40 protein-coding genes, 1 tRNA gene and 1 pseudogene (2 of these 42 cut by a window edge) are annotated in these 57,671 nt (G+C 45.6%); 24 read left to right on the top strand and 18 right to left on the bottom strand.

Translation table 11 applies throughout. The features are described 5' to 3' along the window. Positions 1-350, bottom strand: the beginning of a protein-coding gene (locus tag KE626_RS29335) for a SusC/RagA family TonB-linked outer membrane protein (protein WP_211976629.1). It extends 2,806 nt beyond the left edge of the window; only the first 350 of its 3,156 coding nucleotides appear in the window; the start codon lies at positions 348-350; the stop codon falls past the left edge of the window. An 803-nt stretch (positions 351-1,153) separates the two neighbouring features. Between KE626_RS29335 and KE626_RS35105 the strand changes: the two genes are divergently transcribed. Then, positions 1,154-5,950: a translocation/assembly module TamB domain-containing protein gene (locus KE626_RS35105; RefSeq protein WP_211976628.1), complete on the top strand. Its 4,797-nt coding sequence runs from the start codon at positions 1,154-1,156 to the stop codon at positions 5,948-5,950. A gap of 130 nt (positions 5,951-6,080) precedes the next feature. Here KE626_RS35105 and KE626_RS29325 read toward each other — a convergent pair whose 3' ends face one another. Then, positions 6,081-7,283 carry a bifunctional 3,4-dihydroxy-2-butanone-4-phosphate synthase/GTP cyclohydrolase II gene (locus tag KE626_RS29325; protein WP_211976627.1) on the bottom strand — a complete coding sequence of 401 codons (1,203 nt, stop codon included), beginning with the start codon at positions 7,281-7,283 and terminating at the stop codon, positions 6,081-6,083. A gap of 428 nt (positions 7,284-7,711) precedes the next feature. On the opposite strand from KE626_RS29325, the gene KE626_RS29320 reads away from it, so the two are divergent. Then, on the top strand, positions 7,712-10,951 hold the full coding sequence (locus tag KE626_RS29320) for a TonB-dependent receptor (RefSeq protein ID WP_211976626.1): 3,240 nt from the start codon (positions 7,712-7,714) through the stop codon (positions 10,949-10,951). A 106-nt stretch (positions 10,952-11,057) separates the two neighbouring features. Here the strand turns inward: KE626_RS29320 and KE626_RS29315 are convergent, their stop codons facing one another. Then, positions 11,058-11,897, bottom strand: coding sequence for a M12 family metallopeptidase (locus KE626_RS29315; protein WP_346344511.1), 840 nt, complete (start codon positions 11,895-11,897; stop codon positions 11,058-11,060). On the opposite strand from KE626_RS29315, the gene KE626_RS29310 reads away from it, so the two are divergent. Further along, on the top strand, positions 11,891-12,421 hold the full coding sequence (locus tag KE626_RS29310; protein ID WP_211976624.1) for an OmpA family protein: 531 nt from the start codon (positions 11,891-11,893) through the stop codon (positions 12,419-12,421). The genes KE626_RS29315 and KE626_RS29310 overlap by 7 nt on opposite strands. 237 nt (positions 12,422-12,658) lie before the next feature. Beyond that, positions 12,659-14,833 (top strand): TonB-dependent receptor, encoded by a 2,175-nt coding sequence (locus tag KE626_RS29305; protein WP_211976623.1) that lies wholly within the window; start codon positions 12,659-12,661, stop codon positions 14,831-14,833. Here KE626_RS29305 and KE626_RS29300 read toward each other — a convergent pair. Further along, a complete protein-coding gene (locus KE626_RS29300) occupies positions 14,830-15,573 on the bottom strand; it encodes an alpha/beta hydrolase (RefSeq protein WP_211976622.1) in 744 nt (247 codons plus the stop codon). The genes KE626_RS29305 and KE626_RS29300 overlap by 4 nt on opposite strands. Before the next feature lie 57 nt (positions 15,574-15,630). On the opposite strand from KE626_RS29300, the gene KE626_RS29295 reads away from it, so the two are divergent. From KE626_RS29295 to KE626_RS29275, 5 genes are all read left to right on the top strand, one after another. Continuing rightward, positions 15,631-16,338: an esterase family protein gene (locus KE626_RS29295; protein ID WP_211976621.1), complete on the top strand. Its 708-nt coding sequence runs from the start codon at positions 15,631-15,633 to the stop codon at positions 16,336-16,338. Positions 16,339-16,343: 5 nt separating this feature from the next. Beyond that, complete coding sequence (locus tag KE626_RS29290; protein ID WP_211976620.1) at positions 16,344-17,423, top strand: ATP-grasp domain-containing protein; 1,080 nt, start codon at positions 16,344-16,346, stop codon at positions 17,421-17,423. A 296-nt stretch (positions 17,424-17,719) separates the two neighbouring features. Beyond that, positions 17,720-18,820, top strand: coding sequence for a carboxylate-amine ligase (locus tag KE626_RS29285; RefSeq protein ID WP_211976619.1), 1,101 nt, complete (start codon positions 17,720-17,722; stop codon positions 18,818-18,820). 327 nt (positions 18,821-19,147) lie between these two features. Beyond that, positions 19,148-20,044 (top strand): type 1 glutamine amidotransferase, encoded by an 897-nt coding sequence (locus KE626_RS29280; RefSeq protein ID WP_211976618.1) that lies wholly within the window; start codon positions 19,148-19,150, stop codon positions 20,042-20,044. 12 nt (positions 20,045-20,056) lie between these two features. Further along, the gene (locus KE626_RS29275; RefSeq protein ID WP_211976617.1) at positions 20,057-21,250 is read left to right on the top strand and encodes a hypothetical protein; all 1,194 of its coding nucleotides are present in this window, start codon (positions 20,057-20,059) and stop codon (positions 21,248-21,250) included. Positions 21,251-21,477: 227 nt separating this feature from the next. Here the strand turns inward: KE626_RS29275 and KE626_RS29270 are convergent, their stop codons facing one another. Then, positions 21,478-22,236: a hypothetical protein gene (locus KE626_RS29270; protein WP_211976616.1), complete on the bottom strand. Its 759-nt coding sequence runs from the start codon at positions 22,234-22,236 to the stop codon at positions 21,478-21,480. A 174-nt stretch (positions 22,237-22,410) separates the two neighbouring features. Here KE626_RS29270 and KE626_RS29265 point away from each other — a divergent pair, with 174 nt between their 5' ends. After that, positions 22,411-23,586 (top strand): hypothetical protein, encoded by a 1,176-nt coding sequence (locus KE626_RS29265; RefSeq protein WP_211976615.1) that lies wholly within the window; start codon positions 22,411-22,413, stop codon positions 23,584-23,586. A gap of 84 nt (positions 23,587-23,670) precedes the next feature. Continuing rightward, on the top strand, positions 23,671-24,063 hold the full coding sequence (locus KE626_RS29260) for a RidA family protein (RefSeq protein WP_211976614.1): 393 nt from the start codon (positions 23,671-23,673) through the stop codon (positions 24,061-24,063). Between the two features lie 99 nt (positions 24,064-24,162). On the opposite strand, the gene KE626_RS29255 is transcribed toward KE626_RS29260, so the two are convergent. The 4 genes from KE626_RS29255 to KE626_RS29240 all read right to left on the bottom strand — a co-directional run bounded on the left by KE626_RS29255 (position 24,163) and on the right by KE626_RS29240 (position 26,830). Then, complete coding sequence (locus KE626_RS29255) at positions 24,163-24,468, bottom strand: rhodanese-like domain-containing protein (RefSeq protein ID WP_211976613.1); 306 nt, start codon at positions 24,466-24,468, stop codon at positions 24,163-24,165. 39 nt (positions 24,469-24,507) lie between these two features. Further along, the gene (locus KE626_RS29250) at positions 24,508-25,323 is read right to left on the bottom strand and encodes a PASTA domain-containing protein (protein ID WP_211976612.1); all 816 of its coding nucleotides are present in this window, start codon (positions 25,321-25,323) and stop codon (positions 24,508-24,510) included. A gap of 26 nt (positions 25,324-25,349) precedes the next feature. Further along, the gene (locus KE626_RS29245; protein ID WP_211976611.1) at positions 25,350-26,336 is read right to left on the bottom strand and encodes a D-alanine--D-alanine ligase; all 987 of its coding nucleotides are present in this window, start codon (positions 26,334-26,336) and stop codon (positions 25,350-25,352) included. 146 nt (positions 26,337-26,482) lie between these two features. Then, on the bottom strand, positions 26,483-26,830 hold the full coding sequence (locus KE626_RS29240) for a 4Fe-4S dicluster domain-containing protein (protein WP_211976610.1): 348 nt from the start codon (positions 26,828-26,830) through the stop codon (positions 26,483-26,485). A gap of 95 nt (positions 26,831-26,925) precedes the next feature. On the opposite strand from KE626_RS29240, the gene KE626_RS29235 reads away from it, so the two are divergent. Together KE626_RS29235 and KE626_RS29230 are read left to right on the top strand one after the other, a co-directional pair. Beyond that, positions 26,926-27,924, top strand: a complete 999-nt coding sequence (locus tag KE626_RS29235; RefSeq protein ID WP_211976609.1) for an acyl-CoA reductase — start codon at positions 26,926-26,928, stop codon at positions 27,922-27,924. Positions 27,925-28,365: 441 nt separating this feature from the next. Continuing rightward, positions 28,366-29,940: a trypsin-like peptidase domain-containing protein gene (locus KE626_RS29230; RefSeq protein WP_211976608.1), complete on the top strand. Its 1,575-nt coding sequence runs from the start codon at positions 28,366-28,368 to the stop codon at positions 29,938-29,940. A gap of 326 nt (positions 29,941-30,266) precedes the next feature. On the opposite strand, the gene KE626_RS29225 is transcribed toward KE626_RS29230, so the two are convergent. From KE626_RS29225 to proS, 3 genes are all read right to left on the bottom strand, one after another. Next, complete coding sequence (locus KE626_RS29225) at positions 30,267-31,028, bottom strand: LytR/AlgR family response regulator transcription factor (RefSeq protein ID WP_078672331.1); 762 nt, start codon at positions 31,026-31,028, stop codon at positions 30,267-30,269. Further along, on the bottom strand, positions 31,025-33,952 hold the full coding sequence (locus KE626_RS29220; RefSeq protein WP_211976607.1) for a sensor histidine kinase: 2,928 nt from the start codon (positions 33,950-33,952) through the stop codon (positions 31,025-31,027). Before KE626_RS29220 ends, KE626_RS29225 begins: the two co-directional genes overlap by 4 nt. A 141-nt stretch (positions 33,953-34,093) precedes the next feature. After that, positions 34,094-35,569 carry a proline--tRNA ligase gene (gene proS / locus KE626_RS29215; RefSeq protein WP_211976606.1) on the bottom strand — a complete coding sequence of 492 codons (1,476 nt, stop codon included), beginning with the start codon at positions 35,567-35,569 and terminating at the stop codon, positions 34,094-34,096. A 285-nt stretch (positions 35,570-35,854) separates the two neighbouring features. Between proS and KE626_RS29210 the strand changes: the two genes are divergently transcribed. The 5 genes and pseudogenes from KE626_RS29210 to KE626_RS29195 all read left to right on the top strand — a co-directional run bounded on the left by KE626_RS29210 (position 35,855) and on the right by KE626_RS29195 (position 42,058). Then, positions 35,855-36,889 carry a hypothetical protein gene (locus tag KE626_RS29210; protein WP_211976605.1) on the top strand — a complete coding sequence of 345 codons (1,035 nt, stop codon included), beginning with the start codon at positions 35,855-35,857 and terminating at the stop codon, positions 36,887-36,889. 156 nt (positions 36,890-37,045) lie between these two features. Continuing rightward, a complete protein-coding gene (locus KE626_RS29205) occupies positions 37,046-38,605 on the top strand; it encodes an OmpP1/FadL family transporter (protein WP_211976604.1) in 1,560 nt (519 codons plus the stop codon). Positions 38,606-39,237: 632 nt separating this feature from the next. Next, positions 39,238-40,392 (top strand): hypothetical protein, encoded by a 1,155-nt coding sequence (locus KE626_RS29200; protein WP_211976603.1) that lies wholly within the window; start codon positions 39,238-39,240, stop codon positions 40,390-40,392. An 85-nt stretch (positions 40,393-40,477) separates the two neighbouring features. Beyond that, positions 40,478-41,008 (top strand): annotated as a pseudogene (locus tag KE626_RS35225) (hypothetical protein); the annotation flags it as partial. A 117-nt stretch (positions 41,009-41,125) separates the two neighbouring features. Further along, positions 41,126-42,058: a carbon-nitrogen hydrolase family protein gene (locus KE626_RS29195; RefSeq protein ID WP_211976602.1), complete on the top strand. Its 933-nt coding sequence runs from the start codon at positions 41,126-41,128 to the stop codon at positions 42,056-42,058. Positions 42,059-42,071: 13 nt separating this feature from the next. Here KE626_RS29195 and KE626_RS29190 read toward each other — a convergent pair whose 3' ends face one another. From KE626_RS29190 to KE626_RS29165, 6 genes are all read right to left on the bottom strand, one after another. Then, positions 42,072-44,438: an ABC transporter permease gene (locus tag KE626_RS29190; RefSeq protein ID WP_211976601.1), complete on the bottom strand. Its 2,367-nt coding sequence runs from the start codon at positions 44,436-44,438 to the stop codon at positions 42,072-42,074. 176 nt (positions 44,439-44,614) lie between these two features. Further along, a complete protein-coding gene (miaA, locus tag KE626_RS29185; protein WP_211976600.1) occupies positions 44,615-45,517 on the bottom strand; it encodes a tRNA (adenosine(37)-N6)-dimethylallyltransferase MiaA in 903 nt (300 codons plus the stop codon). Between the two features lie 138 nt (positions 45,518-45,655). Continuing rightward, positions 45,656-46,234 carry an IS1096 element passenger TnpR family protein gene (locus KE626_RS29180; protein WP_211976599.1) on the bottom strand — a complete coding sequence of 193 codons (579 nt, stop codon included), beginning with the start codon at positions 46,232-46,234 and terminating at the stop codon, positions 45,656-45,658. A 102-nt stretch (positions 46,235-46,336) separates the two neighbouring features. Beyond that, positions 46,337-47,773 carry a CCA tRNA nucleotidyltransferase gene (locus tag KE626_RS29175; RefSeq protein WP_249207782.1) on the bottom strand — a complete coding sequence of 479 codons (1,437 nt, stop codon included), beginning with the start codon at positions 47,771-47,773 and terminating at the stop codon, positions 46,337-46,339. A 69-nt stretch (positions 47,774-47,842) separates the two neighbouring features. Next, positions 47,843-48,409 carry an L-threonylcarbamoyladenylate synthase gene (locus tag KE626_RS29170; protein WP_211976598.1) on the bottom strand — a complete coding sequence of 189 codons (567 nt, stop codon included), beginning with the start codon at positions 48,407-48,409 and terminating at the stop codon, positions 47,843-47,845. A gap of 9 nt (positions 48,410-48,418) precedes the next feature. After that, positions 48,419-49,561: a glycosyltransferase family 4 protein gene (locus tag KE626_RS29165; RefSeq protein WP_211976597.1), complete on the bottom strand. Its 1,143-nt coding sequence runs from the start codon at positions 49,559-49,561 to the stop codon at positions 48,419-48,421. Positions 49,562-49,701: 140 nt separating this feature from the next. Here KE626_RS29165 and KE626_RS29160 point away from each other — a divergent pair, with 140 nt between their 5' ends. The 6 genes from KE626_RS29160 to KE626_RS29135 all read left to right on the top strand — a co-directional run. Further along, a complete protein-coding gene (locus KE626_RS29160; RefSeq protein ID WP_211976596.1) occupies positions 49,702-50,514 on the top strand; it encodes a 2,3,4,5-tetrahydropyridine-2,6-dicarboxylate N-succinyltransferase in 813 nt (270 codons plus the stop codon). Between the two features lie 130 nt (positions 50,515-50,644). Then, positions 50,645-50,728, top strand: a tRNA-Leu gene (locus KE626_RS29155). A 187-nt stretch (positions 50,729-50,915) separates the two neighbouring features. After that, positions 50,916-51,500, top strand: a complete 585-nt coding sequence (locus KE626_RS29150; RefSeq protein ID WP_211976595.1) for an RNA polymerase sigma-70 factor — start codon at positions 50,916-50,918, stop codon at positions 51,498-51,500. Further along, positions 51,500-52,513 carry a FecR family protein gene (locus KE626_RS29145; RefSeq protein ID WP_211976594.1) on the top strand — a complete coding sequence of 338 codons (1,014 nt, stop codon included), beginning with the start codon at positions 51,500-51,502 and terminating at the stop codon, positions 52,511-52,513. The genes KE626_RS29150 and KE626_RS29145 overlap by 1 nt, the downstream gene beginning before the upstream one ends. 203 nt (positions 52,514-52,716) lie before the next feature. Continuing rightward, positions 52,717-56,283: a SusC/RagA family TonB-linked outer membrane protein gene (locus KE626_RS29140; RefSeq protein ID WP_211976593.1), complete on the top strand. Its 3,567-nt coding sequence runs from the start codon at positions 52,717-52,719 to the stop codon at positions 56,281-56,283. 5 nt (positions 56,284-56,288) lie between these two features. Further along, positions 56,289-57,671 carry the 5' portion of a RagB/SusD family nutrient uptake outer membrane protein gene (locus tag KE626_RS29135; protein WP_211976592.1) on the top strand. It continues 87 nt past the right edge of the window, so only the first 1,383 of its 1,470 coding nucleotides appear in the window; it begins with the start codon at positions 56,289-56,291; its stop codon lies off the right edge, out of view.

The following is a 57,671-nucleotide window of genomic DNA, read 5'->3' as shown; positions in this document are numbered from 1 at the left end:
ACCGTTTTCCGTCTCACTTCCTGGTAACCGATTACCACCACATCTTTCAGGCTTTTTGCGTCTGGTTTTAATGCTATATGAAAAGTAGATTTGCCACCCAATAAAACGGTTTGTGTTTCAAAACCAACAAAGGATATGGACAGCTTGTCGGAACTGCCTTTTAAGGTGAGTATAAATTTCCCGTCAGGCGTGGTGGCTACCCCGTTATTGGTACCTACTTCCTTTACGGTAACACCGGGCAATGCCCCTCCTTTATCATCCGTAATGGTTCCTGAAATTTTTCGCTCCTGGGCCCATGCCTGCAGGCATAGGAATCCCATTAGCGCTAATAGTAGCAACTTTTTGTGCATAGATTCTGGTTTAAAAAATTATTCTGGATTGATCAGACTGCCTCGTCCGACGCTAACGATCATTTGTTCACTGACGATTTTATAACTACACTTTAATGAATTAATAATTGATGATTGCCCTGAATTGTTGGACCGAAGGCTGTACGACCCTGCTATTGGTTGAAATTATTGCTCCTGTTGAATGTTTGCTGACTGAATTAAGTGTGACTGAATGATGAATTACATTACCTGGTTGACTAGATTTCGTTACCTGTTGACTACATTTTTTGTTACCTGGTTGACTACATTTTACTCGTTACGTTAGTATTACTTCTTTTTTGTTCACTACCATTGTTCGGGACTCAAATTAGAATTGTTAAAGTTTTCCTAATAACGCAGGATGAATATGTGACAATTGAATGACGGCTATTTTAACGTCTAAAAAATCAATATGACGATGCAAATAATTGATAATTAAACAAATAATAATTTAGATTAAGATAATTTTTAATTTATTTATGCTAAAATAACACCATACAGACTTAATATAACACCATTAAGTAGTATTGAAAAGACAATATAATGACAAACTATTTGACCTCAAATTTCACGTTATCAGTCGTTTTTTCAGCCCCTACTCACTGTTATCTATATACGAAATTGTAGGGTGGGTAAATAAATCCGGTGCTCATCTGCCGATATCAACTGCATCATTTATAATTCAATAGTCCCGGTTTGTAATTGTGGCCGCTATTGCCAACTATTAATTATTTTTGCCGGATAAACTTTGCAGCCTGAAAAAAGTCCGGAAAATATTATCTGTCGTGTTACTATGTTTGTTAGGCCTTGTCATCCTGATCGGAATACTGGTTAACATCCCCGTGGTACAAAACTTCCTCGTACACCAGGTAACCAGCCGGCTGTCGGAACAATTGAAAACACGCGTGGAGATAGATCATGTTACCTTCCGGCTGTTTAACAGCATGCAACTGGAGGGTACGCTCATTGAAGATCAGCACCAGGATACCCTCCTCTATGCAGGTAAACTCCAGGTACGGATTACCGATTGGTTCTTTTTCCAGGATAAACCCGTCATCAAATTTATAGGGCTTGAAAACGCACAGGTGAACCTGCTGCGGTCGCGTAAAGACTCCGTCTGGAATTTTCATTTCCTTGAAGAGGCATTCGGTTCCTCCGCCCCCGACACCAGCACCAGGCCATCCAAAGGCATTTCGCTGGATCTGAAAAAAATTGATCTCAAAAATATTCAGGTTAACCAGGTGGATGCCTGGGTGGGTGAAGATATGCGCGCATCTGCCAAACGCATTTACCTCGACGCCAAAAACCTCGACCTGCAAAAACATAATATCGACATACAGGAGCTCACCCTCACCTCCCCGAACTTTATTATCAGCAGTTATGCCTCTTCCCCGCTACGGCGTAAAAGAAAGCCCGGTGAGGCTTCCGCCAGCCCCATACCTGATACCGGGAAAGTGCAGCAACTGCGCTGGAACAACGCAAACTGGAAACTCATTGTAAAAGAACTTAATATAAAAGACGGCATCTTCGGCGTGGATAACCCCGACGACACCACGAAAATAGAGGCCGGCTATTTTGCCCCGCATCATATCCGTTTCAACGAAATTAACCTGTCGCTCACCAACACCAGCCTGGTGAAAGACAGTATATTCGGCGACCTCACCCTCCGCACCAAAGAACGCAGCGGCTTTGAGGTAAAAAAGCTTAGCAGCCGGTTTAAAATGTCGCCAGTGGAAATGGAGTTTTCCCAGCTCGACCTGGAAACGAACCGCAGCCATATCGGCGACTACTACACCATGCAGTACAGTGATATCAGCGACATGAGCGATTATATTAATGATGTGTTCATGCAGGCCCACTTTAAGAATTGTAAGCTGTCGTCCGATGATATCGCCTTCTTCGCACCGCCGTTATCCTCCTGGAAAAAAGAAATTACGCTCAACGGTAAAGCCCGCGGGCCTGTCAGCAACCTGAAAGCAACGGATATAGAACTGGAAGCAGGCAATACTACCCGCCTGAAAGGAAGCCTCGAAATGCGCGGCTTGCCGGATATTTATGAAACCTTCATCGACTTCCATGCCGAGGAACTGGTCACCACCGGTAAAGATGTAATGCAGATCATGCCTATCGTAAAAGATGTGGTGAATACCGTCAGGATCGACCGGCTCTCTGCCATCCGCTTCCAGGGAAGCTACACCGGCTTCATCAATGACTTTGTGGCCTATGGCCAGTTTCAAACCAATCTCGGCAAACTCAACTCCGATCTTAACTTCAAAACCAGCCGGGATGTTCCTGTTTATTCGGGAAGCTTAACGGCAGTTAATTTTGATATCGGCAGTTTGTTTGACAATACCAACCTGTCTACCATCTCCCTCGACGCAAAGGTAGATGGGGCCGGCTTCAATTTCAAAACATTGAAAGCCAGTGTAGATGCCAACGTACAGGAAATAGCCCTCTTCGGATACAATTATCATAACATCAAAACCAAAGGGGAAATGAGCCGTAAGTTCTTTAACGGTTCCCTTGCGGCCAACGATCCTAACCTCGATATGGATTTCGCCGGTACCATCGACTTCAACGAAGCCTTACCGGTATTTAAATTCAATTCCGAAATCCGCAAGAGTGATCTGAAAGCGCTGCATATCACCGAAGACTCCGTTACCCTGCAAGCCAAGCTGGATCTCAATTTCGCCGGCAGCAACATCGATAACTTCGACGGCATAGCCAGGATGTACGATGTATCTGTATTTAAAAATAACCGCCGACTGGAGTTCGATTCGCTGAATGTGTCTTCACATATGGTGGATAATAAGAAAATACTGGAATTTGCCGGCAGTGAAGTTAGCGGATTTGTAAAAGGACAATACAGCTTCCTCCAGTTACCAGATGCCTTCCACCTGTTGTTATATAAGTACTATCCCAGCTATTTCAGTCCGCCGCAAAACATTAATATTAACCAGGACTTCACTTTTGCCTTCAACCTGGGGGAAGTGGACAAACTGCTGAAAGGTTATACCAACCAGTTTTCCGGCTTTAATTTCAGCAAGGTCGACGGCGCCCTGAACACCATGAATGGCGGCAACCTGGCATTAAACATCAACATACCGGAGGCCGGTTACCAGCAATATCATGTGCAGGAACTACAGGTAAAGGGAGATGGTAACTTTAACAAAGTCAATATCAGCACCAGTATCGGCAAAGTACTATCGGGCAAAAATGTGATACTGGAAAACCCGGTGATCCTGGCCAGCTCAGGACATGATACCTCTTTTGTAAAAGTAGATCTGGCGGCGGAAGATACCTCCTCGCTCGATGGTTTTTACGCCCGTGTGGTGACCGTACCGGAAGGCGTAAAGATCAACTTCCTTAACAGCGCCTTCACGGTAAATGAGCGGCAATGGAATGTTACTCCCGGCAATGAAATTTACTGGAGCAAACATTTTCTCACCGTAAAAAACCTGCGTATCAACCGCAATGACCAGCTGATTACCATAGAAACAAATGAATACAATCCGGACGAATCCAAATTTATAGTGACCCTCAAAAACCTGAACCTGGCGGATGTAATTCCGGCTCAGTTGATCACCACCCGCGTGGAAGGGATTACAGATGGCACTATCAATATCGCAGATCCGACCCAGAACCTGGATGTGAATGCGGCGCTCAGAACCCGGGAACTGCGCATAGACAACGATTCAATCGGTATTCTGAACGTAGATGGCACCTATCATCACCGGACCGGCGTCGCTACTTTTAATGTACAGTCCGACAATGAAGGAAAAGCTTTCCTGGCACAGGGTAAAATTGGTTTATCGGCCACAGACAATAGCATAGACGCGTCTATTAAGCTGAATGGCACTTCTATCAGCCTGTTGAATAAGTACCTGGCGGGATATGTATCTCAGCTCACCGGTACCGTAGCGGGTAATCTGACCGTTGGCGGCACTACCAGTTTGCCTTCGGTAAAAGGTAACCTTACCCTGGATACCGTAGGTGTTACAGTAGATTACCTGGGTACGCACTACCGCATTCCTAAGCTGAATGTAAACGTGGATGATAACCTGATAGAATTCGGCAACTTTGTACTGGTCGATAAATACAATACCAAAGGCACTGCCAGCGGCTATATCAGTCATGACCATTTTGACAAACTCAATTTTGATTTTGACGTTACCGGCAGGGGCTTCCTGTTCCTCAACACCAGTGCGGCCGATAACGACCTGTTTTATGGCGATGTACTGGCCGATGGTAAAGTATACTTTTCCGGCCCGTTGAATGATATGCAGATGCATATACTGGCCAGGCCAATTAAAGGTACCCACTTTTACCTGCCGATGTCCGACAGCAAGGATATAGGAAAATATGACTATATCACCTTCAAGACGTATGGTACGGAGATAGTAGAAAAGAAGAAGAAGAAAGATAACACCAAACTCACGGTGAAACTGGATATTGCGGCCAACCCCGATGCCCAGATCGATGTTATCCTGGATGCCACCACCGGCGATATTATTTCTGCCAATGGTACCGGTAACCTGCAGATCACAGTAAACACAGAAGGTGATTTTACCATGTTTGGTAACTATGAAATCAACAACGGTTCCTATAATTTCAATTTCCAGCGTTTAACCAGCTGGAAATTCGACATAGAAAAAAACAGTACCATTACCTGGAACGGTGACCCATCCGAAGCGCGGGTAAACATTATGGCCAAATACTCCTTGCCTAAAGTGAGTTTGTACAACCTCGTAGGGCAAGGCACCAACGTGAGTACGGATAAACTGGCCACCCGCACAGAAAAGGTAGATGTAAAAATCAACCTGCGCGGCGCCCTGCTGAAGCCGGATATCACCTACTCCATCGAATTGCCGGAAGTAGGCAGCCTGGCTTACGAAAGTGGCGTGGCCGCCCACCTGAAAGAAATCAACAATGATCAGAACAAGGCTTTGTTCCAGGTATGGGGACTGTTGTTCTCCAACCAATTCCTGCCGGATGATGCTACCACTACTGCGGCAGCCAATGTAGGTATTACAGGTAAAAACAGTGTGGGACAAGCGCTCTCCGCACAGGCGCAGGCCATCCTGAACAATATAACAGGCGCCTTGCTCAAAGGAAGTGGTATCGGGGTAAACGTCAATTACCGGGCTTATAATGTGGGCGGGCCGGTAGACAACTCTTCCGTAGACCGCAACCAGGTGAGTGCCGGTATTACCAGCAACCTGTTCAACAACCGGTTCCGTTTATATGCAGGCGGGGACTACGACTGGGGTAAAACGGCTACTTCTGCCAATACCAACCGTTTTGCGGGCGACTTCAGGATTGAGTACCTCCTTACGCCCGATGGCCGTTTCCGTATCAATGCCTTCAGTAAAACGGACTACGACGTATATAACCTTAACAACCGTACGAAATCCGGTGTGGGTATTTCCTATATCAGGGAATACAACCGGCTCAGCGAGCTGTTTAATGATAAACGACGGAGCCGCTCCCCCCTGCTCGATTCCCTGCGTAAGGCAGCCTTGCTGAAACAGCAACAGGAAGAAATAGAAAAAATCAAACAAGACAGTACGGGTAAGCAATAGCCGCGATGCCGGCGGGCTCAAACAACAAAGGAGCAACAAATGCTGCTCCTTTGTGTGGTTTATTTTACTTCACAACCATCTTCCGATGACTGCTGCTTTCTACGCGGCTCTATCACCAATGAACCGTCACTTAATCCTTCAATATCTCGTGTCCTAATTTATCCCTTTTGGTTTTAAGGTATGTTTCGTTATGCGGGTTAGGATTAATTTCGATGGCTACATTTTCCACCACTTCAAGGCCATAACCGCTTAACCCGGCGCGTTTACGCGGGTTATTGGTAATAAGGCGCAGTTTGCTGATGCCCAGTTGACGGAGTATCTGTGCTCCCACACCATAGTCGCGTTCATCCATCTTAAAGCCCAGTTCTATATTAGCTTCTACGGTATCCATTCCTTCTTCCTGGAGTTTGTAGGCTTTGAGTTTGTTCATCAAACCAATTCCTCTTCCTTCCTGGTTCATATATAATATAAGGCCTTTCCCTTCTTTTTCCACCATTTTCATGGCGGCGTGCAATTGTTCACCACAATCGCAACGTAAAGAGTGAAGTATATCTCCTGTTACACAGGAGGAGTGAACACGTACCAGTACCGGCTCATCTTTTTTCCAATCTCCCTTTTTCAGGGCCATATGAATTTCGCCGGAATTGATTTGTTTAAAGGCGATCAGTTCAAAGTTGCCGTATTTGGTAGGCATCTGCACTTTCACCCCTTCCTCTATCAGTGTTTCGGTACTGAGCAGGTAGGAGATCAGGTCTTTAATGGAGATAAGCTTGAGATCGAATTTGGTGGCAATTTCACGGAGTTCCGGCAAGCGGGCCATAGAGCCATCTTCATTCATGATTTCTACCAGTACGCCGGCAGGTTCAAACCCTGCGAGCCTGGCCAGGTCGATGGTGGCTTCCGTATGTCCGGAGCGACGCAATACGCCGCCTGTTTTAGCTTTGAGCGGAAAAATGTGTCCGGGTTTGCCGAGGTGTTCGGGTTTGGTGTTGGGATCGATCAGTGCCTGCACTGTTTTGGCCCTGTCATGTGCGGAAATGCCGGTGGTACAGCCATGTCCGAGCAGGTCGACCGAAACGGTAAAGGGGGTTTGATGTAAGGCGGTGTTATCGCGGACCATCAGTTCCAGTCCCAGTTCTTCGCAGCGCTCTTCTACCAGCGGTGCACAAATGAGCCCACGGCCGTGGGTACTCATAAAGTTGATGATTTCGGGTGTTACATTGCGTGCTGCCGTTATAAAATCACCTTCGTTTTCACGGTCCTCGTCATCTACTACGATCACCAGTTTGCCGTTTTTTATATCTTCTATTGCTGCTTCTATTTTATCTAACATATAATATTCCCTCCGGGTCAGTAATGTTGAATTGCGCAAAGTTACGACATATACATGTGAAAAAATGAGAAGGGGTAGCGATGAATTTGTGTTAAAATGGCCTTGGAATATTGTTAATTATACAGGCTAATTTTAACATATAACAAATAATTACAATTAATTTGAATATTATACACTTAAAACGGCATAAAGTTCACTGTGGTTATAGGTTTCATTCATTAATAATAACACCTATTTGAAAAATCATAATTTTTAGCGAAAATCTTGAAAATTCCTTTTGTTTATTGGCATTCGGATAGATGCTGTACAATTTTTTAACGGCGTGTTAAGTTATCCACAGTCTACTTAACAATTTGTTAATTCGGAGTTAAAATTTTAACCGGAAAATTAAGCAACTTTGCGCTTGATTCAACAACAATCTTTGCTTTATGAGGTTAAAAAAATTACTCATTACATTCTCATTGTTACTCACGGCTTTTGTTACCTATGCGCAGGTTACCACCAGCAGCATCTCCGGTGTAGTAACTGATTCAAAAGGCGAAGGCCTCATCGGGGCCACTGTAAAAGCCACCCACACACCTACTGGAACAATTTATGGAACAACCACCCGTAACGGTGGTGAGTTCACCATCCCCAACATGCGTGTTGGCGGACCGTACAAAGTTGAAGTATCCTTTATCAGCTTTGGTACTGAAACTTATAACGACATCTTCCTGAAACTGGGTGAGCCGTTAAAATTAAACACAAAACTGTCTGAAGGTTCCACTAACCTGAAAGAAGTAAGTATTACCGCTACCAAAAATACTACAAAAGGTAATGGTGGTACAGCGTTGAACGTTTCCCGTACACAGATGGATAACATTCCCACTGTAAACAGGAGTGTACAGGACTTTGTTAGACTGAGCCCACAGGCATCTGTATCTACCAATGGTAAAGACGGTTCCCCAATGGGTATTTCCTTTGGTGGTATGAGTAATAAATACAACCAGTTTGCGGTAGATGGTGCTGTCACCAACGACGTATTTGGGTTATCTGCCTCCGGAACCAATGGAGGTCAGGCAGGCGCTAACCCGATTTCAATGGAAACAATTGATCAGCTGCAGATAGTACTGAACCCATACGATGTGAAACAAAGCGGTTTCACCGGTGGTGGAATCAACGCTATTACCAAAAGTGGTACTAATGAATTCCATGGTGCTGCTTATGTGTTCTACCAGGATCAAAGCCTGGTGGGTAAATCCCCGGATTCAACCCGTTCCAAATACGGTTCTTTCAGCAATAAAATTTTTGGCGCGAGCTTAGGCGGCGCCATTATTAAAAATAAATTGTTCTTCTACGTAAACGCGGAAAGATCAAAGAGAAATAACCCTATTGATTACAATCCGGCTGATGGCTCCAACAAGGTGTCCCTTGCACAAATGCAGGACATCAATAACTATTTGACAAAAAATTTCCCTAGCTATAACCCGGGAAGCTTTACCGATCAGGAGCGCGAAAAGCCTGCTACTACTTTGTTTGGACGCATCGATTGGAACATCAATAGCGTACACAAACTGACCCTTCGTCATAACTACCTGAATGCAAGCGATATGGTTGCCAGCAGAACACCTACCATCGCCACTTTCAATAATGCGAATTATACTTTCCCTTCTATCAGTAACTCAAGCGTATTGGAACTGAATTCCAACTTCTCCAATAAATTGAGTAATGAATTCAGGCTAGGCTTTAACACAGTTAAGGACAGGAGAAAATATATTGGTCAGCCTTTCCCAAGTGTTACTATTAACGAATCAGGAGGAACCATTTACCTGGGTACAGAACCATCATCCACCGCGAATGCATTGGATCAGAAAATCTGGACAATAACGGATAACCTGACACTATATAAAGGTAAACATACCATTACAGTTGGTGCTAACGCCGAATTCTACAATATTAAAAATACCTTTATTCAGAATGCTTTCGGAGGCTATACTTATAGCTCTATCAGCGATTTTACCAGTGGTCTGAAACCAACTACCTATCAAATCAACTATACAACAGCTGATTCTACAAACAGAGACGGCGTTGGTTTCAAGGCAGCACAGATTGGTGTATACGCACAGGACGAATGGAATATCCGCAGAAACTTTACCCTGACTTATGGTGTTAGGGTAGATGTGCCAGTGTTCCCTACCACACCTCCCAACAATGTTGCTTTTGCAAAGGACCCTGCATTCCCAGGTTACTCCACCACTACCTTGCCTAAGACACGACTGCTGGTGGCTCCCCGTGTTGGCTTCAGCTGGGATATAAATGATGATGGTGCTACCATCATCCGCGGTGGTGTAGGTGTTTTCACCGGTCGTGTTCCTTTTGTGTGGATCTCTAATCAATACGGTAACAGTGGTAACACTTATACCAATGTATTCCTGACCCGTGGCGATGTACCTGCTGGTCTGACTTTCAGATATGATCCAAATGATCCTTTCTATGGTCAATATTCAGCAGCGGGTGCCACTGCCGCAGGCGCTACTGTAAAAACAGGTGTTTCAAATATTAACCTGACAGATAGGAACTTTAAATTCCCACAAGTTTTCAAAACTAATTTGGCCGTTCAAAGACGTTTGCCATGGGATATGACGGCTACCATTGAAGGTAATTTCTCCAAAACAATTAACAACACCATTTGGAATAACTTAAATGTGATGCCAACTGGAGATAGCATTTCGCTTGGTGGTGTTACCAAGCGCCCTACCTTCAAGAAAGTAACCGGCAATTTTGGCACGCAGGTTTTGTTATTACAAAACACCAGCGAAGGTTATACCTATAACATCACTGGTGAGCTGGCCAAAGTAACCAACAACGGTTTCTTCTTCAAAGTAGGATATTCTTACGGCGATGCTTACTCTGTTAATGATGGTACTTCTTCTACAGCAGGTTCCAACTGGCGCTTTACTCCGAACATCAATGGTTTGAACAACCTGGAAAATGGTCGTGCCAACTACAGTATGGGTAGCCGGGTGCTGGCGGTAGTTTCCAAAGCATTTAAATATGGTAAGGACAAGAAATATAGTACTACTTTAACGTTATTCTACAACGGTCAATCAGGCATTCCTTATTCGTGGGTATATTTCAACCCATCTGTTGACCCAACCGGTGATGACCTAGGTAGCAACGGTAACAACGACCTGATCTACATTCCAACAGCTTCTGAGGTTCAAAACATGTCTTTCAAGCCTATTACTGCTACCGCAACATCCACATACACACGTTCCGAAGCAGAACAGAGGGCAGATTTCGAAAGTCTGATCAGTAATGATAAATACCTGAGCAAACATCGCGGAGAAGATGCGAAGAGAAATGCGGTGCGCACACCTTTCGAAAACATTTTCGATTTCAAGATTGCGCAGGTTATTCCTATCATTAAATCACATAAAGTAGAAATCACTTTCGATATCCTGAATGTTGGTAACCTTTTAAACAAAGATTGGGGCAGAACATATTTCATAGCCAACAACGCTTCTACCCCGCTTACCTATTCCGGTTACAACGCTGCTACCGGGGTATCTACCTTCCAGTATGACTACAGAAGAATAGTAAATGGATTTGGTGATGTAAAACCATATTACATCAATAACTTTACAGCACGCTGGAGAGGACAGTTAGGTCTTCGTTACAGCTTCTAATAGCGATACGACTTTATAAAAAGGGAGGCCTCCGTATTTGGAGGCCTCCCTTTTTATAATAGCCCAAATCTCCTGTATGCATACTCAAAATGTCTTCCTCAGCATTCTATAACTGTTCAAACTGAAAATTATACCCCACCCCTCGCTCCATCCACCCGCCACCAGCAGAATAATATGTGAGATTACCAAAATCGTATACTTGATATTCCCATGTTTCTCCTAAATAGAAAGAACTCACGCCGGCAGGTACTGTCCCATAATAGTAGGTGTTTGTTGATAAATCACGTGCAGTTATTCTTAGAGGGCTGGCTAAAGTTAGCGGTGTAGTTCTGGAAGCATCTGTATAGAAGAATACAGTTGAATGACCCTCTACTGCAGATGAGCCGGAATTCCAGTCATAGTCATCCCGTGTTTTTGTATACTTTACTACTGCCGTAATAGCTGGATTATACATATAGTTATACGTTTCCACATCTCCAAGTGATAATCCAACACGCTGCCCAAAGATCCAGCTACCATCTAATCTCAGCATGACAGGGTTATTGGCGCTTATCGCAAAATCACTGGAACTATATAGCATAATAGAATTAAAATCAAAGACTCCCAGATCAAAACCTGGGTCCCCGTCCTCTGTATACGTCTGATAGTTCCTTTCCCTACCTGGTTGGATATTATTATAGTTGATGGTTACAAAATTATTCCTGTCTGATCGGGACTGTTCATGATAAAAGCCTATGGCATGGCCTATTTCATGAATAACCTGCCCTTCCATGCATCCTGGCGCCAGTCTGATCTCCTGGCGTCCACCCTGCCTTCCTATAAAAGAAGAACAGTTATCGTTACCCGGGATAAACTCGATATATGACGCCTGATTTGTTCTTTGTACAAAGGTTAAATTTGTCTGAGTCCGCCAATGTTCAATTGCATTTAAGACCCTTGATGGCACAGGACCGCGCACAGGCAGTAGCCAGTTTTCTCGTATACAAAAAAGGCTTTAGCTTCGACGACTTTATTATCAAAGGAGTAGGAAAACTTTCCCCCAACGCGGATTCCAGCGAAAGAGTAGAACTAGTTAACTGCCAGCCGGCACAAGAAATAACTGTATCGGTTACACGAACAGATACCCTCCTGGTACCGGATTTACTCTTCCAGGTAAACAGCCACCAACTGGAGCCTCAAATGCTGCAATCGCTCGATAGCCTCGTTGGCAAAATCCCCGGCAGCGATCGTATATCGCTCACCGTTACAGGTCATACCGACAATACCGGTACCAACATCTACAACCAGGAATTATCTATGAAACGTGCATTTACCGTAGCTGATTATATCCGGGAAAAAAAGCCAGGCAGCAATATCACCGCTGTAAACGGTATGGGCGAATCCATGCCGGTGTCCGACAACAAAACCGCCGCAGGCAGAAGAAAAAACAGGCGGGTGGAAATTGTCATCTACTATCTTTCAGAAGAATAGTGTGCTCCATCTCCGGCGAACATGATCTTCAACAAGGAGCATTGCAGCCGGAGAATTCCCTTTATCACTACCAAAAGGGAATTTTTCCCGCCATTCCCCGCACAAAATTTTCCCGATTGCGTAAACCCGCCGGAACGCTTTTCCGTAATTTTGCTCCCCGAAATCGAACCTGCTGCCACATATCACAGGAGCAAATCAAGGAAGCATTATCACATTAAAACGACGGCAATTACGGCTATGCACCACACGCTTAACAAAAGACTATTTCTCGTACTGTTCTCCGGATGCAGTATTACCGCACCATTGATGGCGCAGAATAAATCCGGTGAACATAAAAAAGATACATTAACGACTGCCAACACACAAAAGACGCTTGGCGAAATCGTGGTTTCGGCCAGCCGTAAACCTGTTACCCTGGACAATGTCCCTTCTTCCGTTACGGTTATTACCAAAAAAACACTGGAAAGCGACATGACTATCAACACAGATGTAACGGATATCCTGGCGCGGGAAGTACCCGGACTGGCGCCCGGTACACAAACCAACAGCAATGTAGGACAAACACTCCGCGGTCGCTCTGTGCTGATCATGATTGACGGTATTCCACAATCTACCCCGCTCCGCAACGGAGAGGTAGATATGCGCTCTATCGACCCCGGTGTGCTGGAAAGAATAGACGTGTTAAAAGGCGCCACCGCAATCTATGGCAACGGCGCCACCGGTGGATTAATCAACTATATTACCGCCACTCCCCGCGAAAATAAAATCATCTCCGGCAGAACCACTATCAACACCACCGGTTCTCTCACCAGTCTCAAAAACAGCGTGGGCGGACGCATCAGCCAGATGCTGCAGGGAAAATATAAAAAGTTCGACTACATCGTGAGTGGCGTGGCCGAAGAAACCGGCGAATATAAAGATGCCAAAGGCAAACTGGTAGGCCCTAACTATAGCTTAGGCGAAACCGACAGCTACAACGCGTTTGCAAAATTGGGCTACCAGGTAAGCAGCCGTCAGCGGTTACAACTGATGTACAACTACTACCGCAGCCAGCAAAACTCCAACTACAACGTTGTAAACGGCGATATTGCCAACGGTATTCCCGCTTCCGGGGTATTAGGTAAACCTGCCGGCGTTTCTACCGGTTCCAGGGGTAATCACAACCTGCACCTGGTATACCAGGCCGACAGCCTTATCGGCGGCACCTCACTCACTGCAGACGCCTATTATGAATCCAGGGATGATGTCTTTTACGTGTCCTTCGGGCGCTTTGAAGGCGGCGATGGTCAATCACATACCCTCGATAAGAAAAAAGGATTGCGCCTGATGCTGAACTCTCCCCTGTCAAACAAATATGAGGTAAACGGTACGCTGTCGTATGGCGCGGATCTGCTGAACGATGAAACCTCCCAGCCACTGGTAGACGGACGGGTATGGGTACCTGAAATGAAGATGCTGAACTATGCTCCCTTTGCCGAAACACAATGGAATCTCTGGCAAAACCTGATCCTGAAAGCAGGCATAAGAGTGGAAAAAGTACATGTAACTGTAGATGATTATAATACCCTGCCGCTTACCGGCGCCAATGGAGCCATACCGCCGAGCATAAGGGTAAAAGGCGGCGACCTCGATTACACCGCTACCCTGTTCAACGCAGGTATCCGCTATAACCGCCTGCCCATTTTCATGCCTTATTTCAGCTTCTCCCAGGGGTTTTCTGTATCTGATGTAGGCCTGGCACTACGCGATTCCAAAGTAAATGATCTGAAAAAAATCAATACGGAAGCTGTACTCGTCAATAATTACGAACTCGGATTTGTCAGCGAACACAAAAAATTCCGTTTTGAACTCAGCGGTTTTATCAGTACCTCTAAACTGGGCGCAGACATGATCTTTGACCCCAACACCGGTTTATTCAATGTGAGCAGAACACCTGAACGCATATACGGTTTTGAAGCTGCTATCACTTACCAGGCACTGCATAACCTCGATATCAGCGCCAGCTACAGTTACCTCGAAGGAAAAGCAGATACGGCCAAAACCGGCGGCAGCTACAATGTATACCTGAACGGCAGAAGAATTGCCCCGCCAAAAGTAAGCGCAGCGATCAACTACCGCCCGCTAAAAGCACTGGAAGTAAGATTACAATACATGGGTGTTAACGGCAGGAACCGCTTTGAAAAGAATAGCAAGGGTGTTTACAATGGTAACGAAGGCAGGGTAAAAGCTTATAACCTGGTAAACCTGAATGCTAACTATAAGATTACACCACATACTATGCTGACACTGGGTATTGAAAATCTCTTTAATGAAGATTACTTCCCTGCCAGGGCACAGTGGTTTATGATACCAAATCAATATGCCAAAGGAAGAGGCGCCGCATTTAATATAGGCATCGCCGTTAACTACTAATAAAAGAAAGGTAGTTGTAAAAATATATCCATGGCGGTTTTCCAGGTGGCTACATCATGCCGGCCACCTGGAATCTCCAGGTAAAAAATATCCTTGTCCGCTTTATACCCCTTCAGTAATAACTCTTTTATCAGATCCCGCGTATCATCAATGCTATCAATCACCCCATTGTGATTCCTGTCGGCCGTTTCATCAGCGGTACCACATTCAAAAAAGAACTGTTGTCCTGAATGATAGCTCCCTGCACGGATCAGCTGATGCATGATCCGGTCCTTATCGTCCCGGTATCCATCCCCCAAAGGCTTGCTCCTCCACCACAATGCACCTGAAAATACTCCTGCCAGCTGAAAAAGATCCGGATAATGCCAGGCAATATCCAGGGCAGATAAGCCTCCCAGGGAAAAGCCGGCAAAAGCACGCCGTTCAATACGCATATCAGGATACTGTTGCTGCAAAAAAGGCAATAACTCCCGGATAATAAACCGCGTATAACTTTCCGCCTGTGCCCCCTGCCCCTGGTGATCAAGCACCCCGGCGGTACCATATTCCGCCCTGCGATGCTTACCCGCATGAATCCCGGCCACCAGCACGGCGGGAGAAAGCGGTGGTAATAACCCCGCCAGTTCCTGACCATCGTTTACCAACAGGAGCACCGTTGGCAATGTACCTGCGGAATAAGTGTCCAGCACCACTTCCCGCTGTAAATAAATAGAATTGATATAATGTTGACGTGTTTGCACCCCAACAATTTACCAATAAACCAATAATCTTCTTTAAATTTAACTAAACACTTTCCCGTGACCGAAAACTATTTGAAATGGCATTCTCCCAACCTGGGAAAGGAATTTGAGATGTTGGTATTCGGCGACAGCGGATATCCGTTACTCCTATTTCCCACCTCTATGGGACGCTACTATGAAAGCAAAGACTTTGGCCTCATTGATGCCATCAGCTGGTTTATTGAAGAAGGCAGGATCAGGGTATATTGTCCCGACAGTATTGATGCCATTAGCTGGTACAACAAAGAGATCAGCCCTGAGCAAAGAGCGTATAATCACTCCTGTTACGATAAACTGCTGGAGGAAGAAGTACTTCCCCGAATGGAAGCCGAAACCGGGCAACAACGCATTGTGGCGGCCGGTTGCAGCTTTGGCGGATACCATGCCGCCAATTTTGCGTTCCGCCATCCCGAGCGGGTGTCTTATCTTTTTAGTCTCAGCGGCATCTTTGATATCAAACCCCGCGTAGATGGCTATTATGATGACAATGTTTACTATAACAACCCGGCCGACTATGTGCCGGACAACCAGCATGCCGATCTTTGGCGCATGGGCATTGTGCTGGGCGTAGCTGACCGGGATGTAACAAGGCCGCAAAATGAGTTGCTGTCGGGTATATTAACCGGCAAAAAAATATCACACTGGCTGGACATCCGGCCGCAAACAACCCATGACTGGCCGGTATGGCGGGAAATGCTGCCGCATTATCTATCACTTATCAAGTAAGTAACATGAAAAAAATAGGTATTCTCTTTGGACAGGAAAACACTTTTCCGCAAGCGTTTGTAGACCGCGTCAACCGCATCAATCCGCCGGGCATCTTTGCCGAATTTGTAACCATCGATAAAGTGATGCAGGGAGTGGATCCCGGTTATGCCGTTATCGTAGACCGTATTTCCCAGGATGTTCCTTTTTACCGTTCTTTTTTAAAAAATGCCGCTGCCGCCGGTACGGCAGTAATCAACAACCCTTTCTGGTGGAGTGCGGATGATAAATTTTTTAATAATGCACTGGCAGATAAAATTGGCGTGAACGTGCCCCGCACCGTGCTGTTACCCTCCAATAAGTTACCGGATGATACCACCGACAAATCATTCCGTAACCTTGTTTACCCGTTCGACTGGAACAGCATTTTCGAATATGTAAGTTTCCCGGCCTACATGAAACCTTATGCCGGCGGCGGATGGAAACACGTGTACCGCGTAGAGGATAAAGATGATTTCTTCCAAAAACACAGCGAAACCGGGCAACTGGTCATGATGTTGCAGGAAGAAATTGATTTCAGTCAGTATTACCGCTGCTTCTGTATCGGGGGAAAAGAAGTACGTATTATGCCCTATAATCCGAAACATTCACCCCATCAGCGTTACGAAGCCAGCTATGATGCCAGTCCGGCGTTATTGGCCCAGATCACTGAACAGGTGCTGAGTCTCAATCAACACCTCGGATACGATTTTAATACCGTGGAAATTGCAGTACGCAGCGAAGTGCCCTACGCCATCGACTTCTGCAACCCCGCTCCTGATGCCGATATTCACTCTATAGGGGCCGACCACTTCGAGTGGGTGGTGGAAACCAGCGCCCGGTATGCCATAGAAAGAGCTATCGCTCAAAAACCAGGAAAGGACAATCTTACCTGGGGTAAGTTTGTACAACGAAGCCCTGCCAGGGCAAAGGCTAAAGCCGATGCTACTGCAGCCACCGGGAAAAAGAAAACCGCCGCGGAAAAAAAGAAGAAAACTGCGCCGGAAAAGGAGAAAAAAACACCGGCTAAAAAAAGCACCGCCAAAAAACAACAAAAAGAAAAATGAAACCGTTTTACTGCGCTACATTTGTTTAGCTGTTAGCCATTAGCTGTTAGCTGTTAGCTGTTAGCAAATGCAGCGGAGCTGAATGGAATATTTTGAGGACTTTGCCAGGAACTGGCCATCAATGGCTGGCAGTTGGCACATTGTTCAGCTGTTAGCCATTAGCTGTTAGCTGTTAGCAAATGCAGCAGAGATGAATGGAATATTTTGAGGACTTTGCCAGGTACTGGCCATCAATGGCTGGCAGTTGGCACAATCGAACATCAATTTTAGTTGTTAGTTAAAAGCTAAGAAAAATTATGCTGAAGGCGTTTACGCTGGGAATCGAGGAAGAGTACATGGTAATAGATCCTGTTACACGGGAACTGAGGTCGCATGAACAAAAAATAGTAGAGCAGGCGCACAAGGTCATCAGCGACCAGGTGAAAGCTGAATTTCACCAGGCCGTAGTGGAAGTAGGCACCCGTATCTGCGCTAATGTACACGAAGCCAGAGCGGATGTAGCCCTGCTCCGGCGCACTATTGCACAGATAGCCGGCGATCTTGGTTTTAGCATCGGCGCCTCCGGCACCCACCCGTTTAGTAAATGGGAAAAACAACTCATTACGGATCATCCCCGCTACTTTGAAATTGTCAATGAAATGCAGGATGCGGCCCGTTCGAACCTGATTTTCGGGTTACACGTACACGTAGGTATGGAAAACAGGGAAATGGCCATTCATATAGCCAATTCCGTTAGATACTTCCTGCCGCATATTTTTGCACTTAGCACCAACTCCCCTTTCTGGGAAGGTCGTAATACCGGCTTCAAATCCTTTCGTACCAAAGTATTCGATAAATTTCCCCGTACAGGTATACCCGACTATTTTGCCAGCATCGAAGAATATGATAACTACATCAAACTGCTGGTAAAAACCAACTGTATTGACAATGCCAAAAAAGTGTGGTGGGATCTGAGGGTACATCCTTTCTTTAACACCGTAGAGTTCCGTGTTTGCGACGTGCCGCTTACGGTCGACGACACCATCATGCTGGCCGGACTTTTCCAGGCCGTATGCGCAAAAATTTACAAACTGCGCATGCAAAATCTCAATTTTATTATCTATAACCGCGCCCTGATCAATGAAAACAAATGGCGGGCCTCCCGCTATGGCATTGATGGCTACCTCATTGACTTTGGTAAGGAAATGGAAGTAAATACCCGCTCTCTCATTTTCGAACTGCTCGATTTCATCGATGATGTAGTGGATGAACTGGGCAGCCGCGAAGTAATTGACGCTACCACCCGCCTCCTGGAAACAGGTACCGGCGCTGACAAACAACTGAAGGTATTTGAAGCTACCAACGACCTCGTAGCGGTTACCGACTTCATACAGCAACAGTTCCTTGAAGGTTGCTGATTTGTCTTGGATTTTGTCTTGCCCAGGATTAGACTGATTTTGAAGATTTAGATGATTTTTATTTTTTTGATTTAAAAGATTTTAGAAAAAATTTAAAAGATGAGAGAAGATGCCAGTGGATATATTTGCTGTTATCTTCCCTCATCTTCCCTCATCTTCCTTCATCTTTTAAATTTTTTCTAAATCTTTTAAATCATCTAAAGAAAAAATCATCTAAATCTTCAAAATCAGTCTAATCCTGGGCAAAATAAAACCCTGGCCAAGACGCCCCCCGGCAAGACAAAATCCCAGGCAAGATAAAACCCGCGTATTTCGTAATTTTGCAGCATGCATCCAATTAAACAAAGCTGGAAGGTAGCCGTGCTGGATATGTACGAGGGTGTTCCTAATGAAGGCATGCGCTGTATCCGCGAAATACTGGCAAAATATGCCAGCATGCACGCACTGGACCTGCAATTCGATGAATTTGAAGTACGGAATCAGATACAGGTTCCGGATACTTCCTATGATATTTACATTTCTACCGGCGGCCCAGGCAGCCCGGTCGACAGTGAAGGCAGCGACTGGGAAACCGCATATTTTTCGCTTATTGATGAATTACTGGAATGGAACCGGGTACAGGATACCAAGAAACCCGTGTTCTTTATCTGCCACTCTTACCAGGTCATGTGCCGGTATTACAAACTGGGCAATGTATGCAAACGCAAATCCCCCGCCTTTGGGGTTTTCCCGGTACATAAAACCGCTGCAGGTATGCAGGAAAAAATTTTCAGTGCACTTCCCGATCCTTTTTATATAGTAGATAGCCGCGACTGGCAGGTGATAGAACTGGACTACGAAAACCTGCAGGCGATGGGCGGACATGTACTCGCACTGGAAAAAGAAAGACCGCATGTACCATTGGAACGGGCTACCATGGCTATTCGCTTCAACGAATATTTTATTGGCACCCAGTTCCATCCCGAAGCAGATGCTGCCGGCATGCACATGTATCTCCAACAGGAAGAAAAGAAAAAACAGGTAGTGAACCACCATGGCCTGGAAAAATACAACAGCATGATCAACCAGCTCACTGATCCGGATAAGATTATGCTTACACACGATCGCTTTATTACAGCGTTCCTCGATTATGCTATTTATGGCGGACTATCAGACCGGCTGGCAGCTATTGAACGGCTGGTACAGGTAGCTGCCCACACAGATAACGAGCACTCGTTCTTTTAACTAAAAGACACCATGATCCCTGCAATCAGAACATCATATAATCAGCAGTTTACTCCTGCACAATACCAGGCTTTTTTAGACGGTATTGCCGCAGACACCGGCGTAGTACCAGCTTTTCGCATCGCTGAAACGCCCGTTTTTGTGCCCGCCGCACTCGGTAGTAAACTGGTACAGGCCTGTGAAGAAATAGTAGATGTGCTGCTCCGGCCCGATTTCAAGACCATCACCAAGGATGCTATTCCCCCCTCGCTGAAAGTGCCGCGTGAAAATGAACACCCTCATTTCATCGTCATTGATTTTGCAGTTTGTAAAACAGACGACGGCGCGCTGGTGCCCCAGCTGATTGAATTGCAGGGCTTCCCTACCATGCTCGCTTTCCAGGAAGTAATGGCCCGCCGCTTCAAAACGCACTTCAATATTCCCGCTACACTCAGCAATTTCTTCAACGGCCTCGATGAAAGCTCCTACTATCAGCTCCTGCGCGACATGATCATCGGTCCCTTTGCACCGGAAGAAGTGATACTACTGGAAATAAAACCGGAAGAACAAAAAACGCGCATCGATTTTCACAGTACCGAAAAAAACCTGGGCATCACCACGGTTTGTTTAACAGCGCTGATCCAGGAAGGCAAGAAATTATATTATCTCCGCGATGGGGTTAAAACACCTGTGCAGCGCATCTATAACCGCATCATTTTCGATGACCTGCAACAACAGTCAGAAACATTGGGAGAACATGTAAACCTGTTCCAGGATCTCGATGTGGAATGGATTACGCATCCCAACTGGTTTTACCGGATCAGCAAATATATTATGCCGTTTATCCACAGCGAATTCGTGCCTAAAAGCTGGTTCCTGCATGAATTACCAGTTGTGCCCGCCGACCTGGAAAACTACGTATTAAAACCGCTCTTTTCTTTTGGAGGACAAGGCGTGCTCATCGACGTAACGCCGGAAGATATTGACCGTATCAAAGATCCGGAAAACTGGATACTGCAACGTAAAGTAAAATATGCCCCTGCCATCACAACGCCTACCGGACCGGCCATCTGTGAAATCAGGATGATCTATATCTGGCAGGACGGCGCTGCGCGCCCGGTACTGGTACACAATCTTGCGCGGATCAGCAAAGGAAAAATGATTGGCGTAGGGTTTAACAGTAAGGATACCTGGGTGGGTGGAAGTTGTTGCTTCTTTGAATTTTAGCGGAAGACTATTGCAGCGGATGTTGTCTTTATCAGGATTAGACTGATTTTGATGATTAAAGGATTATATTTTACAGGATTAAAAAAGATTAGCGAAGGTAGAAGGGTATTTACTTCTGTCTTCGCTAATCTTTTTTAATCGTCAAAATCAAAAGAATAAAAATCCTTTAATCATCAAAATCAGTCTAATCCTGATAAAGACAACATCCGCTGCAATAATCGTCCGCGCTACTGTAACTCAAAATCTTCTATCAGCGGGCCATGTGCGTACTCATTCTTGCTTCCCACGCCTATCGCCAGCTCTACATTGTCGCTGTTTTTTACAATCAGAAAAGGTTGACCATATTTTTGTTTCCCCGAGAAAATAACCGCGATCTCTGTACAGGAAAAAACATCTGATTTACTCAGCAACATCTCTTTGTTGTTATCCAGCACATTTTCTGTTTTGTGATTATCTTTCCGGAGATGTAATTCTTTTCCTACATACTGCCGCTTCAACCATTCATAGTTGCCATTGATAATAACCGGTGTGGCCGGCAAATTATCTTCCGGCACCTGGAATAAGAGGAGCTTCCTGTCCTCATCACGCAACGTAAATATCAGTGTAGGCACGCCACCATCCATGTTTTTCCGGTCATAATCCACAATGCGGAACGTTTTATTTTCCACCGCTTTATAGGGAGTATAAAAATGTCCGCCTTTAAGCACACTCTTATAAGGCACTTCTACTACGGCCTTCATTTTAATATTGTCCAGCAGGGTATCTTCCTTATTCTTTATCAGCCGTTTGGGATTCAGCTTCAGGAAAGTGATTTCCTGGCCTACCAGGGTAAGCTGTGCAATGTCTGGTGTAAGGTGCTGAAAAGCAATGCTGCTGTCGTAAGGAATTAAAGCTGGCTTTTTCTCTGTGTCCCTGTATTTTATCTGTGCGGAAGCGCTGCATGCGGCTACCATCGCGAAACACAGGGATAAATGTTTCAATTTCATATAAATTCAAATATGCGCAAATATATAATGTAATAAATGTTTTTTCCTTCCTGCATGGATATGCCCGTATAACGGAATAAAACGCCGGCTTCACAAATACATTGCGTAGTGAGTTCCTAACTTGGTGTTAATATTCTATTTTTATGTGCATATGTCAACTTAATACCTATCCTCATGTTTAGTAACCTGGCCATAGATGTGGCCCTTGGCCTTATTTTCATTTACCTGCTGTATAGTTTGCTGGCCTCCGTAGTACAGGAACTGGTTGCCCGGATTTTCAATTCCAGGGCCCGGCTGCTCACCAAAGGCTTACGCAGGATGCTGGAAGAAGAAGATCACAGCAAGGACCTTGGATGGTTCGGAAAATTCACTTTTTTCAACTGGTTCTATGAGCTCGGCTGGAGCATTGTTTATTTCTTTGAACCTTTCCGCCATAGCCCTTTCCTGAAAAAATTTTATACTGCCCCATCCATCCGCAACCTGGGGAAAAACAGTGCAGCAGCACGGCCGGCCTATATCAGTCCGCAGATCTTTTCCCAAACCATCGTACACCTGTTACGCAGCAGCTGCAGGGCACACCTCGAAGAAAAGGCACAAAAGGATCCTGGGACAGAAACGGAGTCCCCCTTTACCTTCAAACTAACGGACGCCCAGGCGATCAGGACCGCGCTCACCCATAATTACCTGCACCTGGCGCCGGATGTAAGGGAACACCTGCTGCAGCTGTTTGAAGATAGCCGCCATGATGTAAAAGCATTCCGCATCAATATGGAAAGCTGGTTTAATGAAACCATGACCCGCACCAGTGGCTGGTACCGCAAACAAACACAAACCTGGCTCCTGTGCATCGGTATCGGCATTGCAGCCCTGTTCAACGTGGATTCCATTGCCATTGCGCGTATCCTCATGAAGGATAAAAACGTACGCACGGAAATGGTGCAGCTGGCGAGCAGTCGCGCGCCTGCCTACACGGCTATAACGGACACCCTTATACGCAAAAATATGCTGCATAAAGACAGTGCCTTTTACCGCACAGATACCTCGCTGCGTGTATTCGTGAAGGATACCTCGCTGATTGGCGTATATGCCATGCTGCGCAACGATGCCGGTGATGCCAGGAATGTACTGGGCATCAGCCGGGCCTGTGTTATCGACAGCAGCAGCGGTCACAGGATTATGCATTGTGGTTATACCCATCCTTTTCAGCAAAACGGCTGGCTGATCTTTGCAGGATGGTGTATCACCGCCCTGGCCATATCCTTGGGGGCTCCCTTCTGGTTCGACCTGCTGGGCAAAGTGGTAAAGTTCCGGACCACTACGCCACCCAACGACAGCACCACCACACACTGAGATAAAACGGCTCTGAACCGCCGTTATCCAACTAAAGAACTTGTTGTAGATTTGTATATCTCCTCAACTCTTTAAAAAATATGTATGAAACGCACTAATTATTCCTCCGGCGCTATCTGGGAAGGAAAAGTAGGTTATTCCCGGGCAGTAAGAGTGGGCAATGTGATTGAAGTATCGGGTACCGTGGCAACAGACAATGATAAAGTTGTAGCAGAAGGGGATGCCTATGAGCAAACAAAGTTTGCACTCGCCAAAATTGAATCCTCCCTGATCAATGCCGGCGCCACCCTGCATGACGTGGTACGCACCCGTATGTTTGTAACTGATATTTCAAGATGGGAGGAATATGGCCGGGCGCATGGAGAGTTTTTCAAAAGTATAAAACCAGCTACTACCATGGTGGAAGTAAGTAAACTGATAGATCCCCGCTACCTGGTGGAAATAGAAGCCACTGCTATTGTAGAGCAGAAAGCATAAAACTTAAAGCAAAAAGCTATTGTAGCGATTGAACTAACCGGATAAAATATTCCGCATTAATCAATCGCTACAATAGCTTTAAGCTTTATGCTTTACGCTCTACTTATACTGTTCTGTCCATTTCAGCATACCGCCTACCAGGTTTTTGGTATTGGTAAAGCCCATGGAATCCAGTAACATACAAGCCTGACCGCTGCGGTTACCACTGCGGCAGTATACAATTACTTCTTTATCTTTCCATTCTTCGATTTCATCTACCTGCATTTGCTGTACAAAACCTAATGGAATATGAGTACCGCCAATGTTGAACTCTGCGCGCTCATGAGGCTCTCTCACATCTAATATATAAAGCTCTTCGCCGTTGTCTATACGCTGTTTCAGCTCTTCTGCCGTGATATTTTGCATAGTTATAAAGAATTTAAAATCAAATTACATCATTTTTAGTTATTCCTGCTCAACAGGCTTTTGTACGGCGGCACTGTCTGTTACCGGCTTGGTAGCGGACAACCAGAAGTCTACGCTTTCCCCTGCCCTCACCATATTAAAGTCGCCGATCTCATTTTTACGGGTAGGCACCTGTTTAATGATATAAGCATTGGCAGTATCGGTTACATTGGGGTCGATGATCACCGTTCCGGCATTCAGGTTGCTGGCACTTAGTATTTCACGGGCTTCGGCGTAGGTCAGACCTACAAAGCTGGGCACCGGGTTTTCTACGCTGCCGGTACCACTGCTCAGGATCAGGGTGATGTTACTTCCCTCTGCCACCAATGTACCCGGTTTTACTTTTTTACCGTTCAATAACTGCTGCAATACAGAATTAGCCGCAATATCCGGTCTGTAAATAGTATCTCCTACGTTGAGTCGCATGCTTTTCAGCATCATTTCAGCACTGCGGAAGGTAAGTCCTTCCAGGTCCGGCATTTTCACCATGGGAGCTACCGTTTTATTAACCGTCAGGTAAATGGTTCTGCCCACCTTTACCTGCGCACCTTTATCGGGGGTTTGGGCGTAAACCGCCAGGCCGGGTATAGAATCAACATAAATAGAATCCCTGACATCGGCTTCAAAACCGGCTTTTTCCAGTAACGTAATAGCTTCCTTCACATTTTTCCCGTGCACATCGGGTACTGTTTGCTGTTGTCCGTGTTTGGTGATAAAACCCAGCATTGAAAAGAAAAGCAATGCCAGCGCAAAAAACATGACGATAACAGCTAACAGGTTCATGCCAAATGAACGTTTGGTAATAAAGTCGAACACGATAATTATATTAAGTGTGATAATCCTTATTTCATGCTCTCTTCCAAAAGCAGGCCATAAAATTCCTGCAGGGTTTTACCTGCCGCCCTTACCTGCTGCGGTACCAGGCTGTTTTCAGACTGCCCGGGCATTGTATTTATCTCCAGGAAGTACAATTTTCCGCTGCTTTCCTCATATATAAAGTCTACCCGCACGATGCCTTTACAGTTCAGTTTATTATATAATATGGTCGACGCTTCCCTTACCTGGCGGGCAATATCCTCATCTACAGGCGCCGGTGTAATTTCGTTAGACACGCCAGGGGTGTATTTAGCTTCATAATCGAAGAACTCTTTGCTGCTCACCACTTCCGTGATAGGCAGTGTGGTGATAACACCGGCAGAACGATACAGGCCCATCGTCAGTTCCCGTCCTTTGATAAATTCTTCTATCAGGATCTGACAATCCTCATTAAATGCCTTGTCTATAGCTGGTTGCAGCTCTTCTGCCGTTTTCACCTTTGACATACCGATGCTGCTTCCGCCTTCTGCCGGTTTCACGAACACGGGTAAACGCAGCTGCTGCAGTATATCGGCGGTATTATATGGCTGCTCACGGAAAATATGCAGTGATTTGGATACATTCACCACCTCCAGGGCCGCTACTACCTTATTACAGTAGCTTTTATTGAAGGTGAGGGCGGATGTTACCATGCCGCAGCTGGTAAAAGGAATACCGAGCATTTCAAAATATCCCTGCAGGCGTCCATCTTCACCGGGCGTGCCATGGATGCCAATAAATACCGCGTCGAACCTGATTTTATTTCCGTTGAGGGTTAAGGAAAAATCATTTTTATCCACTTCAGCCACTTTCCCGTCGGCGCCGGTATAGCTCCAGCTCTCCTTGGTGATGATGATCTTGTAAACACTATATTTACTGCTATCCAGGTTATTCTCAATAGTGACGGCACTCTGCACAGAAATCACATACTCTCCGGAATATCCACCGGCTACCAAAGCTATATTCTTCTTCATAAGATGTTTTACAATAAGCGGGTAAAGTTAAAGGTTATTTGTTAATTGTCAAGAGCAGCCAGCGTGCGCCTGTTGCGTTCAAATTACATAAAAAAAACCGTCCCGGCCAAAGCCGTAACGGTTTTTTAAGCTTCCTTGAAAATATTTTAAAGGTGCAGTTTGGCCTTCTTACCCATCAGCTCATCTACTGTTTCCTGGTACATTTCGTCCGGAACACAGCAATCTACCGGGCAAACCGCTGCACATTGCGGTTCTTCATGAAATCCCTGGCATTCTGTACATTTGTTGGGCACAATATAGTAGGTATCTACGCTGATAGGCGCATTGCGCTGGTCAGCATCCATTACACTACCGTCCATCAGCGTATAGGAGCCTTTTACAGTGGTGCCGTCAGCCAACGCCCACTCTACACCGCCTTCATATATCGCATTGTTGGGGCATTCCGGTTCGCAGGCGCCACAGTTTATACATTCGTCTGTTATCTTAATTGCCATAGTGTAAACTTTTTGGTTAAGTAGTAAGCCATTAATTTTGTGTGACAAAAATAAAATTTTCCCGGTTTAATTAAGTCAATTATTTATATAGTTTCATGAACATAGCAGAAAAAGAAGCCGCATTGGTACGCCTGGGGCAGTATCTGGCGGCTAAAAGCCCGGAATTGGAAGCAGTAAAAGAGCGTGCTTATATCGCAAACGGATGGTTTATCCCTTCCTTTATAGACATTGCACTGGAGAATATCTCCCAATATTTCCTTTCTCCTGCTCCCCTCAGGCAGTGGTTACAGGGTTATCCGAAGGCAAGCGAAATGCGGACATCCAGAACGGCAGGCATTGTCGCCGCCGGCAACATCCCGCTGGTAGGCTTCCACGACTGGCTCTGCGGATTTGTGAGCGGACACCGGGTAAAAATGAAGCTGTCTGGTAAAGATGAAATCCTGATGAAACATATCCTGGAGAAAATGGCCGAATGGTACCCTGAGCAGGCTCACCAAACCGAAGTGCAGGATATGCTCAAGAACTGTGACGCCTATATCGCTACCGGAAGCAATAACTCCGCCCGGTATTTTAATTACTACTTTGCCAAATACCCGCATATCATCCGGCATAACCGCACCTCCGCCGCCATACTCACCGGCAGGGAATCACCGGAAGAACTCTCCGCCCTGGCAGATGATATCATGCTGTATTTCGGCCTGGGATGCAGGAATGTGACGAAAGTATATGTGCCGGTAAACTACGACTTTGTACCCCTGCTCAAAGCACTGGAGAAATACAGCCACCTGATCGATCATCATAAATACAAAAACAATTACGACTATAACCTGGCGCTACTGCTGCTGAACAACAGTCCCTATATGACCAATGGCAGCATCCTGCTACAGGAAAATACGTCGCTCTTCTCCCCTATCAGCGTATTACACTACAGCTATTACATCGATATGGCGCAGCTGCAACAGGAGCTTTCCGGCGAAGAGGCCGTGCAATGCCTCGTAGGACAGGCATTCACGCCTTTCGGTAATGCCCAGCAGCCTTCCCTGATCGACTATGCTGACGGGGTGGATACCATGAAGTTCTTCCTGGAATTATAGCGCGGAGGGAAGGCCTTCGGCCTTTGTCTTCGGGCAGGATTAGATTGATTTTGAAGATTAAGATGATTTTTTTTCAGTGATTTGGAAGATTTAAAAAGATCCGGGCAGATCTGAGCGAATCTATCTGCCTATATCTTCCAAAATCTTTTTAAATCCCAAAAATAAAAATCATTATAATCTTCAAAATCAATCTAATCCTGCCCAAAGACAAGCGCCGAAGGCGCCCTAACATTTTGTCGCAATTACTTGTTATATTGACAGGCAGGCTGACAGGCTTGTCAGTGGGATATTAGGCTCTGTTTAACGATTACGATAAAAATGTGTTAAAGTAAATCGGCCCTGTTGCATTTGATTCCTCGTGCGAATTAAATTTGTGGCAAGGGCATGCAAATTGATCATATCCCTGCGTTATTATTAATTATCACGCAAACACACTATAATATGAAATTCAAGCAAATCGTTACAACTGTTCTTATCAGTGCTGTAACTGCCGCTGCCTCCATATTTGTGTATGGCAAATATTCCCAGTCAAGGCAGCCAGTCGTTTTCCAGAATGGTACCGAGATCCCGGTAAACTATGCACGCTATATGCCAGGCACGGAAGGCAATGCGAACGCGACTCCCCCATCCGACTTCACCACCGCAGCCAAGGCAGCAGTCCCGGGCGTTGTACATATCAAAACAAAAATCAACCCGCGGCAGGTGACCAACGGCAATAACCTGCAAAGAAGACGCAGTATCCTGCAGGACCTCTTTGGAGATGAATTTTTTGGCGATGAATTCAATGGCGGCGGAGATGGCCGCAGGTACTACGTACCTGGCCAGATGGCTTCCGGTTCCGGTGTACTGATTTCTGCCGACGGCTATATCGTTACCAACAATCACGTTATTGCCGATGCTGATGATATCAGTGTATCGCTCAGCAACTCCAACAAAACATTTAAAGCCAAACTGATTGGCACAGACCCCAGCACCGACCTGGCTGTTATTAAAATAGAAGCCCAGGGACTTCCTTACCTGCTTTATGGTAACTCCGATAATGTGGAAATAGGGCAATGGGTACTTGCCGTAGGTTATCCGTTAAACCTGGATGCTACAGTAACCGCTGGTATTGTAAGCGCCAAATCCCGCTCCATTGGTATCAACAGAAGCGGTGGTAAGGTAAACAGCGCCATCGAATCCTTTATACAAACCGATGCTGCTGTAAACCAGGGTAACAGCGGTGGCGCACTGGTGAATACTGCCGGCGAACTGGTAGGTATTAACTCTGCCATTGCTTCTCCTACAGGTTCTTATGCAGGTTACTCCTACGCGATTCCGGTGAATCTCATTAAAAAGGTAGTCAACGATCTGCTGAAATATGGCAATGTGCAAAGAGCCTATCTCGGCGTTAAATACGCACCTTCTTCCCTCATTGCCAATATGAGCGATGAACAGTTAAAGGATGCAGGTATTAAAAGGGATGTGAACGGCGTACAGGTAACCGAAGTAATACCTAACAGCACCGCAGCTTCGGCCGGTTTGCGTGCAGGCGATGTGATCACCGCTGTAAACGGTGTGAAAATCCCCACCACCTCCCAGCTCAGCGAACAGGTAGCCCGCTACAAACCAGGCGATAAAATTTCGCTGACTTACCTGCGCGACAATAAAGAAGTAACGGCCAACGATATAGTCCTGAAAAACCTGAAAGGAAATACCGACCTGGTAAAGGTGACTACCCTGGATCGTTTGGGCGCCGATTTATCCGAACTGGATAAAGACGATGCGGCCAGGCTGGGTGTAAACGGCGGCGTAATCGTGAATGACATCGGTAATGGTATCCTGAAAAAACAAACCACTATGGCGCCGGGCTTTGTGATACTGAAAGCCGGTAACACCCCTGTTACAAGTGTAGATGACCTGAGCAATGCCGTGGAAAAACAAAAGAGCCTGAAACTGATTGGCTTCTATCCTGAAAAAGGCAGCAGCGTTTATTATTACAATATTACCACCGGTACAGGAGCAGAAAACCTCTGACCCCGTCCGTAAAATAGTTTTATAGGTCTGCAAAAAGTCCCGCCCCGGGTTAACCGGTAGCGGGACTTTTCCATTAAGTCATACATGCGTTGCCTGAAAAAGCGGACCATGTAATCAGCCATCTATGAAAACCCATTATGAAAATAGTATAAGTATATGATATTACTTTCCATTAATCCGTGAAAGGAGGGATTGATTTGGCGAATGCTTTAAAACATGTGTTAAGCGTGGTAAAAACGGGCAAAAAGCAACAGGCCAGGCACGCTCAGCGCGGCCTGGCCTGTTAAAATATCATACTAAAAGCTAACAGCTAATTGCTAAAGGCTTTACAAATTGATCACCCCTTTCAGCTGGGTAAAGAATTCATCTTTTTTACGGGAAGAGATAGGAATATTTTTCTGGTCACTCATCACTACGGCTGTTCCCAGCCCTTTGATAATCTTAACAATGTGATGGATATTGATCAGGAAAGACTTATGCACCCGATAAAATCCTTTATCAGAGAGCATTTCCTCGTATTCCTTCAGCGATTTTGAAATGAGATGGGAAACGTTGTTGATCAGCTGAATTTTGGTATAGCTGTCAAACGCTTCACAGTAGATAATATCTTTAAGGTCAATCACATTATACCCGTCGTTAACCGGTATAACGATCTTGGAGAAGGCGTTGTCATTGTTTTTGACATAATCTTTGAGGATAGATGCCAATTCATTGAGCCGGCCCTTCTTGCTCTTCTTTACCTTTTCCAGGGCGTCTTCCACCTCGCTTACCTTGATTGGTTTCAACAGGTAGTCCAGTGCGGCAAATTTAATGGCCTGCAACGCATATTCCTGAAACGCGGTGATAAAAATGACTTCGAAATTCAGCACCGGGAACATTTCCAATAGCTGAAACCCATTGTGTGGCGGCATCTCAATATCAAGAAACAGAACATCAATGGGGTTATTCTTAATCATTTCTGCCGCCTCATTGATATTCTGCGCTTCACCGACCACTGTCACATCTTTGCAGTAGTTCTCCAGTATGTTGCGTAAAATATGAATGTTGCGGACTTCATCGTCTACAATGGCAGCTTTTATATTACTCATAACATCTTAACAATGGGAATCAGTATTTCAACTAAGGTACCTTCCTTATTGCCGAAACCAGATTTAAATTTATCAATAATTTCTAACTTTCCAACACTTCCATTAAAAGATTTTATAATCTGCAATCGCTCTTTAATCACGCTAAGTGCAGTTGACTCATGTTTTATGAGCCTTGAACTTTTAATGCTATTTGACTTATCCCAGCCTATTCCGTCGTCATCCACAGAACAATATAATAGATCATCCACCATTTCCAAACGAATTTCCAGATAACCGCTGATATTTTTTGGCGCCAGACCATGTTTAATGGCGTTTTCTACTATCGGCTGTATGATCATGGGGGGAATATATATAGTATATTCCTTTAATGCATCTTCCATGATGAAATGATAGGTGAAAGAATGTGCAAACCGGATCTTCTCTAACTCGAGGTAGCGGGTCAGGAAGGCGATTTCTTCTTCCAGCGAAATATATGATTTTCGTGAATTGTTGAGCATTTGTCTCATCAGCGTGGCAAAATCCGCGAGGAAATTCAGCGCCTGTTTCTCTTCCTTTTCCAGGATGAGGTGCTGTACAGAGTTCAGCGAGTTGAAAATAAAGTGCGGATTCATCTGGTTGGTCAGCGCTTTGGCTTCCAGTTCCGCGATGCGCCGGTTATATTCTGTTTTCCGTTTTTCCGCCTGTTTAATACGCCGGATAATGTAACGCAAACCTGCCAGTATTCCCAGCAACGCAGCCAGCAGCAGGATGCCCCTGGCCCACCATTGCTGGTACCACCTGGGCAATATATCCACGTCCATGGTCAGCGTTTTGGACCAGTCGCTCTTATACTTACGGGCCCTCACCATCAGCCGGTAGCCACCGGGTTGCAGGTCAGGGAACGGGATGATGTTCGACATGGTGGTAACCCAGCCGTTGGTAGTATCTCCCGAAAAATTATACTGGTATTCGACCAGCTCCGGCAGATCGAAAACGATGGTTCCGAATTCTGCTTCGAAAGATGCTTTCCTTTTATAGAGATGCACAAAATCATCTGCGGGCAGGAAAGTACTGTCGCCATAACGGATATTATTCAGGTAAATCACCGGTGGTACGGTATCTACCGGGATATTATCAGCATTGAAATAGCATAGCCCGTTGGAGGTAGCGATATATAAAGTGCCATTATCCGAATAAACACCGCGGATATCGTCGGAATTCAGTCCGTCGTTGGAAGTAATATTCCTTGTAATGGACTGTGTTTTTATATCTATCACGGATACTCCCCGGTTGGTAGCCACATACAGGCGGCCGATACCATCGTAATAGAGTTGCTGGCAGATATCGCTGGCCAGGTTATTGGCGGTCGACAGGTGCTTCACAATAGCATCCTGTTGCATGACATAAATACCCTGGTCGGCAGTACCGATCCAGAGCGAACCATTTATCCATTTCAGGTCTTTGATACTGACTTTCCGGAGCGTGTCCGCACCGGCGGGTACCAACTGCCGTTTTGCGTCTGTACAGAAATAGAGGCCTGCATTGGTTCCCACATAGTAATCGGAATCGTTGATACAGGCAATGGAGGTGGCCAGCATATCCAGGTCACCGATGGTATATTCGTCGAGCGCGATCACCTGGTTTTTAGCGGCGATCCTGATTTTGCCGGAGGCAGTAATGTCAACATCCTTCAGCATTTTTACTGCTTTCAGGAGAGATGTTTTATGCGTGAGGGTATTAAATTTATACAACCCATTATCGGTGCCTATGATAGCCTGGTCGTCGTTGCGCGGCAGAATTGCCAGCACACTGTTACGGCCTGAGGTGGTATCCAGCGTAAACTGTTTACTGATGCGGTTCTGGCCATCCATCATATTGAGGATACCGGCATTTTGACCGATCAGCAGCAGGTTATTCTTTTTATCCTTGCTGATGCTGAAGATAGAGTGGGAATAAAGTCCGTTGGTATTATCGAGATAGCTGAAATAAAAATTCTTATAGGGGATATTATATACGCCATCGCCAAAAGTTGTAATCCAGATGTTACCATCCCTGTCTTTCAGCAGTGAAGTAATATAGTGGTTGTCGAGCAGCCGGATAGCATTCCGCTCTCCTTTAAAAAATCCTTTCAGAAAATACAGCGCACGCTGGGTACCCACCCAGAGGTTATCGTTGTCGATGCACATGTGACTGATATCATCGTGAATGCCCCACTCCGCGCCGTTGAAGAAGCATATGGCATCTTTTGCGGTGAAGGAATAGATAGTGTTGCGGATGATCACGATGGCGCTGTCATTGATACGGGTATGCAATGCAGCATCCTCTATCGGGAACGGGCATACAGGATATATTTTCTGATCGGGGTTACCGGGATCTTTCAGGCTTTCGAGATGGAAGGAGGCCTGGAGCGGATGAAAGATGCTGTCGTTGCGCATCAGGAAAAACAGATCGGCCCCGGACGCGCCCAGTTTATCGTAAGTTGTTTTTCTGCCGTTGTATTGAACGATGCGGTTGTTGGAGTTGAGGAACCAGATGTAACCGCGTTTCCCTTCAAAGGCATATTGCATGTAATGACTGCGGCTGTTGAAGATCAGCGAAGTATCGTTTTCTTCGCTATGGATAACGGATTTATCGTAGAAGGAAGGTTTACCGTTGAGGGTAAAGAACCATACGCGGCCTTCGGAATCGGCGGCCAGTTTTACCACATCGTTATCCGTAAGACCATCTTTCTTAGCGTAGTTGCGGAATCTTTTTCCATCGAATTTACTGACACCTGTAGGAGTTGCAAACCATATGAATCCGTCTTTATCCTGCACAGCAGCATAAACAGTGGCGTTGGCCAGTCCATCCTTCACATTATAGTTACGGATCATCAGTCCCTGGGCCAGGGTTGTTGTAACAGTGCAAAAGAAGACCAGCCCCCATAGCATTATGTAACGGTTCAAGGGCATCGGAACATTTTAATGGTTTGTCGTAAAGAATTACGAATGATGAATTACGAATCACGGATTTGGGCGGAAATAGACCGGAAGATTATTCACAATAATCTCCTCACAAATCCGTGATTCATCATTCGTAATTCTTTCCTAGTATGCTCTCGCAAACAACACCCTTTCTTTTGAAGGCTTACCTGTTAAAATGCAGGTACCGGCTTCCTGAGGGTTATCGAGCGGGATGCAACGTATAGTCGCTTTAGTGCGGTCTTTGATCTGTTCTTCTGTTTCGGCGGTACCGTCCCAGTGAGCACTTACAAAGCCACCTTTTTCGTCCAGTACTTTCTCAAATTCTTCAAAAGTATCTACCCGGGTAATATGACTATCCCGGAAAGTCTTTGCTTTGTTGAAGAGGTTGAGCTGTATTTCTTCCAGCAGTTCCTGTATGCGGGTGGGTAATCCATCCAGTGACAGGCTCATTTTTTCCTTTGTATCACGGCGGGTAACTTCTGCCACGTTGTTTTCGAGATCTCTCGCACCGATGGCTATACGAACGGGTACGCCTTTCATTTCGTACTCTGCAAATTTCCAGCCAGGACGGTTGTTATCGGAATCATCGTATTTCACGCTGATACCTGCGCTTCTGAGTTCTTTTACGATGGCATTTACTTTTTCATCGAGACCGGCTTTCTGATCGGGGCCTTTGTAGATAGGCACGATCACCACCTGTATAGGCGCGATTTTAGGTGGCATTACCAGGCCGTCGTCATCGCTGTGCACCATGATGAGGGCGCCGATCAGGCGGGTGGACACACCCCATGAAGTGGCCCATACGTGTTCCAGTTTGTTCTCCTTATTGGAGAACTGTACGTCAAACGCTTTGGCAAAATTTTGACCGAGGAAGTGAGAAGTACCAGCCTGTAAAGCTTTACCATCCTGCATCATGGCTTCCACGCAATAGGTTTCAACGGCGCCGGCAAATCTTTCGCTCGGTGATTTCAGACCGCGTACAACGGGAACCGCCATATAGTTTTCTGCAAAATCAGCGTAGATGTTGAGCATCTGTTCTGTTTCTGCGATAGCTTCATCGGCGGTAGCGTGGGCGGTATGCCCTTCCTGCCAGAGAAACTCCGTGGTGCGGAGGAACAACCGGGTACGCATTTCCCAGCGCACTACGTTTGCCCACTGATTGATCAGGAGGGGTAAGTCGCGGTAGGACTGTATCCAGTCTTTATATGTATTCCAGATAATAGTTTCAGAAGTAGGGCGAACGATGAGTTCTTCTGCCAGTTTAGCTTCCGGGTCTACGATTACGCCGCCGCCATCGGGGTCATTTTTCAGGCGGTAATGCGTTACTACTGCGCACTCTTTGGCGAATCCTTCCACGTGTGCGGCTTCTTTGCTCAGAAAGCTTTTAGGGATGAACAGCGGGAAGTATGCATTCTGGTGACCGGTTTCTTTGAATTTGCGATCCAGTACATCGCGCATGGCTTCCCACAAAGCAAAGCCATATGGCTTGATCACCATACAACCTTTTACTGCAGAATAATCTGCCAGGCCGCCTTTCAATACCAGGTCATTATACCATTTTGAATAGTCTTCCGAACGGGCTGTAATCTCTTTACTCATAAAAATTATACCTTATTTATATATCGTTAGTTTTAAGCTAATTTCACCTCAATTTGTCGTGACAAAATTAAATCCGTTTCCCTGATTGCTCCGGGCCGGTTTGGCTTAGTTTTTGTCATTTTCATGTAAGAAGAAAATTCCACAAACATAGATGAAAAACATAACGTTGCAAACAGTTATCACAAAATAATATAAGCCAGGCTATGTTATTGTAACTTTCTTCCCGTTAAATCCGTTAAAAAGGAGTAAATTTACTATACGAATCACGCTTAAAACATATTTCAAATGAAGCCTATATTATACATTGGACTGGCCGCATCGCTCGCACTGGGAGCGTGTTCCAGTACCTATAAAACGGCTCAGACCCCGGATGATGTATATTACTCTCCGCGTCAACAGCAGCGTACCTATGCCTCTTCGAATGGTTCGAACGGTAATAGCAGACAGGATGAAAATGATGCCAATTATGTACAGGGCAACCAGGAAGATGGTGGCAACTACGTGACTTACCAGGATGAGGACCAGGGCGATTATCAGCGCAGACTGAACAGATTTGGCAGTGGTGGCAGCAACTATTCCGGTGATTATTGGGATGGTTACAATGCCGCTTCCAATATGTATATGATGAATAGTTACGGACTTGGATACGGTGGATTTGGTTGGGGTTACAGCCCATACAGCAGCTTCTATGGTCCTTCCCTGAGCCTTGGTCTCGGTTGGGGCATGGGTGGCTTCTATAGCCCGTGGAACAGCGGTTTCTATGGCGGATGGGGCTATCCTTATGTTGGCAGTTACTGGCCTTCCTACTACTATCCATACTATGGTGGTGGTTACTATGGCGGTGGATACTATGGCCACGGCGGTTTCTATGGCGGTGGTTACTATCGCACCCGTCCGTCCAACTCCTATGGCCCGGTAAGATCAAGCAATGACAGGGTTCCAAGAGCTAACTATACTAACAGTGGCGGCACCGGTGGCGGCGGATATAGCCGTCCAAACAGAAGTGGTGTTTTCCAACCTGTAAATGGCAATAACGGCGGTACAGTTAATCCGGGCGGATCCGGCGACAGACCACGCCGTGTATTCCAGCAGTCCAACTCTGAAAGACCGGTAACCAGACCCGTTTACCAGGACAACAGCGGCAATGGCGGCAACAATAATTATTCCCGTCCGCAGCGTGTAGAATACAGCAGACCTGCTCCTTCTCCTTCTCCGGCTCCAAGTTACACACCCAGCTCCGGCGGTGGTCGTGTAGGTGGAAGTAGTGGTGGCAGCGGCGGCGGTGGCGGTTATAGCCGTCCTTCCAGGGGAGGCCGTTAATAAAATATTCACAAGATAAGCGTAGCCTAAAAACCTACGCTTATTTTTTATCTTCACGCAAGGTTTTGCCCATATAACCGTTATACATATTGCAGCACACGTTAGCAGCACATTAGCTTAGCCTGCAAAGCAAATCTCATTTTAAGTATACAGATCATGATTAAAAGACTTTATCCTCTTTTAGGCGGCTTGTTTATATCTGTGACAGCCATGGCCCAGAGTTCCAACGACGCCCTACTCTATTCACCAATGCAACCTCATGGTACGGCGAGAACACAGGCCCTGGGTGGTACAGGTGTTGGTCTTGGAGGAGACTATTCATCCGCTCATCTTAACCCGGCAGGTATTGCGATTTTCAAAACCGGCGAATTCCATATTTCCGGCGGTGTGGCTATCACACAAAATATCTCTACCTACCTGGGTAACGGCTCACTCGACAACAAAGGAAACCGTTCCAATTTCCAGCTGCCATCGCTCGGCCTTGTAATGGCCACCAATAAAAACGATGGCAAAAGCACCTGGAACAATATTTCCTTTTCGTTGGGAATAGAGCGTCTTGCCAACTATAACAACGAAATCACGATTGCCGGGAACAATAAAAAGTCCTCTTTAAGCGACGTGTGGGTAGATGATATTTTTGACGGCTCGGACGCTACCCGCGCCCTTGGGACCGACCTCTCCGATGCTACCGGCCTGACGCAGGACTATCAGCCGCCTACCGGCAATAAGCAACCCATGAGCCTCGCTTCCCCTTCCAGACAGATCGGCGGATTGCTACCTGCCGGTATTCAACAAAGAGGTACCTTGAAAACAGAAGGGGGATTAAATGAATACACCTTCGCTATTGGTGGTAACTATGGCGACCGCCTGTACATCGGCGCCAGCATCAACCTGCCAAGTATCAACTATAAGGAAACGCTTAGCTGGTCGGAAGATGATGCCGATGAAGCCAACAAAACCAATAGTTTTGGCTACTTCGATTACTATAAAAACCTGAAGCGCACCGGTTTGGGTTTTGGTGGTAAAATCGGTATCCTGTACAAGGTATCTGATCACTTCCGGCTGGGAGGTACTTTTGTAACGCCTACCTGGTATTCAATCCACGACAGTTATACTTCTGAATTGTATTCCGATATCGAAGACGGAGCTGGCGAAGTACCGGCCAAATCTGTTGACGGAACGAATGGCTATGCAGTAGAATATGACTATGGTTACACAGCTCCCTTACGAGCAGCTGCAGGCGCTTCCTACTTCTTCGGCGATTTGTCGCAGCCTAAAACAACACAGGGATTTATTACAGCGGATTATGAATATGTAAACCAATCGTCCGGTAAATTCAGAATGAGTGACAACAAAGGCACAGAGAATAGTCTGAATAATAACATCGGCGCGATTTACAAATCTGCTTCCAATATTCGTGCAGGCGCTGAGGTTAGGTTCCAGGCGATGTATGCCGTAAGACTTGGTTTCGCCGCTTATGGTAATCCATACAGCAACGATGGCTACAATGCCGGCGTAGACGCTTCCCGCAAAGTATACAGTGGCGGTCTTGGTTTCCGAAACAAAGGTTTTTATGCAGATGCCACTTACAGCTATACGCAAGGCAAGGACAGATACCAGCCTTATACTGTATTTGATGCAGCCTATACGCCAAAAGCTGCTGCACTGGATTATACCCGGAGCAATATTATGCTGACGATCGGATTCAAATTCTAGACAACATTCAAGAGAAAACTATCTTGTCATAAATTTTAAAAGTCCCGGAATCATAAGGATTTCGGGGCTTTTTTGTACAAAAAAAATTTATAAATACGCTACACCTGCAGCGATATTTTTTTTACTATTTCACTTTTTATATAACTTCGCCCCTCTTTTGTTACACTATTTCACTGTGTTAGGAAACCTAATTTAATGTAACCCGCGTAAACCCATTTTCAATATAAAAAAGCTATATGAAAAAACCCTTCATGACCTTTGGAGTCGTACTATTGTCGGTAATACTAACCAGTATGGCCAAGCCTGGCAGTGACAAAAGTAACAGTAAAAATCCACCGCCCCCCCACAGCTAACAGCAGTAAAGTGCAAGCTAACACTGGCTTTCTTTAATTACAATGCACGGAGCTGTCCATTGTTGCCCACCAACTCAGGGAATCCCAAACTAGTAGATGGAGCATCGGCGTTGACAGGGAGTATTAACACAACTTACTTTTGTAAAATAACCGTTGAACCCAATACACCCATCAACAATTATTCGCCAGCTACCTATACTACTATTTGGAAAAAGAAAGGAGATTTTCTAATGATTAATGTACCCAAGGAAGTAAGCTCCAAGTTAACGGTTGATTTTTATGAAGATTGTAATTTATGCACAAGCAGTAGACAAGGCAGGGCAAATCTGCGCTACACAACCACGCTGCATAAAGGGCAGCCTGCTGAGGAGGCCTTTCTTCAGTATGTATCAACTGCCACCTGCCGGTAATTCTATTGTCAATCCCTTAACAAACTTTAAAATGAAAACACCTTATTTATATATTGTACTTTTATTGGCCCTGTTTGGGTGTAGCAAAAAGGAAGCAAAAAAAAGTGAGCAGCTGGATCAGATAGATGTCAAAAAAATCTCAGCATTTCAAAGCGTAGTGGGTAACGACATCATGGCTTTTTACTCCTTTATTGAAACGCCCGTCAACGGTACTTTTGGAATAAAACATTATCAGACTCTTGCACCCTCTACTCCTGCAAGAACAGTATCTAGCACTCTTCAATTTGGAGGCGCCTTTTATGATGCCAATAATAATATTATTCCGGGTGGAGATATTACGTTCGGTAAAATTCTGGCTCACCCCTATCAAAGTAATGGCTTTTTCTATAGTCTAAAGAACGCTGAGCCATCTGCGGCAGCTAATCCGAGAGATCACATTGGCGAATACACCTCTGTGCAAGGGACAATTCAGAATATCGCTGTTAACCCTGTATACAGCCCACCAACCAGAAGCGGAGCAGGCAATGCTAGAACGCCGGCAGTTAGTACAGGAACCTTGTATTTCCCTCTAAGACTGGATCTTGGAATTGGTAAAATGCAAACACAACAATACGGGAATGACTCTTATTTTACTATGGTCTGTTATGTTAAGGACCAGACTGGGAGCTATGATTTATACTGGAACGCAGATCCCCAAAATGACAAAGGAATTGTCATTGTACTTGAGTACGATGATGGATTGCAAGGAAATCTAGGTACCAGCACTTCCCCTTGGCCCCCAAAGGACAGAAAACGATACACTGCACTTCGGGTACCCGACAACGGCAAGTATACATTATCTTATCAAGATATTGTAAACGCTATGGGAGTTATGTTTGATAAGGCCACGTTAACAGTAACTATTGGCCGAGCTAATTATTCATTTGTAAACAGCCCTACCGGACTCGAAAAGTACGCAATATATACAGCAACAGCATCAGAAATGATGTTAGTAATCAACGCAATTTTTCCACCACGTCCTTAATACAAAGAACATCTTCTAAAAATCAGCAGACTACTTACTTTTAAAAGTAGCCTGCTGATATAATAAATAATCCAGTGTAAATGCCATGACTTTAACAAGCGACACCATCCTTGTTTCATACTGCGGTCATAAGACGTTTAAGCATATCCAGTCGTTTATTATATGTTGGTCGCTCTTTGCCGTCCTGATGTATGCTTCCTGGTATATGCACCCTTTGTTTTCCCTGTTTACTTTTATACCTTATATGGGAAGGCTGTTCAATGAAAAAAGGAATCGTTGTTACTACCTTGAGCTATACATCCTCAATGTTACATGGAATGTCGTGGTCACCTATTGGCTTTGTGAAGTCCGCCTTTACAAGGGCTTGGGCACCTTATTCATTAATGGGTTTCTTTTTCTACTACCTGTTATTTGCTGGCGGCTTTTTGTTAAGCTCCTAAGAATAAAACATGGGGGCCACCTCATTTTACTTGTATGCTGGATCCTATTTGAATATTTTCATCACGTATGGGACTTTTCCTGGACCTGGCTAACAGTCGGGAATGTATTTGGAAAAAATCCCCATTGGGTTTTATGGTATGCCTATTTAGGGGTGTTGGGTGGATCGGCGTGGATATTAATTTGTAACTATTCTATTTATCTCGCATTTATTAGGACCAATACATCAAAATATCTTCAAATATGTATACCAATAGCCATTTTGCCTCTGTTACTATCCGGAATTATCTCCTCGATGTCTAATACCGAAAACAATGCTCCTCAAAAAAGGATCACACTTGTAGGCACTGCCATAACCGGCGATAATCCCATCAGCGACATAAATAAGCTCAAAACAATAGACACCCTATTGAGACAACCATCTTCTAACAAATCTCTTATTACAATCCTTCCTGAGGATCTCGTTTCAAATAATACCTGGCTAAACAGATTTCCCACAACTGATGTGTACGCTTTTATAAAAAAAAGTCTAAAAGCCTGGAATACCAACAATATCATTACTGGAACTATCCTGAATGTCCCAGATACGAATGGCTTTCATGTAGAACAGACCATGGGCGTCAATACGACATATAGTAGATACAATGCGGCGTTAATGATCAATCAGTCCGACATTATTAACATAAAACTTAAAAAGTCGTACGTGCCGCTTGAGGAGTATGTCCCCTCATACTTGTCTTTTCTAAATACCGATTCATATAATTTTTCTATCGATCCAGGCAATAATGACGTGTTCCGGATTGAAGATCATAACTATTTCATTTGTATTTGCTATGAGGCGGTTAATAGTATTTTTATAGCCTCTCATTTAAATGATGACACCCGTGCTATGTTGATGTTGTCCAGTGAAAGCTTCTTTGGCGGCACAGAGACGGGCAGAACTCAATTCAAAAATATATGCAGGTTACGATGCATCGAAAATAATCTTCCATTGCTTAAATCATCCAATGACGGAATTCTCTTCAACGCCAATAAAAAGGGCGACATTTTGGCTATGAAAAGAGTAACAGCACCATGCACTCTGTATACTACCATGTCCCTTTCCACACCGTCTCTTTATTACCTGCTGGTGCCTTATATTTTGCCATTTCTCCTGCTAACTTTATTTCTGACGTGGGTATTCAACTATTTACTCAGGTTATCAGAGATCCTAATGGCTGCCCGATAATAATCACCATGGCTTACTCCATCTTTAAGCTTTTAACCGGGTTTTCCATAGCTGCCCTGATAGCCTGTACACTCACGGTCAGCAATGTTATTAACAACATCACCACACCCACCAGCAAAAATACGTCCACGCCTAAACGAATATGATAAGCGAAACTATGCAGCCAGTAGTCCATGCAATACCAGGCCAGCGGTAACCCGATCACGATGGCTACTGCTACTGCGCGGAAAAATTCACGGGAAAGCATCATCACCACATTGGTAACGGTAGCACCCAATACCTTGCGGATACTGATTTCCTTGCGCCTGGTATCTGCGGTAAAAGTGGCCAGCCCGAAAAGGCCCAGGCAGGAAATCAATACTGCCAGTGCGGTGAAATATTTTGAAAGTGCTGCTACCCTTTTCTCCGCCACGTATTGGGCCTGGTAATCATCGTCCAGGAATTTGCAATCGAAGGTAAAACCGGGATTGCAGGCATTGTAAAATGCTTCAAGACGGCTTAATACCGTTTTTGTTTGTCCGGCTTTTATTTTCACCATTACAGTACTGTTCTGCATATCCAGCCGCATAAACAGGGGCTTGATCGCCTCATGCAGCGACTGAAAATGGAAGTTCTTCACCACGCCTGCGATCTCCAGTTGTTCTCCGTTAAACTCAATTACTTTTCCAACGGGATCTTCGATACCCATGGCTTTGATGGCTGCTTCGTTGAAAATAATTTTTGTATTATCAGTACCAAAATCGCGGGAAAACGGGCGGCCTGCGGCCATTTCCATTCCCAGCGTTTCGATCATATCATAGTTGACCATAAAGGGGCGGCAGAGAATTGTTTCCACCCTGCCTCTCCCTTTCCAGGTGTAGCCCATACCGGGTGCGCCCAGCACGTTGCCTACCATGCCCGAAGCGTTTACCACACCGGGAATTCGTTTCAGGGCTGCCAGGAAAGCTGGCGTATTACCAGCCACCTTGCCTTCCACATCGAAGTAAACAATATTGTCTTTATCATATCCCGGGCTTTTGGATTGTACATAGGCGATCTGTCGGTATACTGTTATCACCGCCACCATAAATAAAACGGATAGGGTGAACTGGAAGATCACCAGGCCTTTGCGGGCCATGAGTTGCCCGGTAGCCGTCGGGATCTTTCCTTTGAGGACAGACAGCGGACTGAATCCGGAGAGGTATAATGCCGGGTAGCTGCCTGCCAGCAGCCCGGTTAGCAGGGTTATGGCCAACACAGCCAGTACCATAGTTGGATTGAATGAAAGCGCCAGGGTTTTACCGGTAAGCTGGTTGAAGTGAGGGAGGAATAATATCACCATGATCAAAGCCACCACCAGCGACAGGAAAGTGAGCAACATGGATTCGCCGAGATACTGCAACACCAGTGTGGCGCGGTTGGCGCCGATGGCTTTGCGGATACCCATTTCCTTCATCCGGCCGGAAGCTTTGGCGGTAGAGAGATTTACGAAGTTGATACCGGCGATAATAATGATGAAGAGCGCTATCAGCGAAAACAGTTGTACGTAGCTGATACGGCCTCCGGCAGCGACGCCGTTTTCATAATTACCATAGAGATAGTTATCGCTGTAGCGCTGCAGGAACAACTGCCGGGGCGCGGTGGCGCCTTTCGTGAGGGAGGTCATGAAGCTGCTCAGCTTTGCATTGAAGGCAGGAATATTGGCGCCGTCCTTCATCACAAGGTAGGTCAGGAAGGGGCCCTGTGGCTCCAGTGATGTGATTTTCATGATTTCCCGAAAATCATCGAACGGTAGTATGAAATCGAACTGTGTGGAAGAATTGGCGGGTATTTCACTAAAAACGCCGGTCACAATACTTGTCTTTTTATTGACATCGATCTGCCATATAATGCTTTTGCCTACTGCGTTGGCGGGTGAAAGAAACAGTTCCCGGGCCAGTTTGGCGGAAATAACGATCCCGTTTTTGTTGGCCAGTACCTGTTGATTGTTGCCCTGGAGTAAAGGATAAGTGAATACGCGGAGGTAATCCTTTCCGGCGAATATACCGGCAGCCTTACCATTTTTATTGCCTGCCAGCAATTGTACTTTGGGAAACCAGTTGGGTGGCGTACTGACCGCAGCATAGGCCACTTCCGGCATAGTGGCGGGCAGTGTAGCCGCCAACAGCGCCGGTGTTCCGGCAGATGTCTCTATTCCCTTTTCGTGTGTTGTATTTTCCATTACCTGGAACAGCTGGCGATCGTTCCGGTGAAAATGATCGAATGATTGTTCATCATGCACCCATAGGTAGATCAGCAGCGTACAGGCCAAGCCGGTAGAGAGGCCTGTCAGGTTCAGCATGGTAAAACGGGGATTTTTCAACAAATGGCGCCAGGCGACTTTCAGATAGTTTCGGATCATAAGCGGAAGTCTGTAAAAGAGATATGTAGCAGCTAACAAAATGCCATGATATCATCTCCCTAAAAATAAAATATTTATACATGACGTATAAATAATAATTGTTCGGTTTTAGCACAAAGAATGTCCGTAATTATATTTTCCGGGAGAAGGGAAAGCAAGGAGGTGCGATGGTTGGCTCAGGACAGTTGTTGCTTTACATGGGCAATAATTTCATCTGTTTGCCGGCCGTCGAACCATTGAAAGGCGGGGTCTTTCCGGAACCAGGTGAGTTGCCGTTTTGCGTACTGGCGGGTATGTGTTTTGATATCATCGATGGCCTGGTCGAGGGAGATGTATCCGTCGAGGAAGCTAAAGATTTCCTGGTAGCCGACAGTGCGTAATGCGTTGTGTTCGCGGTAAGGGAGTACCGATCTTACTTCTTCCACGAGGCCGGCGTGGATCATGTGATCAACGCGGTGATGGATGTGCTGATGCAGGATTTCTTTGGGAGGGGTGATACCTATTTTAATGATCCTGAAATCGCGTGGGGAGCGGGTAGCGCTGCGGAAGGTGGTAATGGATTTGCCGGTGGCGTTTAACACTTCCAGTGCGCGGATCAGTCGTTGGGGGTTCTGGGTTTCGGCGGTAGCATAGAATCCCGGGTCGCGTTCCTGCAGTTGTTGTTGCAGCCAGGAAATGCCATTGCGTGCAAATTGTTCGTTGAGGTGGGTGCGGATGCCGGGTGCGATGGGAGGCATATCGTCGATGCCTTCGGCGAAGGCCCTGATATAAAGACCGGTGCCGCCGCACATCACGGCGACCTCATTTTTTTCGAATATCTCAGCGGCGTATTGCAGGGCGAGTTTTTCGTAAATGCCTGCATTGACCTCTTCCTTTATGCTGTGTGAATCGATAAAGTAGTGCGGAACTGCCGCCAGTTCTTCCGTGGATGGCTTTGCCGTACCGATGCTGATTTCCCGGTAGCATTGCCTGGAATCCGCAGAGATCACAGCTGTTTGGAAGCTTTGCGCCATTTGTACAGACAAAGCGGTTTTGCCGGAGGCTGTTGGTCCTGCGATAATGATGACAGTCTTTTGCATACGTGTGTGATGGAATTAGGAATTACGAATGACCAATTACGAATTACGGATTTGCGGCTAGATAATAGCGAATGACCTTTCGCTTAACCATCTATCTGCAAATCCGTAATTCGTAATTTGAAATTCGTAATTATTGTTTTAAAAGCTGTTGTCTTCTTCACTGCCGAATTCTTCTGCACCATCGCTGCCCATAGCGTCGCTTTCTTCTCCTTCCTCTCCGAATCCGTCGGCATCCATACCTTCTTTGTTGAGGTCGTATTTTTCCTCCATTTCCACCAGTTTATCACCAACGAGGCCTTTTGTGCCATATTGACTGGGTGCCAGGCCTTCTTTGCGAACGCAGGCAGGATATACTATTTTACTGTTTTCATCTTTGGAAACGCCGATCAGTTCTACGAGGAAAGACCAGTTTTTGGCAAAGTCGTACAGGTAAATGAATTTCTGATTAGGGTCTTTTACAGCAGCTGCGATCATGGTGTCGGCCATGAGCAGGGGTTCTGCTTTACGGGGCTGATTATCTGCTTCCAGGATAATTTCGCGGCCACGTTGCCAGTTATCGTTGCTACGGAAAAAGGTAGCTTTATGTTTTGAATCAAATTCGAATGCCAGCAAAATTGCTTGGTGAAATAATAAGAACGTCTGATTCGGCTTAATGGCAATGTCCCTGTAGACACTTTCATCTTCTTCCCAGTAAACTCTGAATTTCAAAACCGGCATGACAAAAAGGTTATAAGTTATATAATGTTTTAAACGGCCGCTGTTAACGGTAGCTCCAAAATGCTAGTGAATATCTATTATGGCACTGTAAAATTACCAATTTTATTTAACCGGGGTAAGATTCAATGCGCCGGCTTTTTCCAATAAAAAAGCGTATGCTGCTTCATAGGTATTGGGGATTTCGCCGTCGAGGATAGCTTCCCTGATGGCGCTTTTCAGTTCACCAACAATCCTGCCGGGTTTCAGACCAAATGTGTCCATGATCATTTCGCCGGTGACAGGTGGTTGCCAGTTGCGGATCCGGTCGCTCTCCTCTACTTCTTTCAGTCGTTTGCGGACCAGTTCAAAATTTTCCAGGTATCTTTTTACCTTGGCTTTATTTTTCGAGGTGATATCCGCTTCGCAGAGCATCATAAGGCCTTCGATATCATCTCCGGCATCGAATAATAATCTGCGGATAGCCGAGTCTGTTATATTCTCTTTGGTGAGGCTGATGGGTCGCAGGTGTAATTCTACTAATTTTTTTACCAATTTCATTTTATCACTCAGCGGTAATTTCATCCGGGTAAAAATACGTTGTACCATTTTACCTCCTACCGCATCGTGTCCATGAAAAGTCCAGCCATGACCTGGTTCAAATTTTTTTGTTGCGGGTTTACCGATATCATGCAACAGTGCAGCCCAGCGGAGCCATAGGTCGCGGGTATTTTCCGCAATATTATCTACTACCTGCAAGGTATGATAAAAATTATCTTTATGCCCCTTTCCTTCATACATCTCTACCCCCACCATATCGATCATTTGGGGGAAAATGATTTTCAGCAGGCCTGCTTTATAGAGCAGGTCGAGGCCTACAGAAGGTTTTGGGGAGAGCATAATTTTATTAAACTCGTCGGTGATCCTTTCCTGGGAGATGATGCGGATGCGTTCTGCGTTTTCCCGGATGGCGGTAAAAGCGGTTGCTTCGATGGTAAATTGCAGTTGTGATGCAAACCGGATGGCGCGCATCATACGCAGGGGATCATCGCTGAAAGTTTGTGCCGGCTCCAGCGGGGTACGGATTATTTTCCGGTCAAGGTCGCCGATGCCATCGAATGGGTCGAGCAGGGAACCATAGTCCATATCTTTCAGGCTGATAGCCATTGCATTAATGGTAAAATCGCGGCGGTTCTGGTCGTCCTGCAGGGAACCTGCGGATACTTCGGGGTTGCGTGATTCCTGCCGGTAGCTTTCTTTGCGGGCGCCAACGAATTCAATTTCGAGTTCGTTCCATTTTACCTGGGCGGTGCCATAGGTTTTAAAGAAGCTAACGGGAATGTTGTTGCCTAAGCTTTCTGCGACCTTATGTGCGAGGGCAATACCATCGCCTACACACACAATGTCCATATCTTTTGTTTTCCGTCCCAACAGTTTATCCCGCACAAAGCCACCGATCAGATAGGCGGGCACCCCCAGTTCATGGGCGGCCAATGCTATCTTTTCCAGCACTTTTCTTTCCTGCAGGGAGCAGGGTATGTCCAACGGCTTACTGCTGATCATATAAAAATATTCCTGTTAAATTTATTCCTTTCGCTGAAACCAGGGCGCAAATGTAATAAATAAACGTTTTTAATCCCGGATTATCGCTATTGAACCGTCTTTGTTTATCCTGATGATCCTGGAGGCGAGGTGGTTTGCGGCTTCATCCTGCCGGTATTTTACTGTATAGTCCACTCCGTTACGGATGGCTGCAGACACTTCGCTGAAGCGGGACGGAGAGGGTTCTCCGCTGATGTTGGCAGAAGTGGATACCAGGGGTTTGCGGAGTCGCTTTATCAGGTGGCGGCAGAAGGGGTCTTTCACGATGCGGATGGCAATGCTGCCGTCTTCGTTGATCACATTGGGGGCCAGGGCCAGGGCTCCTTCATAGATCACGGTAGTAGGGCGGGTAAAACCAGCGATCATATCGGCGATATCGGGTCTTGGATTGGCGATATGATGCAACAGGTCTTTTACATCTGCCAATAATATTACCAGGCTTTTGCTTTCACTGCGTTTTTTGAGTTCATATACTTTCTGCACTGCCGCTTCACTGGTAGCATCGCAGCCGATGCCCCAGATGGTATCTGTAGGATAAAGGATTAGTCCGCCGTTACGCAGTACGGGCATGGCCGCACTGATATCATCTTCAAACATGTTGATCCGTTATTTTTGATTATTGAGTTGCTGATATACTTTCATCATGGCAGCCGCGCATTTTTCCGGTGTAAATTGTTGTGCGTGTTGCCATCCTTTTTCCTGCATCTGTTTTACCAGTGATGGATTGTATACCACCTGTTTCATCGCATTGGCAATGGCGCCCGGGTCCATAGGGTCCACATAGAGGGCGGCATCTCCGGCAGTTTCTGCAAAACAGGAACCATGGGAAGTGATCACCGGTGTGCGGCTCCAGAGGGCCTCCAGGATGGGAATACCAAAGCCTTCAAAAATGGAGGGATACACCAACGCCATGGCGCCCTGGTATAACAGTGGCAGTTCGCTGTTTTCGAGACGTACATGGTCATTCAGGAAAACTACCTGTTGTGTAAGGCCGTTGGTTTCCAGGTATGCCTGTACTTTTTTCTTGTACCCGCTCCCATTGCCCAATACTACCAGTGGCAGGTCTAAAGTACCTTTTAGTGTATTCATGGCCGTTACAATGCCCATCAGGTTTTTTCTTTCGATGAGGGAACCCACATACAGAAAATACTGGGAAGGCAGTTGGTATTTTGCGCCCATGGCGGCGATATCTTCATCCGGATACCTGATACCGAAGGCAGGGTCACAGCTTTGGTAAACTACTTCTATTTTGTGGGCCGGTGTATGATAATAAGTAACCAGGTCTTGCTTTGTCTGCTCGCTGATGGCCACTACCTTATCTGCGTGCAGGCAGGCGTAGCGGGCTTTACGGCGGTAAGTAAGCACATCAACCGGGTTGTACTGCTCCGGGTATCTTTCGAAGATAAGGTCGTGCATGGTCACTACGGAGCGGATACCGCTCTTATGAATACCAAAGGGCAATTCATGACTAAGGCCATGGTAAAGACCGATATGATAACGGAGCAGATCCTTTACCACAAAGCGGCTGCGCCAGGCGGATTTAAACCAGCGGTACAGCGGCTGTTGGGGCAGTACCACGTGCAATTCCGGTTGGGTACTGAGGTTGTACATGGTAGTTTGCTTAGGGGCAAACAGGTAGTACTCTTCCTCCGGAAAATCCTTTACCAGAGAAGAGATGAGCGTACGGCTATAGTTACCTAAACCTGTATTGTTCTGAAACGCGCGCTTGGCGTCGAATCCTATTTTCATAATGCACCTGCTTCAGACGAAAAGGCAAAATTACGAATTACGAATGGCGAAATACGTATATCTGATAAGATTTCCGGAATTCGGCGGTTGGTTATTCGAAATTATCCTTTCCAGGTATTATGTTTGCAAAAAAAACGACAATGGATTTACAACAACAAATACTGGCTGCCTGGGCTGATCGCGGCCTCTTACAGGAGACACAGTACACAGATGCAGTAAAAGCGGTTATAGAAGCAGTAGATAAAGGACATCTGAGAGTTGCGGAGCCAACAGCCAACGGCTGGCAGGTGAATGAGTGGGTAAAACAGGCCATCTTACTGTATTTCTCCATACAACCAATGGAAACAATGGAAGTACCTCCATTTGAGTTCTATGATAAAATGAGATTGAAGTCGAACTATAAAGACCTGGGAGTAAGAGTAGTGCCGCATGCGGTAGCCCGCTATGGCGCTTATATTGCCAAAGGTTGTATCCTGATGCCATCGTATGTAAACATTGGCGCCTATGTAGATGAAGGCACCATGGTAGATACCTGGGCTACCGTAGGCTCCTGCGCACAGATCGGTAAACATGTACACCTGAGTGGCGGCGTGGGTATTGGCGGCGTACTGGAACCCCTGCAGGCCAGCCCGGTGATCATTGAAGATGGTTGCTTTGTAGGTTCCCGCTGCATTGTAGTGGAAGGCGTTGTAGTTGAAAAAGAAGCGGTACTTGGCGCCAACGTGGTGCTGACACAGTCTACCAAAATCATTGATGTAAGTGGCAGCGAACCGATAGAATACAAGGGTCGCGTACCGGCGCGCAGCGTGGTTATTCCGGGTACATACACCAAGAAATTCCCTGCGGGCGAATACCAGGTATCCTGTGCGTTGATTATTGGTCAGCGTAAAGCATCCACCGATCTGAAAACAAGCTTAAATGATACGCTGCGTGAGTTTAATATAGCGGTATAATAAAGTTTTTTGTAAAAGATCGCGCAGGGCCGTTGTTGCTTTGCGCGATTTTTTTTTGCGTGCTGAAAAAAAATTTGGTGGATTTAAAAAAACGCTTACTTTTGCAATCCCTTAACGGGGAGAATGCGATGCCCAGATGGCGAAATTGGTAGACGCACTGTGTTCAGGTCGCAGCGTTCGCAAGGATGTGCTGGTTCGAATCCAGTTCTGGGCACGAAAAGGACAAACTCAGGTTTGTCCTTTTTTGTTTTTATTTCCTCCTGTAATTCATTTCGCGTTCCACGCCCCTCTTACCATAATTTGAATTCGTAGCTGTCATATGCTTATATCATTTATATTTACTAATGAAAAGATTACTACAAACGCAGTAATTCCAACGCCATTTTAGTGTTAGCGATAATATGAGCAATACAAGTCTTAGTCAAATCCGGCTGGAATATTTATTTAATAAGTATTACGAAGTACTCTGTCAGTTTGCTTATAGTATTGTCAAAAACAATGACGCAGCAAAGGATATCGTGCAGGATTTTTTTGTGAAATACTGGGAGAAATATTTACACCAGGGGCAGCCTGATAATTTTGAGGCCTATGCCTATGTTTCCATTAAAAACAGGTGTCTTAACTATCTTGAAAGTGAGCAGGTAAGGCTACGGCATCAGCCCGGAATTGAAAGGATGTTTTATAGCGGGGATGATCTGCAACCCGGAAACGTGGAAAATGAAAATTACAGTATAAAACTTTTAAAAGCCATCAACCAATTACCGGAACAGCGGCGCAGGATTTTTACCATGAGCGCTATAGATGGTTTAAAGTACCTGGAGATAGCCGCACAAATGAATATTTCCATTAATACGGTAAAAACACAAATCAGAAAGGCCTACCTGTTCCTGAGACAGCATTGTGAAATTACCTCCATCCTTGTTTTAGCAAGCTTCTATCTGGGGAGTCACCCTTTTTTCCTTTTCAACTGTCATAATACAATATAATGGGTAAGCATAGAAAAAACACGGAGATCGATTGGGAAAAGATCCATTATTTGCTTAATGAGCAAAGCGGATCACCTGTATCTGCCGGAGAAATGAGCAACGAAGAATTGGAGCTTTTAAAAGAAATAATGGCTATCCGTTCACAGGCAGGTGAGCTGAAGGGTTGGGAAGGGGTAAATACAGCTGAAGATCTTAAGCAACTTAAAGCTCGTCTATCACTGCCGGCGACAGCTGCTCCTGCAGTTCCTATGTGGCGTAAAGCCATTCGCTATGCTGCTGCTATTTTTATACCGCTTGCCATCACTGCTTCGGCATGGTTGTTTTTTAAACAAAAAAGTCTTCCGGCTAACGACGCACCTGATTATATCACGCAAGACACACCGGCGAACAATACACAACCCGTTGTATTACCCGACGGCAGTAAAGTATGGATGAATGCGGGTTCCCGTTTACATTATTTACCGGCTTTTACCGGCAGCCAAAGAATAGTAGAAATGAACGGGGAAGCCTATTTTGAAATTGCGGCCAATACACAGCAACCATTCATTGTTAAAGTGAATAGCCAGGTAGTGCAGGTACTGGGAACTTCATTTAATATAAATGCTTATGGCAGACAGATCATCACCACCCTGACACAGGGTAAAATCGCTGTTGGAATCGCCCATCAATCTGCCACTATGCAATACCTGCTGCCCGGGCAGCAGGCGGTGTATGATACCCTCACCGGCGTGGTGCACGTAAGCACCGGCAGCGCGGAAAATGCCCTGGCCTGGAAATCAGGTCAGATTTCATTTACAGACATTGCATTTGATGATTTAATGAAGCAACTAGGGCTGCGTTATGGTTACAGGATTATATTTACGAACAGGCAATTCAACCAATTTCACTATAATGTTCCATTGATGCCAAAGCCCGAAAGTATTTCCCCGTTGCTGGAATTGATAAAAGCAACCACTGCTACTAAGATTAATTTCAATGTGGATACCTTACACCATACCATTGAAATAAAATAATAATTATTTATCTTTCAGGGTCGGGAGGAGATTTTGTTCAGAGCAGTGCAATGACAGCCAGCAGGTGAGCGCGTTCTTTTGTTATCCATCATTATCGCATAAATTTGATGCACCCATCCAATTGTTTTTTGAAGGGCTGGTTACATCTGTCCCTGCCAACATACCTGAAATGTTCATTTTGTTTTCTCATCTGTTTATTTGCATTGACTGCCAATGCCCAATCCCCGCGCATTTCAATTCATGTAAAGCATAAACATGTCATCAACATTTTAGCGCTGATCACTGAAAAAACCGGCGCTACTTTTTTTTACAACACAGAGGAAATTAAAAAGCTTCCCGCCGTAAGTCTGCAAGTGGACAATGAAACTGTTGACAACATACTGCAACTCCTGTTAAAAGACCGGGGACTGAGCATTGTTCATACAAATGGTATTATCGCTATTGTACCAACCAATAATAAAGATAATGCGCTAACGGCAGGCGAGATTACCGGCCGGATATCAGACGTAAATGGAACACCTTTGCCACAAGCCACTGTCATTGAAAAGGGAAGCAACAACTGCACAAGCACTGATACTACCGGTATATTCCATCTTAGCGTGCCGTTGCACGCAACATTACAGGTATACTATATGGGCATGCAAACGAAGCAGGTATCCGTTAACGGCGCTGCGTTCCTGTCAATCTCCCTGCAGCCTGCGCTCACTTCGATTAACGAGGTAGTGGTAAACGGGTATTCAAAAGTTAAACAAAAATATTCCGCCGCATCAGTAACCAACATATTGGCCAGCAGCCTGGATCGCAATGATCAGCTCTCGGTAGACAACATGTTGCAAAGCAAAGTACCTGGGTTGTCTATCAATATAAACAGTACCAATCCGGGAGCAGCGCCTAAAATAAGGCTACGTGGAACAGCCACGCTATTGGGGAACCGGGAACCGTTGTGGGTGATTGATGGCATCATCAGCAATCCCCCGGTGAAGCTGGATGCTGCAAATGTAAATTCACTGGACGACGTGAACCTGATGACCAGTCCGGTCATAGGCCTGAATCCAAAAGACATCAAACAAATAGACATCCTGAAGGATGCAGCGGCAACGGCATTATACGGCGTAAACAGCGGTAACGGTGTAATCCTGGTTACTACCCGTAACGGGACGTTGCATAAGGCACCGGAGGTTACCTTTTCGCAAATGACCAATATTATCTTCCGGCCAGGCTATCGTCAATTGAACCGCATGAATGCTTCCCAGAAGATGGCATTATCAAAAGAAATCATAGATGAAAAATTACCTTTTTCAAATGGTATTCTTCCCCCGGGATTTGAGCGGGATTATACCCGTTTTCTTAACGGGACTATGAGTAAAGAAAAACTAACGGAACTGCAGGCTGGGTATGGATCCATGAATACAGACTGGTTTGATATCCTGTTCAATAACGGCGTTACGCAAAACTATCATTTATCCGTAAACGGAGGAGGGCGCAAAACTGCGTATTATTTATCTATGGGCTATGCCAGTCAGAAAGGGCCGGCCATCTTCACAGAAGCCAGGCAATATTCCGGGATGCTCGGCCTCACCTATCATCCTATCCCGGGATTGCAGGCAGGGATCAAGTTATCCGGCGCCCGGCAAGCCGGTACCTATCCTTATCAGATCAATCCTTACCAATATGCTTACAATACCTCCAGGAGTTTGCCCTATACCGAGGGGCAACAGCGGATGTATTACAGTGCCTCACCCTTTGCCCCTAACTGGTCGCTGCCCAATTACGTAATGGATACGTCCCAGCTGGCACTATCCAACATTGTTTCAGAAATGGAGAACAGCCATACCCAAACATGGGTGAACACCTACAAAGCAGTTGTTCATGCAGACTGGACATTTCTTCGCTCCTTTAAACTTCACGGGCTATACGGGCTGGGAACGTCAGGATCACAAAACAGCAGTTATGCCGGCGGGCAAACCAGCTATATTGCCGCCAAATACCGGCTGGGGCTGGCCCCGGGCATGTCGTACAGCGATGCTGCAAAACGAAATATCATTCTGCCTGCCGGAGGCGAATACCAGGAAACAGCAACCCGGCAACATGACTATACCATCCGTCATTCCCTGGAATATAACTTCAAAGCGCCTTTTCACTATATACAGTTGCTGGCCGGAAATGAATTAAGACAATCAAAATACGATATCAACAAACTTTTTATACTTGGATATTACCCGGATAGCGGAAAGGTGGCGCATCCGCCTGATGCGGATCAATATCCCATGTATAAAACCTTTTTCCCTTATTCCGGTATCCGTCCTGCGGAAGAAATAATAAACAGATACCGGCAAACCAGCTGGTATGGTATGCTGGTATACTCCTATAAGGACAGGTATACTTTTAATTTTAACGTTCGTCAGGATGGCGCCAATTATTTTGCTCAATATGGCAACAAAACCTGGCAGCGAACCTGGGCGGCCGCTGTAAAATGGAGTATCCTGGACGAGCCGCTGATAAGGAAAAGTATGCATGCAGACAACCTGCTGGCGCTCCGCATGTCTTACGGATATAATATCGGGTTCCCGGAAATAAAATCGCCTAATTTGTCTATTTCCAATTCATCGCGGAACGCGATATCCGGAGACGATCAGGCCACTGTAACCGCTTTCTCTAATCCCGGATTACGTTGGGAAAAAACATATGTGTTTAATGCAGGCATTGACTTTTCTTTTTTTAACAACCGGTTATATGGAACGGTGGAAGTATATCATAAACAAAGCAGGGACCTGCTGGCCAATATAGACCTGGCCGAAGAAAACGGTATTAATTCCGGCATGTATAACAGCGCGGGTATGGTCAACCATGGTATAGAGGCTGGTATTCAATGGCAGATCATTCAGCAGCACAACTGGCGATGGAATGTGGGCACCAATCTTTCCTTTAACAAAACCCGTATCTTACAAACCAATTTCACGGACCCTGGCATTATAGGCAATCAGCAACAGTATCTGAACGGAAACATTATCAAATCGGGAAGTGATCCTAATATGATGTATGCCTATAAATTTACAGGACTCAACAAAGACGGGTATCCTACTTTCCGGGGAATTTATGACAAAGACTACACCGTTCAGCCTACAGTGGCCGAATATTACGCCAATGTTTTTGTTCCCGTGGGAAGTCGTCTTCCTTTAATAGATGGCAGTTTTTCCACCAATCTCAGGTATCGCAACTGGGTTCTTACAGCTATCTTCCGGGTAAAACTGGGCTATAAACAGCGGCTGATCAGCCTTTACGGAAGCGGAGGATTTATACCCAACCCGGCTGAAAATACCTCCACCGCTATTGAGAAACGCTGGAAGCAACCCGGCGATGAAAAAACAACCGACATACCTCGTATGGGCAACCAATCCGGCGTTTACCTGGTTGATCCCATTACAATGTCTCCCGTACAATATTATCGCTTTGACGCTGCCACTATGCAATACCTTAATGGAACACTTCCGCTTTACCTGATGTCAACCCTTCCATCAGAGATGTATAACAATAGCGATATCCGGACTGTTAATGGCAGCCATGTAAGTCTTTCCACACTCTCCCTGCAACACACTATCCGTTCACGTAAAACCGGCAAACAGTTGTTTAAAGATATCTCCTGCTACACACAGGTACATGATGTATTGTTACTGGCGAGTAAAAAGCTGAATGGCCAGGATCCGGAACTGCCTGCCGGAACAATGCCCAGGCGGCCTTCTCTGACATTTGGCATGGACGTAAATTTTTAACATTGATGAAAATTATACACTTGAAATATATCATCTGCCTGCTTACCGTCACCTGCATCTCCAGTGGTTGTAAAAAATACCTGGATACACCTGCCGATAATCTGCGTACGCCAAAAACAGTAGCAGATTATACGGAAATGCTTAACGGTGAGGGATGGAGCAGGAACTTGTCGGCCAACAGCGACCTGTCTCTTTACTTCCTTGATATGATGACAGCAGATGTAACCGAAAGTGCCGGCCCTACCCCCCCGGTAGATGAAAAAGGTCCTTACTCTGCGTTTTACACCTGGCAGAATATATACGATGCCCAATATGATGAAAGACATACGCCTTCTGCTATCCTGAATAATACCTGGTTGGGATTATATAGAATTATAAAAGTTTGCAACATTATTACTGATGAGGGAAACGAGATCCAGGGGGATCTTTCTTCCAGACAATTTTTACTGGGGGAAGCACATTTTTCCAGGGCGCTGGCTTACTATTATCTTATAAACATCTGGGGCACACCTTATGATCCTGCAAACAATGCTGATTCCATGGGTGTACCACTGCAAACAAGCAGTGCTTTAGTCAATACCGCGCTTCCGAGAAGCCCGGTACATGTTGTTTACAATCAGATACTGGAAGACCTCAACAATGCCCTCAGCTATGTACAGGCATCCGGAAAATCAGGCAGTATTTATCACTATTCTGCTGCTGCAGTTTACCTGCTACTGTCAAGGATACATCTCTATCTTCAGCATTGGGAGCTGGCTGCCACATTTGCGGGAAAATGCCTGGAAATCAAACCTGTATTGAATGATATCACTAATCAAAACAATACTAGGTCTGATTTTTATTCCAGTCTTTTGGGGGTTAGTAATCCAGAGGTGATATATACTTTCTACAATGATTTGAATCCTGATGTGTTTAATATTTTTGGAGATGGAAATAGCTATGGCTTTACCGTTTCCCCGGAGCTTCTGCAATTGTACAGCGCCACCGATCAACGGTTAGCCGGTTATTTTTATGATAACAACAAAACGATCATCCCAAAAACATTCAACACCGCCGGTAACATTTACTGTTTCTCGTTTCGTACAGCGGAAGCTTATCTTAACAGGGCCGAAGCAAATGCACACCTGGGTGAAACCGGTAAAGCGCAAGCTGATATTGACCTGTTAAAAAATAATCGCGTGAAAAGTGTCATCAGAAATACATTGACGAGTAAGCCTTCCCTGCTTTCGGAAGTACTGGCGGAGCGCAGAAAGGAACTGGCCTTTCAATTGCACAACTGGTTTGATCTGAGACGAACCAACAGTCCGGCAATGATCCACTACTTCACACCGGTTACCAATCAACGGGTTCAACCCTTGCAACAATTTGTACTTCGGAAAAACGATCCG

It is taken from the genome of Chitinophaga hostae (assembly GCF_018224885.1).
Lineage (GTDB): Bacteria > Bacteroidota > Bacteroidia > Chitinophagales > Chitinophagaceae > Chitinophaga > Chitinophaga hostae.
Note: the sequence above shows the minus strand (reverse complement) of the source record. Positions and strands in the feature narration are given on the sequence as shown.

What these genes read in the sequence shown, in the direction of transcription:
- KE626_RS29325 (WP_211976627.1), bottom strand. Translation starts at nt 7,283, where the DNA reads ATGTTAGATAAAATAGAAGCAGCAATAGAAGATATAAAAAACGGCAAA.
- KE626_RS29320 (WP_211976626.1), top strand. Translation starts at nt 7,712, where the DNA reads ATGAGGTTAAAAAAATTACTCATTACATTCTCATTGTTACTCACGGCT.
- KE626_RS29310 (WP_211976624.1), top strand. Translation starts at nt 11,891, where the DNA reads ATGGCACAGGACCGCGCACAGGCAGTAGCCAGTTTTCTCGTATACAAA.
- KE626_RS29305 (WP_211976623.1), top strand. Translation starts at nt 12,659, where the DNA reads ATGCACCACACGCTTAACAAAAGACTATTTCTCGTACTGTTCTCCGGA.
- KE626_RS29290 (WP_211976620.1), top strand. Translation starts at nt 16,344, where the DNA reads ATGAAAAAAATAGGTATTCTCTTTGGACAGGAAAACACTTTTCCGCAA.
- KE626_RS29285 (WP_211976619.1), top strand. Translation starts at nt 17,720, where the DNA reads ATGCTGAAGGCGTTTACGCTGGGAATCGAGGAAGAGTACATGGTAATA.
- KE626_RS29280 (WP_211976618.1), top strand. Translation starts at nt 19,148, where the DNA reads ATGCATCCAATTAAACAAAGCTGGAAGGTAGCCGTGCTGGATATGTAC.
- KE626_RS29275 (WP_211976617.1), top strand. Translation starts at nt 20,057, where the DNA reads ATGATCCCTGCAATCAGAACATCATATAATCAGCAGTTTACTCCTGCA.
- KE626_RS29270 (WP_211976616.1), bottom strand. Translation starts at nt 22,236, where the DNA reads ATGAAATTGAAACATTTATCCCTGTGTTTCGCGATGGTAGCCGCATGC.
- KE626_RS29265 (WP_211976615.1), top strand. Translation starts at nt 22,411, where the DNA reads ATGTTTAGTAACCTGGCCATAGATGTGGCCCTTGGCCTTATTTTCATT.
- KE626_RS29260 (WP_211976614.1), top strand. Translation starts at nt 23,671, where the DNA reads ATGAAACGCACTAATTATTCCTCCGGCGCTATCTGGGAAGGAAAAGTA.
- KE626_RS29255 (WP_211976613.1), bottom strand. Translation starts at nt 24,468, where the DNA reads ATGCAAAATATCACGGCAGAAGAGCTGAAACAGCGTATAGACAACGGC.
- KE626_RS29245 (WP_211976611.1), bottom strand. Translation starts at nt 26,336, where the DNA reads ATGAAGAAGAATATAGCTTTGGTAGCCGGTGGATATTCCGGAGAGTAT.
- KE626_RS29240 (WP_211976610.1), bottom strand. Translation starts at nt 26,830, where the DNA reads ATGGCAATTAAGATAACAGACGAATGTATAAACTGTGGCGCCTGCGAA.
- KE626_RS29235 (WP_211976609.1), top strand. Translation starts at nt 26,926, where the DNA reads ATGAACATAGCAGAAAAAGAAGCCGCATTGGTACGCCTGGGGCAGTAT.
- KE626_RS29230 (WP_211976608.1), top strand. Translation starts at nt 28,366, where the DNA reads ATGAAATTCAAGCAAATCGTTACAACTGTTCTTATCAGTGCTGTAACT.
- KE626_RS29225 (WP_078672331.1), bottom strand. Translation starts at nt 31,028, where the DNA reads ATGAGTAATATAAAAGCTGCCATTGTAGACGATGAAGTCCGCAACATT.
- proS (WP_211976606.1), bottom strand. Translation starts at nt 35,569, where the DNA reads ATGAGTAAAGAGATTACAGCCCGTTCGGAAGACTATTCAAAATGGTAT.
- KE626_RS29210 (WP_211976605.1), top strand. Translation starts at nt 35,855, where the DNA reads ATGAAGCCTATATTATACATTGGACTGGCCGCATCGCTCGCACTGGGA.
- KE626_RS29205 (WP_211976604.1), top strand. Translation starts at nt 37,046, where the DNA reads ATGATTAAAAGACTTTATCCTCTTTTAGGCGGCTTGTTTATATCTGTG.
- KE626_RS29200 (WP_211976603.1), top strand. Translation starts at nt 39,238, where the DNA reads ATGAAGATTGTAATTTATGCACAAGCAGTAGACAAGGCAGGGCAAATC.
- KE626_RS29195 (WP_211976602.1), top strand. Translation starts at nt 41,126, where the DNA reads ATGTCTAATACCGAAAACAATGCTCCTCAAAAAAGGATCACACTTGTA.
- KE626_RS29190 (WP_211976601.1), bottom strand. Translation starts at nt 44,438, where the DNA reads ATGATCCGAAACTATCTGAAAGTCGCCTGGCGCCATTTGTTGAAAAAT.
- miaA (WP_211976600.1), bottom strand. Translation starts at nt 45,517, where the DNA reads ATGCAAAAGACTGTCATCATTATCGCAGGACCAACAGCCTCCGGCAAA.
- KE626_RS29180 (WP_211976599.1), bottom strand. Translation starts at nt 46,234, where the DNA reads ATGCCGGTTTTGAAATTCAGAGTTTACTGGGAAGAAGATGAAAGTGTC.
- KE626_RS29175 (WP_249207782.1), bottom strand. Translation starts at nt 47,773, where the DNA reads ATGATCAGCAGTAAGCCGTTGGACATACCCTGCTCCCTGCAGGAAAGA.
- KE626_RS29170 (WP_211976598.1), bottom strand. Translation starts at nt 48,409, where the DNA reads ATGTTTGAAGATGATATCAGTGCGGCCATGCCCGTACTGCGTAACGGC.
- KE626_RS29165 (WP_211976597.1), bottom strand. Translation starts at nt 49,561, where the DNA reads ATGAAAATAGGATTCGACGCCAAGCGCGCGTTTCAGAACAATACAGGT.
- KE626_RS29160 (WP_211976596.1), top strand. Translation starts at nt 49,702, where the DNA reads ATGGATTTACAACAACAAATACTGGCTGCCTGGGCTGATCGCGGCCTC.
- KE626_RS29150 (WP_211976595.1), top strand. Translation starts at nt 50,916, where the DNA reads ATGAGCAATACAAGTCTTAGTCAAATCCGGCTGGAATATTTATTTAAT.
- KE626_RS29145 (WP_211976594.1), top strand. Translation starts at nt 51,500, where the DNA reads ATGGGTAAGCATAGAAAAAACACGGAGATCGATTGGGAAAAGATCCAT.